55 protein-coding genes (2 of these 55 running past the window's edge) are annotated in these 55,128 nt (G+C 70.3%); 34 read left to right on the top strand and 21 right to left on the bottom strand.

Annotation, left to right across the window (positions count from 1 at the left end):
- The 5 genes from AAHG09_RS02445 to AAHG09_RS02425 form a co-directional block, all read right to left on the bottom strand.
- Positions 1-710, bottom strand: partial view of a molybdate ABC transporter substrate-binding protein gene (locus AAHG09_RS02445; protein ID WP_342105156.1) — the 5' portion only. 73 nt of this gene lie to the left of the window's left edge; only the first 710 of its 783 coding nucleotides appear in the window; the start codon lies at positions 708-710; the stop codon falls past the left edge of the window.
- A 153-nt stretch (positions 711-863) separates the two neighbouring features.
- Positions 864-1,697, bottom strand: coding sequence for an NAD-dependent epimerase/dehydratase family protein (locus AAHG09_RS02440; protein ID WP_342105155.1), 834 nt, complete (start codon positions 1,695-1,697; stop codon positions 864-866).
- 13 nt (positions 1,698-1,710) lie between these two features.
- Positions 1,711-3,006, bottom strand: a complete 1,296-nt coding sequence (locus AAHG09_RS02435) for an MFS transporter (RefSeq protein WP_342105154.1) — start codon at positions 3,004-3,006, stop codon at positions 1,711-1,713.
- Positions 3,007-3,255: 249 nt separating this feature from the next.
- Positions 3,256-4,314, bottom strand: coding sequence for a lactonase family protein (locus AAHG09_RS02430; RefSeq protein WP_342105153.1), 1,059 nt, complete (start codon positions 4,312-4,314; stop codon positions 3,256-3,258).
- A 13-nt stretch (positions 4,315-4,327) separates the two neighbouring features.
- Entirely contained in the window at positions 4,328-5,635 is a 1,308-nt protein-coding gene (locus AAHG09_RS02425) for an alpha-hydroxy acid oxidase (RefSeq protein WP_342105152.1), read from the bottom strand.
- A 119-nt stretch (positions 5,636-5,754) separates the two neighbouring features.
- Between AAHG09_RS02425 and AAHG09_RS02420 the strand changes: the two genes are divergently transcribed.
- The 3 genes from AAHG09_RS02420 to AAHG09_RS02410 all read left to right on the top strand — a co-directional run bounded on the left by AAHG09_RS02420 (position 5,755) and on the right by AAHG09_RS02410 (position 8,348).
- Complete coding sequence (locus tag AAHG09_RS02420; RefSeq protein ID WP_342105151.1) at positions 5,755-6,804, top strand: LacI family DNA-binding transcriptional regulator; 1,050 nt, start codon at positions 5,755-5,757, stop codon at positions 6,802-6,804.
- Between the two features lie 75 nt (positions 6,805-6,879).
- A complete protein-coding gene (locus AAHG09_RS02415; RefSeq protein WP_342105150.1) occupies positions 6,880-7,551 on the top strand; it encodes an aspartate/glutamate racemase family protein in 672 nt (223 codons plus the stop codon).
- Between the two features lie 2 nt (positions 7,552-7,553).
- On the top strand, positions 7,554-8,348 hold the full coding sequence (locus AAHG09_RS02410; RefSeq protein ID WP_342105149.1) for a hydroxypyruvate isomerase family protein: 795 nt from the start codon (positions 7,554-7,556) through the stop codon (positions 8,346-8,348).
- A 179-nt stretch (positions 8,349-8,527) separates the two neighbouring features.
- Here AAHG09_RS02410 and AAHG09_RS02405 read toward each other — a convergent pair whose 3' ends face one another.
- The gene (locus AAHG09_RS02405) at positions 8,528-9,559 is read right to left on the bottom strand and encodes a hydroxyacid dehydrogenase (protein WP_342105148.1); all 1,032 of its coding nucleotides are present in this window, start codon (positions 9,557-9,559) and stop codon (positions 8,528-8,530) included.
- Positions 9,560-9,563: 4 nt separating this feature from the next.
- Positions 9,564-10,769 carry an amino acid aminotransferase gene (locus tag AAHG09_RS02400; RefSeq protein WP_342105147.1) on the bottom strand — a complete coding sequence of 402 codons (1,206 nt, stop codon included), beginning with the start codon at positions 10,767-10,769 and terminating at the stop codon, positions 9,564-9,566.
- 234 nt (positions 10,770-11,003) lie between these two features.
- On the opposite strand from AAHG09_RS02400, the gene AAHG09_RS02395 reads away from it, so the two are divergent.
- From AAHG09_RS02395 to AAHG09_RS02385, 3 genes are all read left to right on the top strand, one after another.
- Positions 11,004-12,152, top strand: coding sequence for a branched-chain amino acid ABC transporter substrate-binding protein (locus AAHG09_RS02395; protein WP_342105146.1), 1,149 nt, complete (start codon positions 11,004-11,006; stop codon positions 12,150-12,152).
- A 211-nt stretch (positions 12,153-12,363) separates the two neighbouring features.
- A complete protein-coding gene (gene infA / locus AAHG09_RS02390) occupies positions 12,364-12,639 on the top strand; it encodes a translation initiation factor IF-1 (protein WP_091781030.1) in 276 nt (91 codons plus the stop codon).
- Complete coding sequence (locus tag AAHG09_RS02385) at positions 12,636-13,604, top strand: DMT family transporter (RefSeq protein ID WP_342105145.1); 969 nt, start codon at positions 12,636-12,638, stop codon at positions 13,602-13,604. The genes infA and AAHG09_RS02385 overlap by 4 nt, the downstream gene beginning before the upstream one ends.
- Here AAHG09_RS02385 and AAHG09_RS02380 read toward each other — a convergent pair.
- The gene (locus AAHG09_RS02380; RefSeq protein ID WP_043382873.1) at positions 13,574-13,876 is read right to left on the bottom strand and encodes a hypothetical protein; all 303 of its coding nucleotides are present in this window, start codon (positions 13,874-13,876) and stop codon (positions 13,574-13,576) included. The genes AAHG09_RS02385 and AAHG09_RS02380 overlap by 31 nt on opposite strands.
- A 167-nt stretch (positions 13,877-14,043) precedes the next feature.
- Here AAHG09_RS02380 and AAHG09_RS02375 point away from each other — a divergent pair, with 167 nt between their 5' ends.
- The 3 genes from AAHG09_RS02375 to AAHG09_RS02365 all read left to right on the top strand — a co-directional run bounded on the left by AAHG09_RS02375 (position 14,044) and on the right by AAHG09_RS02365 (position 16,969).
- The gene (locus tag AAHG09_RS02375) at positions 14,044-14,649 is read left to right on the top strand and encodes a sulfite oxidase-like oxidoreductase (protein ID WP_342105144.1); all 606 of its coding nucleotides are present in this window, start codon (positions 14,044-14,046) and stop codon (positions 14,647-14,649) included.
- Positions 14,624-15,361 carry an FAD-binding oxidoreductase gene (locus AAHG09_RS02370; RefSeq protein WP_342105143.1) on the top strand — a complete coding sequence of 246 codons (738 nt, stop codon included), beginning with the start codon at positions 14,624-14,626 and terminating at the stop codon, positions 15,359-15,361. Before AAHG09_RS02375 ends, AAHG09_RS02370 begins: the two co-directional genes overlap by 26 nt.
- A gap of 708 nt (positions 15,362-16,069) precedes the next feature.
- Positions 16,070-16,969, top strand: coding sequence for a helix-turn-helix domain-containing protein (locus AAHG09_RS02365; RefSeq protein ID WP_342105142.1), 900 nt, complete (start codon positions 16,070-16,072; stop codon positions 16,967-16,969).
- 118 nt (positions 16,970-17,087) lie between these two features.
- Here the strand turns inward: AAHG09_RS02365 and AAHG09_RS02360 are convergent, their stop codons facing one another.
- On the bottom strand, positions 17,088-18,179 hold the full coding sequence (locus AAHG09_RS02360; protein WP_342105141.1) for a calcium:cation antiporter: 1,092 nt from the start codon (positions 18,177-18,179) through the stop codon (positions 17,088-17,090).
- 107 nt (positions 18,180-18,286) lie between these two features.
- Between AAHG09_RS02360 and AAHG09_RS02355 the strand changes: the two genes are divergently transcribed.
- The 3 genes from AAHG09_RS02355 to AAHG09_RS02345 all read left to right on the top strand — a co-directional run bounded on the left by AAHG09_RS02355 (position 18,287) and on the right by AAHG09_RS02345 (position 20,828).
- Complete coding sequence (locus tag AAHG09_RS02355; protein ID WP_342105140.1) at positions 18,287-18,544, top strand: type II toxin-antitoxin system Phd/YefM family antitoxin; 258 nt, start codon at positions 18,287-18,289, stop codon at positions 18,542-18,544.
- Positions 18,541-18,924 carry a type II toxin-antitoxin system VapC family toxin gene (locus tag AAHG09_RS02350; protein ID WP_342105139.1) on the top strand — a complete coding sequence of 128 codons (384 nt, stop codon included), beginning with the start codon at positions 18,541-18,543 and terminating at the stop codon, positions 18,922-18,924. The genes AAHG09_RS02355 and AAHG09_RS02350 overlap by 4 nt, the downstream gene beginning before the upstream one ends.
- A 152-nt stretch (positions 18,925-19,076) precedes the next feature.
- Complete coding sequence (locus AAHG09_RS02345; RefSeq protein ID WP_342105138.1) at positions 19,077-20,828, top strand: DEAD/DEAH box helicase; 1,752 nt, start codon at positions 19,077-19,079, stop codon at positions 20,826-20,828.
- A gap of 422 nt (positions 20,829-21,250) precedes the next feature.
- Here AAHG09_RS02345 and AAHG09_RS02340 read toward each other — a convergent pair whose 3' ends face one another.
- A complete protein-coding gene (locus AAHG09_RS02340) occupies positions 21,251-22,081 on the bottom strand; it encodes a hypothetical protein (RefSeq protein ID WP_342105136.1) in 831 nt (276 codons plus the stop codon).
- Positions 22,082-22,329: 248 nt separating this feature from the next.
- Between AAHG09_RS02340 and AAHG09_RS02335 the strand changes: the two genes are divergently transcribed.
- From AAHG09_RS02335 to AAHG09_RS02300, 8 genes are all read left to right on the top strand, one after another.
- Positions 22,330-23,805 carry an ATP-binding protein gene (locus tag AAHG09_RS02335; RefSeq protein ID WP_342105135.1) on the top strand — a complete coding sequence of 492 codons (1,476 nt, stop codon included), beginning with the start codon at positions 22,330-22,332 and terminating at the stop codon, positions 23,803-23,805.
- A complete protein-coding gene (locus AAHG09_RS02330; protein WP_091714933.1) occupies positions 23,802-24,476 on the top strand; it encodes a response regulator in 675 nt (224 codons plus the stop codon). Before AAHG09_RS02335 ends, AAHG09_RS02330 begins: the two co-directional genes overlap by 4 nt.
- Before the next feature lies 1 nt (position 24,477).
- Positions 24,478-25,152, top strand: a complete 675-nt coding sequence (locus AAHG09_RS02325) for a TenA family protein (RefSeq protein ID WP_342105132.1) — start codon at positions 24,478-24,480, stop codon at positions 25,150-25,152.
- A gap of 145 nt (positions 25,153-25,297) precedes the next feature.
- Complete coding sequence (locus AAHG09_RS02320; protein WP_342105466.1) at positions 25,298-25,948, top strand: DJ-1/PfpI family protein; 651 nt, start codon at positions 25,298-25,300, stop codon at positions 25,946-25,948.
- 130 nt (positions 25,949-26,078) lie between these two features.
- Entirely contained in the window at positions 26,079-26,540 is a 462-nt protein-coding gene (locus tag AAHG09_RS02315; protein ID WP_342105130.1) for a tellurite resistance TerB family protein, read from the top strand.
- 14 nt (positions 26,541-26,554) lie between these two features.
- Positions 26,555-26,959 carry a CidA/LrgA family protein gene (locus AAHG09_RS02310; RefSeq protein ID WP_342105129.1) on the top strand — a complete coding sequence of 135 codons (405 nt, stop codon included), beginning with the start codon at positions 26,555-26,557 and terminating at the stop codon, positions 26,957-26,959.
- 3 nt (positions 26,960-26,962) lie between these two features.
- The gene (locus AAHG09_RS02305; protein ID WP_342105127.1) at positions 26,963-27,679 is read left to right on the top strand and encodes an LrgB family protein; all 717 of its coding nucleotides are present in this window, start codon (positions 26,963-26,965) and stop codon (positions 27,677-27,679) included.
- A 314-nt stretch (positions 27,680-27,993) separates the two neighbouring features.
- Entirely contained in the window at positions 27,994-28,401 is a 408-nt protein-coding gene (locus tag AAHG09_RS02300; protein ID WP_342105125.1) for a Ros/MucR family transcriptional regulator, read from the top strand.
- Here the strand turns inward: AAHG09_RS02300 and AAHG09_RS02295 are convergent.
- Positions 28,364-31,048, bottom strand: coding sequence for an MGH1-like glycoside hydrolase domain-containing protein (locus AAHG09_RS02295; protein ID WP_342105123.1), 2,685 nt, complete (start codon positions 31,046-31,048; stop codon positions 28,364-28,366). The two genes, AAHG09_RS02300 and AAHG09_RS02295, sit on opposite strands and share 38 nt — an antisense overlap.
- 87 nt (positions 31,049-31,135) lie before the next feature.
- Complete coding sequence (locus AAHG09_RS02290) at positions 31,136-31,798, bottom strand: HAD-IA family hydrolase (RefSeq protein ID WP_342105122.1); 663 nt, start codon at positions 31,796-31,798, stop codon at positions 31,136-31,138.
- A 149-nt stretch (positions 31,799-31,947) separates the two neighbouring features.
- Here AAHG09_RS02290 and trpA point away from each other — a divergent pair, with 149 nt between their 5' ends.
- The 4 genes from trpA (at position 31,948) to AAHG09_RS02270 (ending at position 36,267) form a co-directional block, all read left to right on the top strand.
- Positions 31,948-32,787, top strand: a complete 840-nt coding sequence (gene trpA, locus AAHG09_RS02285; protein WP_342105121.1) for a tryptophan synthase subunit alpha — start codon at positions 31,948-31,950, stop codon at positions 32,785-32,787.
- Between the two features lie 81 nt (positions 32,788-32,868).
- Positions 32,869-33,765 (top strand): acetyl-CoA carboxylase, carboxyltransferase subunit beta, encoded by an 897-nt coding sequence (accD, locus tag AAHG09_RS02280; protein ID WP_342105120.1) that lies wholly within the window; start codon positions 32,869-32,871, stop codon positions 33,763-33,765.
- 10 nt (positions 33,766-33,775) lie between these two features.
- Positions 33,776-35,101: a bifunctional folylpolyglutamate synthase/dihydrofolate synthase gene (locus tag AAHG09_RS02275; RefSeq protein ID WP_342105118.1), complete on the top strand. Its 1,326-nt coding sequence runs from the start codon at positions 33,776-33,778 to the stop codon at positions 35,099-35,101.
- A gap of 266 nt (positions 35,102-35,367) precedes the next feature.
- Positions 35,368-36,267, top strand: a complete 900-nt coding sequence (locus AAHG09_RS02270) for an outer membrane protein (RefSeq protein WP_342105116.1) — start codon at positions 35,368-35,370, stop codon at positions 36,265-36,267.
- A gap of 117 nt (positions 36,268-36,384) precedes the next feature.
- On the opposite strand, the gene trxA is transcribed toward AAHG09_RS02270, so the two are convergent.
- Positions 36,385-36,708, bottom strand: coding sequence for a thioredoxin (trxA, locus tag AAHG09_RS02265; RefSeq protein WP_243925026.1), 324 nt, complete (start codon positions 36,706-36,708; stop codon positions 36,385-36,387).
- A gap of 188 nt (positions 36,709-36,896) precedes the next feature.
- Positions 36,897-40,382 carry a double-strand break repair helicase AddA gene (addA, locus tag AAHG09_RS02260; RefSeq protein ID WP_342105114.1) on the bottom strand — a complete coding sequence of 1,162 codons (3,486 nt, stop codon included), beginning with the start codon at positions 40,380-40,382 and terminating at the stop codon, positions 36,897-36,899.
- 115 nt (positions 40,383-40,497) lie between these two features.
- On the opposite strand from addA, the gene minC (AAHG09_RS02255) reads away from it, so the two are divergent.
- From minC (AAHG09_RS02255) to AAHG09_RS02225, 7 genes are all read left to right on the top strand, one after another.
- The gene (minC, locus tag AAHG09_RS02255) at positions 40,498-41,253 is read left to right on the top strand and encodes a septum site-determining protein MinC (RefSeq protein WP_412759973.1); all 756 of its coding nucleotides are present in this window, start codon (positions 40,498-40,500) and stop codon (positions 41,251-41,253) included.
- A 126-nt stretch (positions 41,254-41,379) separates the two neighbouring features.
- Positions 41,380-41,658, top strand: a complete 279-nt coding sequence (locus tag AAHG09_RS02250) for a CopG family ribbon-helix-helix protein (protein ID WP_342105113.1) — start codon at positions 41,380-41,382, stop codon at positions 41,656-41,658.
- Positions 41,646-41,936 carry a type II toxin-antitoxin system RelE/ParE family toxin gene (locus AAHG09_RS02245; protein WP_342105112.1) on the top strand — a complete coding sequence of 97 codons (291 nt, stop codon included), beginning with the start codon at positions 41,646-41,648 and terminating at the stop codon, positions 41,934-41,936. The genes AAHG09_RS02250 and AAHG09_RS02245 overlap by 13 nt, the downstream gene beginning before the upstream one ends.
- Positions 41,937-42,181: 245 nt before the next feature.
- Positions 42,182-42,910 (top strand): septum site-determining protein MinC, encoded by a 729-nt coding sequence (gene minC, locus AAHG09_RS02240; RefSeq protein ID WP_342105111.1) that lies wholly within the window; start codon positions 42,182-42,184, stop codon positions 42,908-42,910.
- A 29-nt stretch (positions 42,911-42,939) separates the two neighbouring features.
- Positions 42,940-43,755, top strand: coding sequence for a septum site-determining protein MinD (minD, locus tag AAHG09_RS02235; RefSeq protein ID WP_244041462.1), 816 nt, complete (start codon positions 42,940-42,942; stop codon positions 43,753-43,755).
- Complete coding sequence (gene minE, locus AAHG09_RS02230) at positions 43,752-44,090, top strand: cell division topological specificity factor MinE (RefSeq protein WP_342105110.1); 339 nt, start codon at positions 43,752-43,754, stop codon at positions 44,088-44,090. Before minD ends, minE begins: the two co-directional genes overlap by 4 nt.
- 156 nt (positions 44,091-44,246) lie before the next feature.
- Positions 44,247-45,131 (top strand): alpha/beta fold hydrolase, encoded by an 885-nt coding sequence (locus AAHG09_RS02225; protein ID WP_342105109.1) that lies wholly within the window; start codon positions 44,247-44,249, stop codon positions 45,129-45,131.
- Here AAHG09_RS02225 and AAHG09_RS02220 read toward each other — a convergent pair.
- Positions 45,112-46,557 (bottom strand): cytochrome P450, encoded by a 1,446-nt coding sequence (locus tag AAHG09_RS02220; protein WP_342105108.1) that lies wholly within the window; start codon positions 46,555-46,557, stop codon positions 45,112-45,114. The two genes, AAHG09_RS02225 and AAHG09_RS02220, sit on opposite strands and share 20 nt — an antisense overlap.
- Positions 46,558-46,625: 68 nt before the next feature.
- On the bottom strand, positions 46,626-49,271 hold the full coding sequence (locus tag AAHG09_RS02215) for an ABC transporter transmembrane domain-containing protein (protein WP_342105107.1): 2,646 nt from the start codon (positions 49,269-49,271) through the stop codon (positions 46,626-46,628).
- 426 nt (positions 49,272-49,697) lie between these two features.
- On the opposite strand from AAHG09_RS02215, the gene typA reads away from it, so the two are divergent.
- Complete coding sequence (typA, locus tag AAHG09_RS02210) at positions 49,698-51,521, top strand: translational GTPase TypA (RefSeq protein WP_342105106.1); 1,824 nt, start codon at positions 49,698-49,700, stop codon at positions 51,519-51,521.
- 188 nt (positions 51,522-51,709) lie between these two features.
- Complete coding sequence (locus AAHG09_RS02205; protein WP_342105105.1) at positions 51,710-51,943, top strand: RAG2 PHD domain containing protein; 234 nt, start codon at positions 51,710-51,712, stop codon at positions 51,941-51,943.
- A gap of 9 nt (positions 51,944-51,952) precedes the next feature.
- Here AAHG09_RS02205 and AAHG09_RS02200 read toward each other — a convergent pair whose 3' ends face one another.
- The 5 genes from AAHG09_RS02200 to cysK all read right to left on the bottom strand — a co-directional run bounded on the left by AAHG09_RS02200 (position 51,953) and on the right by cysK (position 54,705).
- Complete coding sequence (locus AAHG09_RS02200; RefSeq protein ID WP_342105104.1) at positions 51,953-52,111, bottom strand: hypothetical protein; 159 nt, start codon at positions 52,109-52,111, stop codon at positions 51,953-51,955.
- The gene (locus tag AAHG09_RS02195; protein WP_342105103.1) at positions 52,108-52,422 is read right to left on the bottom strand and encodes a hypothetical protein; all 315 of its coding nucleotides are present in this window, start codon (positions 52,420-52,422) and stop codon (positions 52,108-52,110) included. Before AAHG09_RS02195 ends, AAHG09_RS02200 begins: the two co-directional genes overlap by 4 nt.
- Positions 52,422-52,748, bottom strand: coding sequence for a hypothetical protein (locus tag AAHG09_RS02190; RefSeq protein WP_342105102.1), 327 nt, complete (start codon positions 52,746-52,748; stop codon positions 52,422-52,424). The genes AAHG09_RS02195 and AAHG09_RS02190 overlap by 1 nt, the downstream gene beginning before the upstream one ends.
- A 93-nt stretch (positions 52,749-52,841) precedes the next feature.
- Complete coding sequence (locus AAHG09_RS02185) at positions 52,842-53,339, bottom strand: hypothetical protein (RefSeq protein ID WP_342105101.1); 498 nt, start codon at positions 53,337-53,339, stop codon at positions 52,842-52,844.
- A 391-nt stretch (positions 53,340-53,730) separates the two neighbouring features.
- Positions 53,731-54,705 (bottom strand): cysteine synthase A, encoded by a 975-nt coding sequence (gene cysK / locus AAHG09_RS02180; protein WP_342105100.1) that lies wholly within the window; start codon positions 54,703-54,705, stop codon positions 53,731-53,733.
- A gap of 312 nt (positions 54,706-55,017) precedes the next feature.
- On the opposite strand from cysK, the gene AAHG09_RS02175 reads away from it, so the two are divergent.
- A protein-coding gene (locus tag AAHG09_RS02175; protein ID WP_342105099.1) for a TAXI family TRAP transporter solute-binding subunit crosses the window boundary here: on the top strand, positions 55,018-55,128 show its beginning. 804 nt of this gene lie beyond the right edge of the window; only the first 111 of its 915 coding nucleotides appear in the window; the start codon lies at positions 55,018-55,020; its stop codon lies beyond the right edge, outside the window.

The following is a 55,128-nucleotide window of genomic DNA, read 5'->3' as shown; positions in this document are numbered from 1 at the left end:
CGCGCGGCCCCCGTCCGGTCGGTCGCGCCCCGCAGGATCGCGGCCGCGAAGGTCGTCACCTCCTGGACCGGCTCGGGGAAGGGGCCGACCACCTCGATCCCCGGCACCACCATGAGTTCGCTGATCTGCTGGACCGCGATGTCGGCCTCACCGGAGACCAGCTTCTCCGCCGTGAAACCCTGCGGGATGATGGTGGCCTTGGCGTTGACCGCCTCGGCGAGGCCGAGCCGCGGCAGCAGGCCGGCAAAGTAGATCCCGCTCGCGCCGGTGCGCGAATAGGCGACCGAGCGCGCCGCGGTGAGCGTGCGCTTCAGCGCCTCGACGGTCGAGATGTCCGGGTGCGGCGCCCCGGCCTTCACGGCGAGGCCGTAGCGCGAGCGCACCGCGTCCACCCGGGTTTCCGGCTCGACCCGGTTCTCGGCGATCAGGCGCTCCATGGCGTCCGACAGGACCAGCACCGCGTCGGCCGTCTCGCCGGCCTCCAGCGCCTTCATGATGACGGTGGTCGGCGCCCAGTGGATCGCCGTCCGTCCGCCCGCCGCCTCGAAGGCCGGGATGACATGCGCGTCGAAGGCGCCGCGCACCACGAGGGCGCATTTCAGCTGGGTCGCGGGGGGAGCGTCGGTCATGTCGTGGTCCATCGTCGTGTTGGTGAGCTGGTCGGTCCGGCGGGTCGGTCGGTTCGTGGACGGATGTCTGGTGTCTCCCACGCGCGCCCTCATCCTGAGTGCCGGAAGCGGAGCACAGGCCTCGAAGGAGCTCCCCAGGGGCCGTCGCGATCCTTGGAGCCCTCCTTCGAGGCCCGCTGCCGCGGGCACCTCAGGATGAGGGGATGGGTGGGAGATCGCGTTTGCGGTCGACCGTCACCGTCCCGCGTCGTCCCGGCGGGAATAATCGAGCCCCGTGAACCCGCCGCCCTGGTAGCGCTCCACCACCGGGTTGCCGCTGGTCTTGCCCTCCAGCGCCGACGCGTAGGAGTCGGCGCTGTCCTGCGGCGCCCAGCCGATCGTGTCGCGCCCGTCCCGGCCCCACCACGTCATGCGGCTGTTCTTCGAGGCGCCCCAGATCACCACCGTCCGGTCTGGGCCGAGGCTCGGCGCCAGGGTGGCGCGCATCACGAGGCGGGTGAGGTCGGCGTAGGACAGCCACGTGGCCAGCATCCGCGCATCGGTGGGCTCCGGGAAGCACGAGCCGATCCGCAGGAAGACGCTCTCGACCCCGTGCTTGTCGCGGTACAGGCCGCCCATCAGCTCGCCGTAGGCCTTCGACAGGCCGTAAAAGCCGTCGGGCTTCAGCGCGCAGTCGTCGTTCAGAACCGTCGACCGCTCGTGAAAGCCGATCGTGTGGTTGGAGGACGCGAACACCATCCGCGCGCCCTCCCGGCGGGCCGCCTCGTAGGCGTGATAGAGGCCGCGGATGTTCGGGCCGATCACCGTCTCGAACGGGTGCTCCACCGAGATTCCGCCGAAATGCAGAATCGTGCCGCAGCCCTCCGCCAGCCGCAGGATCGCGGGGCCGTCCTCCAGATCGGCGCGTTGGAAGCGGGCCCCCTCCGGCAACGGATCGGGGAAGGGGACCCGGTCGGTGAGCCAAAGCGTCCAGCCGGCCTCCCCGAGCGCGCGGGTCAGCACGCGCCCGAGGGCGCCGGAAGCGCCGGTCAGCAGGACGGGTCGTTGCGGAACGGTCTCGGCGCTCATGGATGCTCCGGGGTCAGACGGCCTTGGCCGCGGTGAGGGGGACGGCCGACTCGGGCAGGCGCGGCCGCCGGACAAAGATCGCCATGGCGATCACGCCCGCCGCCGCGATCAGGGCGGCGATCACGAAGGCGCTGGCGTAGCCGCCGAGATACTGCACGGCGAAGCCCGTGGCGGTCGGCCCGATGATGCCCGAGATGTTGCTCAGGAGGTGGATGAAGCCGCTCACCCCTCCGACGCGGGCCTCGGGGACCAGCTCGTGGATCGTCGCCCAGCAGGACTGCACGGAACTCGTCAGCATCAGCACGGACAGGGCGATCAATCCGACCGCGACGGCAGCGTTCGGCGCGGCGTTGACGGCGATCAGCGCGACCCCCGCGATGGCGAGCGGGACGATCGTGGTGAGCTTCCGGGCGGCGAGCTTGTCGCCCATCCGCTTGTAGAGGTGATCGGCGACGATCCCGCCGCCGACATAGCCGACGAAGCCGCAGGCCCAGGGGATCGAGGCCACGAGCGCCATCTCCTTGACCGGCATGTGCAGGGCGTCGGTGAGATAGCTCGGGAGCCACGAGAGGAAGATGTAGACGGTGTAGTTGACCGCGAACATGCCGAGGCCGAGCGACAGGGTGCTCGGCAGGAACAGGTATTCCTTGAGCGAGCGGGCATGGTCGGAGGGCGCGAGATGCGTGACCGACCGGCTGCGCTCGATCAGGGCGATCTCCTCCGGGCCGACGCGCGGATTGTCCTGGGGGCGGTCGGTCATCAGCAGGCGCCACGCCACGACCCAGAGCAGGCCGACCGCGCCGATCGCCACGAAGGCGACCCGCCAGCCGTACTGGATCGCCAGCAGGCCGACGACCGGCGCCGCGATGGCGCTGCCGACCGTCTGGCCCGAGAAGGTGAAGCCGATGGTCCGGGCGGTCTCCTCGCGGGGGAACCACGTGGTGAGGGTGCGGTTCGTGGTGGAGTTCATCGGCCCCTCGGCGAAGCCGAACAGCGAGCGGACCACGAACATCTGGGCGAAGCCGGTCACCGCGCCGGTGAGCATGCACAGGATCGACCAGGACGCGGCGGCCCAGCTGTAGACGCTGCGCGGGCCGTAGCGGTCGGCGAGCTGGCCACCCACGAAGGCGAACAGAGCGTAGCCGAAGAAGAAGGTCGAGAAGATCACCCCGAGTTCCGAAGGCGACAGGTTCAGGTCCTGCTTGACGAAGGGTGCCGCTACGCCGAGCGCGGCGCGGTCCATGTAATTGATGATCCCGGCTATGAACAGCAGGAATGCGATCAGAAATCTATAGCGCTTGGCGAACATAGAATTTCCTCCGGGGTATTCACTTTGTTTATTGTCGTTCGGCGAGATCGGCTATTTCCAACCTCCACCTCATCCTGAGGTGCCGCGGAGCGGCCTCGAAGGAGGGCTCCAGAGATCGCGCGGCCGGCTGGAGGGCTCCTTCGAGGCCTTCGCTGCGTTGCGGCACCTCAGGATGAGGTCAAGGGCGGGATCGGCGTGGGTCCTGGTTTTCAATAGGTGCATCCGTGATCGCGAACGGGCTTGAGTCTCCTACAAAAACGCGATCGTGCAGGGGCTGAGGCTCGGGCGGTCGCCCGACTTGGTCAGGGCCCCGCTGTCGGCATCGATGGCGAATTCCACGAGGCTGTCGCCCTGCTCGTTGGCCACGAGCAGGTGCGTCCCGTCCGGCGCCATCACCATGAAGCGCGGGTCGCGGCCGCCCGAGGGCGTCCAGCCCGCCGGATCGAGCCGCCCGGCCTCCGCATCCACGCGGAAGCGCGCGATCCCGTCCTGGCCCCGGTTCGAGGCGTAGACGAACCGCCCGTCCGGCGTGACCACGATGGCGGCGGCTGTGCTGGCACCGAAGAAGTCCGGCGGCAGGGTCGCGGCGAGATGCAGCGGCGTCAGCGTGCCGGCCTCCGCATCCCAGCGGCAGGTCGCGATGCTCGAGTCCAACTCGTTGACCAGGAAGGCCAGGGGCGCCCGCGGGTGGAACGCGACGTGGCGCGGCCCGGCACCGGGGCGCATCGCGGTCTCCGACACGATCGCGAGCCGCTCGCCGTCAACCGCCAAGACGAAGATCCGGTCGAGACCCTTGTCGGGCACGAGCACGTGCCGCCCGTCCGGCGACAGGACGACGTGATGGGGATGGGCGCAGGCCTGCTCGGTCCGGTGCGGACCCGGATCGCCCGGCAGCGGCAGGACGTGGCAGGCCGGATCCAGGCCGCCATCGGGACGCACCGGCATCAACGCGACCGAGCCGCTGGCATAGTTGGCCACGATCAGGAAGCGGCCGGTCGGGTCGAGGGCCTGATGCACGCTGTTGGTGCCGCCGGTGGCGGCGCCCCCCAGGGCGCGCAGGGTGCCATCGGGCGCGGTCGCAAAGGCGCTCGCCGCCTCGCCATCGCCCTGCACCGAGTAGAGGACGGCGCGTCGCGGGTCCGCAACCAGGAAGGAGGGGTTGGTGAGCCCGTCGACCCGGCCGAGATGGACCCAGCCGTCCAGGCCGCCGCCGGTCCGGTAGACATCGATGCCCCGGCCGCGCGCCCGGCGCCGCTCGGTGGTGAAGCAGCCGACGAAGGCGAGGCCGAGGGGGGCGGGATCGGTCATGCGGCGCTCCGGTTCAGGTCCGACGGGGGACGCGCCGCAGGAAATCCGGGTTCAGCTCGGACAGGCGGTTGATCCCGAGCAAGGCCATGTCGCGGTTGAGCTCCTCCTTGAGGATCCGCATCGCGTGCTGGACGCCCTCCGCCCCGCCGAGCGCGGCGCCGAACATGAAGGGCCGGCCGAGCAGCACGAAGTCGGCGCCGAGCGCCAGGGCCTTCATCACGTCGGTGCCCCGGCGGATGCCGCTGTCGACGATGATCTTCAGCCCGCCCTTCTTGGCGGCGATTTCCGGCAGCACGTCGAGCGGCGCGACGGCGTAGTCGAGCTGGCGGCCCCCATGGGTCGAGAGGATCACGCCATCGGCGCCGCATTCGCGGGCGATCTCGACATCCTCCGGGGCGAGCAGCCCCTTCACCAGGAGGTTGCCGGTCCAGCGCTTGCGGATCGCCTCCAGGTTCTTCCACGAGAGCTGGTCGCGGGCGATGGTGTTGCGCACGGCGCCTTGCGACATCATCGGCGGGCCGCGCTCGGCCTCGGTGTTCTCGAAATGCGGCGCGCCGTGCTTCAGGAAGGTGCGGGCGACGGTGCCGATCAACCAGCGCGGGTGCGTCGCGCTCTGCCACGCCACCTTCGGCGTGACCTTGATCGGCATGGAGAAGCCGCTGCGGATGTTGTGCTCGCGGTTGCCCAGCGTCGGCGTGTCGGCGGTGACCACGAAGGTCCGGTAGCCGGTGGCGGCGACGCGATCGAGCAGGCGGTCGATCCGGTTCTGGTCGCCGGGCAAGTAGCCCTGGAACCATGCCTGCGGGTTCTGGGCGTAGACATCCTCCAGCTTGATCAGCGAGGAGGCGCTGAGACACATCGGCAGGTTCATCCGCCGGGCCGCCTCGGCGAGCATGAGGTCGCCCCGGTAGGCGATGAAGGCGGCCCCGCCGAGCGGGCCGATCCCGAACGGCGCCGCGTAGGTGTGGCCGAACAGCGTGGTCGCGGTGTCCCGCGCCGAGGTGTCCCGCATCAGCCGCGGCACGAGGGCATAATCGGCATAGGCGCCCCGGCTCTGCGCCAGGGCTGACCCCGTCTCGACGCCGCCGGAGACGTACTGGAAGATCATCGGCGGCAGGAGCCGCTTGGCGTGCCGCTCGAAATCGTCGAGCGCCAGCAGGTCGCGGAACCGATAGGGCGTGACCGCATCGCTGCGCTTGAGGCTGGTGACGATCGCCTGCGGCGCGGCGATCCCCGCCGCGGTGGCGTCGGCCCCGCCGACCGTCGGCGAGTCGCGCTCGGGCGTTGCCGATGCGGAGGCCGGGTGATCGAGCGTCGCCATCAAGTCCTCCCTGCGCTCCGTCACGGGGGACGGTTTCTGAAAGCGCTTTCAGATAGCCAACCGGCCGAAGGGGTGTCAATATACTGCCGGGCCACTCTAAGCCGCGGGGCAAGACATCGGTGCTGGATCTGCCGGACGACATCCTCGAACCGCTGGGGCGCAGCCCGGTGGCGCGGGACGTGGCCCGCCGCGCCGGCGTTTCCACCGCCACGGTCTCCCGGGTTCTCAACGGCTCCGCCGGAGTCCGGGCCGACAAGCGTGAGGCCGTGATGCGCGCCGCGCAGGATCTCGGCTTCGTCGCCAACGGTGCGGCCCGGGCGCTCTCGACCCGGCGGTTCATGGCGGTGGGCGCGGTCGTGCCCAACATCGAGAACGAGGCCTTCGTCCGCGTCCTGTCGAGCGTTCAGGATCGGCTGCGGCAGGCGGGCTACACCCTCATCGCCGCCAATGCCGGCTACGATCTGGAGGACGAGCTGCGCGAGGCGACCTTCCTGCTGGAGCGGGGCGTCGATGGCTTGATGCTGGTCGGCGACATCCACCACCCGGATCTCTATGCGCGGATCGCCCGCTCGGGCATCCCGATGGTGCAGACCTTCAGCCTGTCCCGGCAGCATTCCTGCGTAGGGTTCGACAATGCGGCCTCGGCGGCGCGGGCGGCCAACTATCTGATGGATCTCGGCCATCGCCGGATCGGCGTGATCTCCGGCCTGCGCAAGGACAACGACCGCGGCGGCGCCCGGGTGATCGGTATCGCGCAGGCGCTCGCCGCCCGCGGGCTGCGGCTCGCCCCCGAGCACGACATCGAGATCTCCTACGGGATCGGCGGCGGCCGGGACGGGTTCCGCCAGATGCTGGCCGGGGGCCCGCCGCCCACCGCGATCATCTGCGGCACCGATCAGATCGCCTTCGGGGCGATGATCGAGGCCCGCGCCCGGGGTCTCTCGGTGCCGGGCGACCTGTCGGTGATCGGCCACAACGATTCCGATTTTTCGCCGTTTCTGGATCCGCCCCTGACCACGATCCGCATTCACTCCGCCGAGATCGGTCACGCGGCCGGCGATCATTTGATCGCTCGGATCCAGGGGCGCCCGGTGGTGCGGCTCACCGAGATCGACGCCGAGTTGATCCTGCGCGCCAGCACGGCACCGCCGCGGCGCGACGCCGGATGATCGGCGCTATTGTGCCGCCCTTTTGAAATCGCTTACAACGCGTGATCCACCGACGCGCTCAACCCGGACAGTCCAATGGCGCCCCGCATCGTCCTCCTGCACGCGACGCCGGTCGCCATGGCACCAATCCAGGCGGCCTTCGCGGAAAAGTGGCCCGGGGCCGAGACGGTCAACCTCCTCGACGACGGTCTGTCGGCGGACCGGGCCAAGGAGGCAGGTGACATCTCGGAGGGCATGATCGAGCGTTTCGTGCGGTTCGGCCGCTACGGCCACGACATGGGCGCGGACGGCATCCTGATCACCTGCTCGGCCTTCGGGCCGGCGATCGACCGGCTGATCGAGACGGTACCGGTGCCGGTGCTCAAGCCCAACGAGGCGATGTTCCGCGCTGCCATCGCGCAGGGTGAGCGCATCGGCATGCTGGCGACCTTCGGACCGTCCATCGGCACGATGACCGACGAGTTCGAGGAGTTCGTCGGCCAAGCCGGGCGCCCGGCGACCCTGCGGACCATCCTGGTCGACGACGCCATGGCGCGTCTGCGGGCCGGCGACGCCGAGACCCACAACCGGCTGATCGCCGAGCGCGCACCGGAACTCTCTGACTGCGACGCGATCATGCTGGCGCATTTCTCCACCTCCCGGGCCGCCGAGGCGGTGCGGAAGGCGGTGTCCGTCCCTGTGCTGACCGCCCCCCACGCGGCGGTGGACCGGATGCGCGCCATGATCGAAACCGGCCGGAGCGCCTGACCATGCAACTCGGTGCCTACAAGGATCGCCTCAGCGGCCATTGCGGCTTCCTGTTCACGGAGTTGCCGCTCGCCGAGCGCTTCGCGGCCGCCGCCAAGGCCGGCTTCCGCGCGGTCGAGCACCCGAACCTGTTCGCGACGCCGGCCCGGGAGGTGGCGGGTTGGCTGGAGCGGGCGGGGGTGCCGCTGGTGCAGACCGGGTTTCCGGCGGGCGACGCCTCCAAGGGCGAGAAGGGTTTTGCGGCTCTGCCCGACAAGGTGGAGTATTACCGCTCCACGATCGCGCCGACGCTCGACTATGTCGAACAGCTCGGCTGCCGCATGGTCCACCCGATGGCGGGCGTCCGGCCGGCCGGGGTCGAGCCGGCGCGGCTCTGGGATACGTACCTTGAGAACCTCGCCTTCGCGGCCGATGCCGCCAAGGCGCGGGGCATGACGGTGATCGTCGAGCCGATCGGCCCGGGCTCGATCGCCAATTACGTGATCGATGATCCGCAGGTGGCGGTGGATGCGATCGAGGCCATCGGCCGCGACAACGTCAAGCTGCTGTTTGACGCCTATCACTGCGTCTGCCTGGGCCACGATCCGGCGGCCCTGATCCGCGACCACGCAGCCCTCATCGCCCATGTCCAGATCGCCGATGATCCGGGCCGGCATGAGCCGGGGACGGGGACGATCGCGTTCGAGCCGATCTTCGCGGCGCTGGCGGAGGTGGGTTACGCCGGCTTCGTCGGCTGCGAGTACCATCCGGCGGCCGGCACCGAGGCGGGGCTCGGCTGGATGCGGGCGGCGACGTAACAGGCCGTCGACTCCAACCCACCCCCTCATCCTGAGGCGCCGGAGCGCAGCGGAGGCCTCGAAGGAGCCCTCCAGGAATCGCGCGGCTGGCTGGAGCCCTCCTTCGAGGCCCGCTTCGCGGTCACCTCAGGATTAGGTGGAGGGGGGATCAGTGCCTCATGGCGGTGGCCGCCTGACGCTCAGCCCAGCAACCGCGCCCGCCGCTCCAGCACCGCCGGCCAGACCTCCGGATTGACCAGCCGCGGCGGGGTCTCGCCCTTGAGAAGCCCGATGATCTGCTCGGCGCCCCAGGCGGCCACGTTGCGGCGCGCCTCGTGGGTGACGCCGGCCGTGTGGTAGGTCGCCACCACGGTCTCGAGCTGGAGCAGGCCGGATTCCAGGGGCGGCGGTTCCGGCGCCCAGACATCGAGACCCGCGCCGGCGAGATGGCCCGAGGTCAGCGCCGTGGCGAGGGCCGCCTCATCATGGACCCCGCCCCGGGCGGTGGTGATGAACAGCGCCCCCGGCTTCATCGCCGCGAAGGTCTCGGCGTCGAAGCTGCCGCGGGTGGTGTCGTCGAGGGGGCAGTGCAGGGAGACGATGTCGGATTCCGCGAGCAGTCGCGCCCGGTCGACCGGCTCCGCCCCGCGCGCCCGGATTTCGTCCGCCGACAGCAGCGGGTCATAGGCCAGGACGCGCATGTCGAAGCCGCGGGCGAGCTTGGCCACCGCGCGGCCGGTATGCCCGATCCCGACGAGCCCGAGGGTCGAGCCGCCGATCTCGTGACCCATCAGCGATTCCCGCGAGAAGCCGCGCGCCGTCCGGAGCAGCCGGTCCGACACGCAGATTTTTCGCGATACGGCGAGCATCAGGCCGATCGCCAGCTCCGCGACCGACTGGGCGTTGCCGCCCACCTGATTGACCACCGCCACGCCGGCCCGGGTGCAGGCGGCGGCGTCGACCGTGTCGAAGCCCGCCCCACCGGAGGAGACGGCGAGCAGGTTCGGGCACTCCGCCAGCAGCGCGTCGGTGACGTGCCAGCGGCGCGGCAGCTCGTCCCGCGCGGGCGAGACGTGGAAGACATGCGCCTGCCGGAGCAGGTCCCGCAGCGCGTCCTCCGGACCCTGCAGGTCACCGACCTGCAGGTCGATATCGGGCTCGGCCCTCAGGCGTTCGTCGAAGACCGGGTTGATCCAGACGTTGAACCGGCAGACGCGCTTGAGGGCCGCCACCGGGTCAGCCCTTCACCACCGCGTCGATCGCGTCGATGACGTGATCGATGTTGTGGCTGTTGACCGCGGCGACGCAGATCCGGCCGGTCTCCAGGGCATAGACCTCGTGCTCCTCGCGCAGGCGGGTGGCCTCGGCGGGGCTGAGGCCCGTGTAGGAGAACATGCCCTTCTGCGTCTTGATGGCGTCGAAGCCGCGCTCGGGGTGGCGCTGCTGCAGGCTGTCGGCCATCCGCTCGCGCATGGCGCGGATCCGGTCGCGCATCTCGGCGAGTTCCCGCTCCCAATCGGCCCGCAGCTCCGGATCGGTGAGCACGATCTCGACGATCGCGGCGCCGTGGGTGTGCGGGTTCGAGTAGCTCGCCCGGACAAGGCGCTTGGCGAAGGCCTCGACCTTGGCCTTCGCGGCCGGGTTCTCGGCCACGATGGTGAGCGCCCCGACGCGCTCGCCGTAGAGCGAGAACGACTTCGAGAACGAGGAGGCGACCAGGAATTCCTGGCCCGACTCGGCGAACAGGCGCACCGGCTCGGCATCGGCGTCGAGGCCGTTGCCGAAGCCTTGGTAGGCGATGTCGAGGAACGGGATCAGGCCGCGCTCCGCCATCAGGGGCACGAGATCGCGCCACTCATCGAGGCTGAGATCGGCGCCGGTCGGGTTGTGGCAGCAGGCGTGCAGCACCACGATCGAGCCCTTCGGCAGATCCTGGAGATAGGCCCTCATGGCCGGATAGTCGGCGCCGCCGGTCTCGGCCGAGAAGTAGGGATAGTCGACCACGGTGAAGCCGGCCTGGGTGAACAGGGCCTTGTGGTTCTCCCAGCTCGGGTTGCTCACCGCCACCTTGGCGTCGGGATAGAGCTTTGCCAGCACGTCCGCGCCGGTCTTCAGGGCGCCGGTCCCGCCGATGCTCTGGAGCGTCGCGGTGCGGTTCTGCGACAGGATCGGCGCGCCCTTGCCGAACAGCAGTTCCTGCACGGCGTCGCGGAACGGCTTGGTGCCTTCGATCGGCCGGTAGGTCTTCGGCAGGCCCTTCTCGATCCAGCGCTTTTCGGCCGTCTGCACGGCGCGCAGGCGCGGCACCTTGCCCTCGGCATCCGTGTACACGCCGACCACGAGGTTGAGCTTCTTCGGGCTCGGATCGGCGTTGAAGGCCTCGAACAGGCGCATGATCGGATCGAGCGGCGCGTCCTGGATGCCGGCGAACAGCGAGGTCATGATCGTCTATCGTCCCAGAGGGTCTTGGTCGGCGACGCGTCGGCGCACCGGCAGGTCCGGCGACGGGCCGGGGCGATGCCCTTATTCCGCACATCGCGCCCGCCCGCCAGCGCTTCCGCGCGTATCAGGATCCCGATACGCTCACAGGGTGCATGGCCCGTTGCCTCGCCGACCGCATCGCTCGGGGGGAGGCGGCTCTTCCGGAAACCGCAGGCCGGGCCGTAGAATGCCGGCATGATCCGACGCCTCTCCCTGACCCTCGCGGGCCTCCTTGCTTTGGCTGCGATGCCGGCCGCCGCGCAGGCGCCGGTGCGGATCGGCCTCTCGGCGCCGCTCTCGGGCCCGGACGCCCCGTTCGGCCAGGGCCTGCGGCAGGGGGCCGAGCAGGCGGTGGCCGATCTGAACCGCGCCGCCGGGGGGCGCCCCAGGCTGGTCCTGGTGCCGGCCGACGATGCCGGGGACGCCAAGCAGGCCGTCGCGGTCGCCCGGAAGCTGACGGCGGACGGCGTGCGCCTCGTGATCGGGCCGTTCGAATCCGGTGCCGTCGCCGCGGCCGCACCGGTCTACGAAGAGGCCGGCGCCGTGCTGGTGACGCCGGGGGCGAGCTACACGCCGCTCACCGGCCGCGGCCTCTGGGACCTGTTCCGGCTGACCCCCAGCGACGCCCAGCAGGGCCGGGCGGCGGGCGCCTATCTCGCCAAAATATTCGCGGGACGCCGCGTCGGCATCCTCAACGACCGCTCGACCTTCGGGCGCGGCCTCGCCGACGCGGTGGCGGCCCAGCTGAAGGAGGCCGGCGCGCCGGAAGTGCTGTTCGACAGTTTTCCGCGCGCCACGCGCGACCTCTCGGATCTCGTCGCCCGGTTGAAGGCGGCACGGGTCGACGCGGTCTACTTCGGCGGGCTCGCGCCCGAGGCCGCGACCCTGCTCCACGCGATGCGGCAGGCCGGGCTCGGCGCCACGCTGGTCGCCAGCGACGGGATCCTCGATCCGGGCTTCGCCACGGCGGCCGGCCCGGCGGCGGAGGGCACCGTCATGACGCTCGCCCCCGATCCGCCGCGCCTGCCCGATCCCCGCGGCGGCAAGCCGGTCGCGCGCAGCCCGGAGGCCGAGAGCGTGGCGGCGGGCGCCTACGCGGCGGTGGAACTCCTCTATCAGGCGGTCGAGCGCGCCCGCGCGGCCGATCCGAAGACGGGCCGGATCGCCGACGGCCGGAAGGTGGCCGAGGCGTTGCGCAACACTCCGCCCCTCCGCACGATTCTCGGGCCGGTCGGCTTCGACGCGCGGGGCGATCGCACCGGCGGTCCCGTCGCATTGCGGGTCTGGCGGCGGACGCCGGACGGACGCCTCGACTATGCCGGCCATGAGCCTGCCGAGCCGTGAAAGCCGGTCAATCGTGTCGATGACCGAACTGTAAGGCACCGCCGTGGCTTGCGGCGGGTTCCTGCGGCGACTAAATGCAGGCGTGCTGCTGAGCTGGCGCGGTCGGTCTTCCGGATCGGATCCGCGCCCTGCGGCGTTTCCCGAGCTCGATCATAACCCGAGACGTATTGCCGGAACGCCTGCTGCCGGACGGTCCGACTGGAGAAGGTGCATGGCAAAAGAAGAATTGATGCAGTTCGATGGTCTCGTCATCGAGATCCTGCCGGATGCGCGCTACCGCGTGCAGCTCGACCAGGGCCACGAGATCGTGGCCTACACGGCCGGCAAGATGAAGAAGAACCGCATCAAGACGCTGGCGGGTGACCGGGTGACGGTCGAGATGTCGCCCTACGACCTCGAGAAGGGCCGCCTCGTGTTCCGCCACAAGGACGAGCGCTCCTCCGGCCCGCGTCCGCAGGTGCGCGGCGGCCAGTTCCGCCGCCGTTGACCACCGAGGGGGCGGCGCGCCCTTCGTCGGCCGCACCTGCTTACGGTCTGCTCACGCTCACGGCGCTGCTCTGGGCCGGGAACGCGGTCACGAGCCGCTGGGCGCCGGGGCATATCTCGCCTCAGGTCATCACGACGTTGCGCTGGGCGGTGGCCTGCACGGCGCTCATGCCCTTCGCCGGGCACAAGCTCGTGGCGGAATGGCCGTTGCTGCGCCCGCACTGGCTGCGCATCCTGCTGATGGGCGGCCTAGGCTATACGGCCTTCAACTGCCTGTTCTACGCGGCCGGCGCCTATACCGGGGCGATCAATCTCGCCCTGTTCCAGGGGGCGATCCCGGTGCTGGTGATCGTCATGAACCGCGTGGCCTACCGGATTCCGGTGACCGCCGGGCAGATGGCGGGCGTGGTCCTGACGCTGATCGGCGCGGGGCTCGCCGCCACCCACGGCGATCTGGCGGTGCTCACGCATCTCGCCTTCAACCGCGGCGATGTCCTGGTGTTCGGGGCCTGCCTGCTCTACGCGGGCTACACGATCTTCCTGCCGACCCGGCCCAAGGTCTCGGGGCTGGCGTTCTTCGCCGCCATGGCGGTCGCCGCCTTCGTGACCTCGCTGCCGCCGCTCGCCGTCGAATGGGCCGCCGGCCACGCCGTCTGGCCGGGCCCGGAGGGCTGGGCCATGGTGCTGTTCGTGGGCCTCGGGCCCTCGCTGCTGTCGCAGCTCTTCTTCATGCGCGGGGTGGAACTGATCGGCCCGAACCGGGCCGGCCTGTTCGTCAATCTCGTGCCGATCTTCGGCGCGATCCTCGCCGTCCTGCTGGTCGGCGAGCCGTTCGGGGCGACGGAAGGGATCGCCCTGGCGCTTGTGCTCGGCGGCATCGCCTGCGCCGAGCGGCTGAAGCCGGGGCGGGCCGTCGAGCCCGCGCCGGAGGCCGCTTATTCGCAGACGCGGACGCGGCGGATGTAGACGTCGCCGTAGGGATCGATGGTCCGGCGGCGCTCGAAGTGGCAGACCGGGCCGTAATCTTCCTCGACGTAGACCGGCGGCGGGGCGCGGTAGACCGGGCGGCCCGGGTAATAGCCGTTGTTGGCCGACGCGATGGCGCCGCCGACCGCGAGGCCGCCGAGCACGCCGAGGGCCGCCGCGCCGCCGGCGCCGATGCCGTCACGGGCCTGGGCGGCCGGCGCCAGCGTGGCGAGGCTCCCGACGACAAGGCTCGTCGCGAGTAGGTACTTCATGACATCCCCCTGAAAGAAGGCGATTCGTGCCGCTCATCGGCACAATCCCGGTAGCACACCTCAGCTTTGGGGCGTTTGTTCGGCCGCACATCACGGAACACGGCGGCTTGACGTGGGGTGTTCCGCCGCACCACACCCGTCGGGATGGGCGTGCAGCGGAGGCCGGCATGGTGACACGGGGTTTCGTCGGGCGCAGGCAGCCGCCCGAGACCGGCGCGCGCCTGCCGCCGGGCCAGTATCTCACCGACGATTTCCCGATCCTGCAGATCGGCCCCAACCCGACGGTCGATCTCGCCACGTGGCAGTTCACGCTGCGCGAGGGCTCCCGCCCGATCAAGACGTGGAGCTGGGAGGCGTTCGAGGCGCTGCCCCGGACCACGTGGCACGGGGACATCCACTGCGTCACCAAGTGGTCGAAGTTCGACACCGCCTGGGAGGGCGTCAGCTTCGACGACCTGCTGGCCGATGCCGGCATCACGGCGCCGACGCCGTTCCTGCTGGCGGAATCCTTCGACGACTACACCACCAACGTGCCGGTGTCCGATCTCGTCGGCGGGCAGGCCCTGGTGGCGACGCGCTATGCCGGCCAGCCGATCCACCCGGACCATGGCGGCCCGGCGCGGCTCTTCGTGCCGCACCTCTATTTCTGGAAGAGCGCCAAATGGGTGAAGGGCCTGCGCTTCACCAAGACCGACACGGCCGGCTTCTGGGAGCTGCGCGGCTATCACATGTACGGAGATCCCTGGCGTGAGCAGCGCTACACCGGTGACTGAGCCGATCGTCTTCCGCTGGCATCGGGCCGCGATCACCGCCATCGCGCCGGTCACACACCACGTGACGAGCGTCCGGCTGCGCTGCCCGCTGGCAGAAAGCTACCGGGCGGGCCAGCATGTCGATGTCCGGCTCACCGCCGAGGACGGCTATCAGGCCCAGCGCAGCTACTCGGTCGCCTCCGCCCAGGACGGCAGCGGCACCCTGGAATTGCTGATCGAGGGCCTGCCGGATGGCGAGGTCTCGTCCTGGTTCACGGGCGTCGCCGCGGTGGGCGATCAGGTGGAGCTGCGCGGGCCGATCGGCGGCTCCTTCTCGTGGGATGGCCCGGATGGCGGGCCGCTGCTCCTGGGCGGCGGCGGCTCCGGGGTGGTGCCCCTGCTGGCGATGCTCCGGCGGCGGGCGCAGGGCTGGCGGGAGATCCCGGCGGCCTTGATCTACTCCGTCCGCACCCGGGCGGAGGCGATCGCGCTCCCCGAGCTGGAGCGGCTGGCCGCGGAGGACGCGCGCTTCTCGCTCCACCTCGCGACGACGCGGGACCCGGGCGGCAAGCGCATCGACGCCGACCTCGTCGCCGCGGCGCTGCGCCGGACCGGGCCGCCCGGCAAGGTGTTTCTCTGCGGCTCGAACCGCTTCGTCGCGGCGGCCTCCGACCTCATCCTGGCGGCCGGCGTGGCGCCGGGGGTGATCCGCACCGAGCGCTTCGGCGCTTGACAGCCGCACTCCGGCATTGCCCGGCCAACCCTTCAGCCCTCGACGCCGCGATCGCGCCGAGGCCGTCAGTTCCGCATTGGGCACCGAAACCGCGATCAAGGATGAAGAGTGCCCCGCTTCCCCGCGCGTCGCGGCTCGAGCGGTATCCGGATCGCTGAGCGGAGCTCGGCAGGCGTTCCAGGGACGACGGGCTGTATCGAGCCTTTGCCTTCGGCCGTTCAACCCATATCGGGACAGGTGCCGAAGGGGCGAGCGCATCATCCGGAACGCAATGCGTCAGTGCCAACGCGACGACGATCTCGGAATTGGCCGACCGTAGCGCAGGTCGGGGTCGTTCCACATCGGATCGCTGCAGCATGATCGATTGTGCGCCATGGTCAGCTCGGCGAACTCGATTCTTACGCTCCTCGACTGCGGCTTGCCGACAGAATGCTCTGCGTCAGTTTCAGGGCCCGTCGCGCGTGGGACATCGCGATCTCTGATCGCCCTGCATGAGGCGTCGAATAGACCGATATATAAATAGTGCAAATCTGGATGACGGCAGAAAAAGCGAAATTAGAAACATTCAGCGACTTCAGTAAGACGAGAATTTGCTATTCTGAAAATTTTCCAGAAATCAAACCTTTATCGAAAGATATTAATGAAATATGAATTGCACCGTCCGTCAATCGTGTGATACCACGCGCATCTGCGGTGACAGAACAAGAGATGAGGACTGTCTTTTCCACCGAGACGTTCCACGTCCGTGACAAGTTCCAGCGCTGGTGCGACGCCATGCACGAGATGCGCGTCCCGACCCAGCAGACGCGCGACGCGAGCGATCCCTTCGAGGCGAAACTGGAAGCCGCGCGGATCGGCCAGTTCGATGCGATCCGGACCACGCATGGCTCGTTCCGCACCGAGGCCACACCCGGTCTGATCCGGCTTCACGGCCAGGATGAGAATGTCGCCGTCTTCCTCCGTCTCGCGGGCGTTGCGAACAGCATCAAACACGGGCGAACCTCGGTGCAGCGGCCGGGCGACTTTCTGATTCTCGACAGCAGTCCCGCGGCGCAGGAATACAGCCCGGGCAGTCAGATGCTCACCCTGCATATGCCGCGTAGTCGGGTGGAAGCCGCCCTCGGCCCGACGCGGGTCTATAGCGGGCTTACGATCGGCCCGGGCATCGGCAGCAGGTCGTTGGCGACGGGCTTCCTGACCGAACTGGTCCAACTCAGCGGCAGCCTCACGCCGGAGAATGCGGATCGCCTGTCGATGATCGGCATCGACCTGATCGTCGCCAGCGTCGCCGAGAGCCTCGCGCAGGACGTGTCCCGGCCCGTGGGCGGAACGGTGACCGTCCAGCGCGCCAAAGCCTATGTGGAGGCCAACCTGAGCGATCCCGATCTCGGGCCTCGGGAACTCGCCGCCGCCGTCGGCGTCTCGCTGCGCCGGCTGCAGGAGCTGTTTCACGAGCGGGGCCGGCACATCTCCGATTACATCTGGGAGCGCCGGCTTCTTGCAGCCGAGCAGCGGCTCAATGACGTCGGGCGCAGCCATCTGCAGATCGGCACCGTGGCGTATGGCTGCGGATTCTCCAGCCAAGCCCACTTCTCCCGTCGCTTCTAGGCCAAGCACGGGATGACGCCGGGCGAGTTCAGGATGGCTGCCCTTCTGTCCACCCGGTAGGTGCCCGTCCGGTCGTCACACTCCGCGTTCGTCGGCGGCAGGAAGCCGGGCGTGCGGATCACGGGCTGAAGATCAGCACGAGGTAGACGAAGAACAGCACGAGGTGCACCGCCCCCTCCAGCACCGTGGTGCGCGTGCCGGAAAACGTCTGGGCGCTGAGGATCAGCGTCACGGCGAGCAGGGTCATCTCGGTGGGCTTGAGGCCGAGCACCACGGTCTGGCCGGTGAGCAGCCCGATGGCCAGCACGGCCGGCACGGTCAGGCCGACCGTCGAGGTCGCCGCGCCCAGGCACAGGTTGATCGCCCGCTGCAATTCGTTGCGCGCCACCGCCTTCAGGGCCGAGATCCCCTCCGGGGTGAACACGATGGCGGCGATCAACACGCCGCCGAGCGCCGAGGGGGCGCCCAGCGCCGCGATGCCGTGATCGAGGATCACCGCGAGGCTCTTGGCCAGGATCACGATCGGCACGACGTTGGCGAGCAGCAGGCCGATATGTTTCGCGATGCCGCCCGAAGCCGTGGCGGCATCGCCCTCAAGTCCGGTCTCCTGAGCCTCGGCGTCGATGAAGAACTCACTGTGGCGGCCGGTCTGGATCAGCAGGAACACACCGTAGAGCGCCAGGGTGAAGACCGAGAAGGTCACGGCCTGGAGGGTCGTGAGTGTGCCGTCGCTGGTCGAGCTGGTGAAGTTCGGGATGATCAGCGCGATCGTGGTGAGCGGGATGATCACCGACATGAAGGCGGACGCCCCCTGCAGGTTGTAGCGCTGCTGATGATGGCGCAGGCCGCCGACCAGCAGCCCGAGCCCGACCACGCCATTCAGCACGATCATCAGCACGGCGAACATCGTGTCGCGGCCGAGCGTCGGCGCGTCCTTGGCCGAGAGCATCACGGCCGAGATCAGCGCCACCTCGATGATCACGATGGACAGCGTCAGCACCAGGGTGCCGAGGGGCTCGCCGAGCCGGTGGGCGATCGCCTCCGCCTCGTGCACGACGCCGAAGGCCGCCCACACGATCACCGCCAGCAGCCACGCGAACAGGCCTCCGGCGACGAGCGGCTGCGACAGGTCGGCGAGCCAGCCCTTGCCGAACCACGCGAAGGCCAGGACCGTCGCCCAGGCTACCGCCACCCGAAGGAGTGCAATCATGTCGGTGCCGGTCTCCGGTCGGGCCGCGTTGACGCTGCGCTGTGCAATGTTAGACCATGTCATAGTCCATTTGCAGGGCGCGACCAGGGGCGGTCCGGGGGGATGCGATGCGGGTATCCGTGACCGACGCCAAGGCACAGCTCACCGAACTGGTCCGGCGTGCCGAGGCCGGCGACGAGGTGGTCCTGACCCGGCACGGCCAGCCCGTGGTCCGCCTCACCGCCGTCATGCCGAAACCGGATCGGAAGGAGCGCGGCGCGATCATCGCCGCCGCGCGGGCTTCGGCGGCCGCCAAGATCACGCCGGGGCCGAGCGCGGCCCGGAGCCAGGATTTTCTTTACGGTGACGACGGCCTGCCCGGATGATCGTCATCGATACGTCGGCGCTGATGGCGATCCTGCAGGGGGAGCCGGACGCGGAGCGATGCGGCGCGGCGATCGAGCGCGAGGAGCGGCTTCTGATGTCGTCCGCCACCGTGGCCGAGGCCCTGATCGTGTCCGCCCGCCGGAACATCGAGGTCGAGATGACGACGCTGATCGAGGCTCTGGCGGTCGAGATCGTGCCGGTGACCGCGGTCGCGGCACGCCGCATTGCCGGGATATATCGGCGCTGGGGGAAGGGCTTCCATCCCGCCGGCCTCAATCTCGGAGACTGCTTCGCGTACGACCTCGCCAAGGAACAGGATTGTCCGCTGCTTTTCGTCGGCCAGGATTTCAGCCAGACGGACCTGTTCGAACCGGATTGATCCGGTGCAACCGCCCCATGCTGCGACGGGAGTGGTCAGCACGCGCGATTGGCGTTACCTTCCCGCAATCTGAATAAAGTCCGGCGCCTGAACCCTCCGCCGCGCGATGGCGCGCTGCCGAGCGCGGCGCGGCCGTTGAGAGTTTCCGAAGCTTGCCTTTCCCGACCCTGCCCGCCCCCCTCGCGCGGGCCCTTTCCGACCGCGGCTACGCCGATCCCACCCCGGTTCAGGCCGCGGTGCTCGAGGCGGCCGCCGGCGACCGCGACCTCCTCGTCTCCGCCCAGACCGGCTCCGGCAAGACCGTGGCGTACGGCCTCGCCATGGCCGGCATGCTCATCGGCGACGCCGAGGCCCTGCCGCCCGCCGGAGCGCCGCTCGCCCTGGTGATCGCGCCGACCCGGGAGCTCGCGCTGCAGGTCCAGCGCGAGCTGTTCTGGCTCTACGGCCCGGCCGGCGGCCGGATCACCGCCTGTGTCGGCGGCATGGATCCCCGCCGGGAGAGCCGGATGCTGGCCGAGGGCACCCACATCGTCGTGGGCACGCCGGGTCGGCTGCGCGACCATCTGGAGCGGCGCAACCTCGATCCGACCGCTTTGCGCGCCGTGGTCCTCGACGAGGCCGACGAGATGCTCGATCTCGGCTTCCGGGAGGATATCGAGTTCATCCTCTCGGCGACGCCGCCGGAGCGGGCGACCTACCTGTTCTCCGCGACCCTGCCGAAGGCGATCGAGTCCCTGGCCGAGCGCTACCAGCGCGACGCCCTGCGCCTCGCCATCAAGAGCGAGACGCGGGGCCACGCCGACATCGCCTACCGGGCGGTGCGGATCATGCCGCGGGAGACCGAGCACGTGGTGCTCAACCTCCTGCGCGAGGCCGATGCCGCGACCGCGATCGTGTTCTGCAACACCCGCAACGCCGTCCGCCACCTCCAGGCGAACCTGACCGAGCGCGGCTTTTCCGTCGTCGCGCTCTCGGGCGAGCTGGGCCAGGGCGAGCGCAACGCCGCCCTCCAGGCCCTGCGCGATGGCCGGGCCCGCGTCTGCGTAGCCACGGATGTCGCAGCGCGCGGGATCGACCTGCCGAGCTTGAGCCTCGTGATCCACGCGGATCTGCCGCACGACGCCGAGGTGCTTCAGCACCGCAGCGGCCGCACCGGCCGGGCCGGGCGCAAGGGCACCTCGGTGCTGCTGATCCCGAATTCCCGGCGCCGCCGGGCCGAGCAGATGTTCGCCATCGCCAAGGTGAGCCCCGAATGGTCGGGGCCGCCCTCGGCCGACGAGATCCGCCGGCTCGACGGCGAGCGCATGCTCTCCGACCCGCTCTTCGCCGAGCCGCCGGCCGAGGAGGATGTGGCGCTGGCCGGGACCTTGCTCGCCAGCAAGAGCCCGGAGGAACTGGCCGCGCTGCTCGCCCGGGTCTACCGCACCCGCCTGCCGGCGCCCGAGGAGGTCAGCGATCCGGGGGAGGGGCGTGCGCCGCGGGGCGAGCGTCCGCCCTACGACCCGATGGATCCGGAGCGGATCGCCGCCATGGGGCCCGCGGTCTGGTTCCGGCTCAACCTCGGCCGCCGCGACAACGCCGATCCGCGCCGCCTCCTGCCGATGCTCACCCGCCGGGGCGGGATCGGCCGACAGGAGATCGGGGCGATCCGGATCTTCGACCGCGAGACCAAGTTCGAGGTGCGCGGCAACGCGGCGGCGCGCTTCGCCGAGGCCTTCGCCCGCAACGGCTCGCCGGAGATCCAGGTCGAGGCGCTGGCGGGGGAGGGGGCTCCGGCCGAGCGGCCGGGCCGCGGCGGGCCGAAGGGGTTCGCGAGCCCGCGGGCCGGGAAGCATCAGCGCAAGGTGGAGCGGACCGGGCCGCGTCCCGACAACAAGCCGGACCGGCATTCGGGCCGGGGCTGAGACGGCATCGGGCGCCTTTGAGGAGCCCGGTTTCGGTTGCGCTTCCAACCCGCGGTCTCATCCTGACGTACGGGCCGAAGTGGCCGCTAGGGAGGCCTACAGGATTCGCAGCGCCGTCTGGGTGCCTCCTTCGACGCCCGCCGAGGCGGGCGACGGTACACGACACAACACAGCAAACCTCCGATCGGCCGTCCAAACCACCCCCTCATCCTGAGGTGACCGCGAAGCGGGCCTCGAAGGAGCCCTCCGGCCAGCCGCGCGATCCCTGGAGGGCACCTTCGAGGCCTCCGCTACGCTCCGGCACCTCAGGATGAGGGGGATTGGGTGGGATCGTACGATGATGCTGCCACGGGATGCTGTCGTGGACTGTGAGCTGTCGTTTCAAGGCGGCGCTTGCGCGCGTCCGATCCGGATACGGCCGCTCAGAACACGCTCTTCACGGCATCGCCGAGGGCGTCGACGCTCTCCTTCAGCTTCCGGCCGGCGGGGGCCAGCGACGGCAGCTTGATCCCGAGCACTTCCGTCTCCTCGGGTTCCGCGGCCTCGGCCTGGGCGACGGCGGTCGGAGCGGTGCGCTTGGCCTTCTCGGCCGTCTTCACCGGCGCCGTCTTGGTCGGCGGCGTCTTGGCGGCGACGGCCTTGGGGGCCGGCTTCGCGGTCTTCTCCGGCGCCGCGGCGGCGACCGGTTTCGCGGCCGGCTCGGCCGGCGCGTGGGCCACATGGGCCCGCACGGTCTCGGACGGGCGGGGCGCCTGAAGCGCGGCGGTGCGGCTCGGCGGGAGCGGCACGACCTGGCGGGCCGCCGCGAGCGGCGCTACCGGAGTCGGCGTCGGGATGCGCCGGGCCGGCGGGACGGTGGCATCCGCAGCCTTGGCGGGTTTCGATGCGGCTGGGCTCCGGGTCGCCGCCGCGGGGGTGAACGTCTCGGGCAGGGACGCCATGCGCGGGGCCGGCGCCGCCGGTTCGGCCGGCTTCGTCTCCGAGGCTGCGGCCACGACGGTTCCGGCCACGGCCGGGAGCCCGTCCTTCAGGTCGGGCCAATCCTCGGCCCGGCCCGGGGCCGTCGCGATCTTCATCGGGGGTGGCGCGGCGAGCCCGGCCATCAGCGTCGAGGCGGCGACGCCGAAGCCGCCGAGCACACCGAACCCGGCCAGCCCGAACAGGACGACGCGCAGGTTGAGCGCACGGCGCGGTGACGCTGCCGAGATCCGGTTCTCGCGGGTTTCAGAGGGGTCCAGCGCGAGGTCGATCATGGTCCGGGGCCTCTGACACGATAGACGTCGCGTGCGACCGGGCTCCCCTCAACCGATCGCCGCCCTCCGTCGAGCCGGAGGGTGTTCAACACGGCTGCCAGTAGAGGAACCGCAATACGGCGCAAAGATGTCGAGGCGAATTCTGGGCGTGCCCAGTCGAACGACCGCTATCCACAGGATATGCATCGACGGCTTAACAATTCGTCATCGATCGAAACCCGTCGGGCGGTGACGGGGGCAGGCGCGGCATGGACTTCGCCGGCCCGCCGGCTATGGGTCTCGGCGTGGATGCGCGACCGACCCAACGCCCGATGCCCGACTCGCCCGCGACCGTCGCCCAACGGGCCGGGCGCTGGCCCTGGTCGGCGTGGTCGACTCGGGCGCGCCTCGTGGCCGTGGTGCTGCTCATCGATGCCCTGGCGGCGCTGGTCTCGTGCGGCGTGATCGTGCTCAATGCCCGCACGGCGGTGCGGGTCGAGACCCGGGCCTCGCTCGCGACGGTCGAATCGCTGGTCGCCGACACGATCCGCCTGTCGGACGCGACACCGGCCGAGAGCCTGCTGCAGACCCTCGACCTGCGCTTCATGGTGTTGCGGCACGTCCGCGTCGCGGTGTTGGACAATGCCGGCGCGCGCGTCGGCAGCGCTGTCCCGAGCCATCGCACCGTCCGTGAGGCGCCGCGCTGGTTCGCCGATCTGATCATGCCGCCGATCGAGCGCCACACCCTCCCGATCACCGTGAACGGCCGGCAGCTCGGCACCGCGCAGATCACCACCCAGCCCCTTGACGAGATCGACGAGATCTGGGGCTATGCCCGGGCGCTCTCGCTGACCACCGCGGCGATCAACCTCGCCATGCTGATCGCGCTCTACGTCGCCCTCGGCCGGATTCTGGCGCCCCTGCGGCGGCTCGGCGACGGCCTGACGCAGCTGGAGCACCACGACTACACCGCCCGTCTGGAGCCCCCTGGCGCGCAGGAACTGGCCGTCATCGCCGAGCGCTTCAACAAGGTCGCGGCGGCGCTCGGCGAGGTCCGCGCCGCCAACGGGCGCCTCAACCGGCAATTGCTCACCGCCCAGGACGACGAGCGCCGCCGCACCGCCCTCGAACTCCACGACGAGTTCGGCCCCTGCCTGTTCGCGCTGGAGGCGAATGCCGCCTCGATCGCCCGGATCGCCTCGGGGCCGACCGAGCCGAGCCGCGACAAGCTGGCCGCGCGGGCGGCCGAGATCAGCGCCATCGTGGGGCAGGTCCAGACCGTCAACAGGGAGTTGCTGAACCGTCTGCGGCCGCACGGGCTCGGGCAGGCGCCGCTCGCCACTTGCCTGGACCTGCTCCTGCGCGGCTTCGCCCAGCGCCATCCGGGCCTGGCGTTCATCGGCCGGTTCGACGGTCTGGCGCGCGGCTACGGCGACCTCGTGGACCTCACCGTGTTCCGCTGCGTGCAGGAGAGTGCCACCAACGCCGTGCGACACGGCGCCGCCACCCGGGTCGAGGCGGAGGCCGCCGAGAGCGACGGCCATCTGACCGTGACCATCCGCGACAACGGCACCGGTGTCCCGCCCGAGCACGGCACCGGGCTCGGTCTGTCGGGGATGCGCGAGCGCGTCGAGGCCCTGGGCGGCACCTTCGCCCTTGACAATGCCGGCCCCGGCGCAATCGTCCGGATCATGATCCCCGTTCCGCCGGACCGGGGCGACGAGAACGCCGCGCCGAGCGCATGAACGCCATCGCCTCCCAGATCGACATCGCCGCAACCCGCCTGCCGGTCCTCGTGATCGACGATCATCCGATCGTCCTGCAGGGCTGTCGCCGCGTGCTGGAGGATGCCGGGGTCGAGACGATCGCGGAGGCGACCACGGTGGTCGGGGGATACCGGATCTTCCACCGGCTCCGCCCGCCGGTGGTGATCTGCGACCTGACCTTCCAGGGCAGCGGCATGGCGGGCCTCGGCCTGATCCGCCGGATCCGCGCCGTCGCGCCGGAGACGCGGATCCTGGTCTTCAGCATGCACAACGATCCGGTGATCGTGGCCCGCGCGCTCGAGGCCGGGGCGCTCGGCTACGTCCTGAAGGATCACGCCTCGGCCGAGCTGTTCGAGGCCTTCGGCAAGGTGCGGATCGGCGAAGTCTATCTCGACCGGCGGCTGGCCACCGAAGTGGCGATGCTGCGGGCGGACGCCCGGCGCACGCCGGAATCGCAGCTGACCCCGCGCGAGCAGCAGATCCTGGCCCGGCTCGCTCAGGGCCGGTCCTACGGCGCCATCGCGACCGATCTCTCGGTGAGCTACAAGACCGTCACCAACGCCTGCTCGCAGATGCGCCAGAAGCTCGGCGTCCGGACGCTCGCCGAGCTGATCCACGTCGCCGTCACCCACGCGCAGCGGCAGGGCTGACATGGCGGACGCGGGCTCATTCTCCCAGGAGGCCTGGGCGCGCAACGCCCCCGCCTACGAAAAAATCCGGTCGATGCCGTTCAACGCGGAGCTCGCGGCCGGCACGCTGCCGCAGGACCGGTTCCGCCACTACATCGTGCAGGACGCCCATTACCTCGTGGGCTTCGGCCGCGCGCTGAGCCTCGCGGCCGCGAAGGCGCCGGATCCGGACGGGATCGTGCAGTTCGCCACGGCCGCGCAGGAGGCCATCGTGGTGGAGCGTGCCCTGCACGGCGGCTTCTTCCGCGATTACGGAATCGGTCCCGAGACCTTCGCGGCCACCCCGTTGACGCCGGCCTGCGATCACTACGTGAGCTATCTGCTGGCCACGGCCTATGCCGAGCCATTCCCGGTGGTCTGCGCTGCCCTGCTGCCGTGCTTCTGGATCTACAAGGCCGTCGGTGACGACATCTTCGCCCGGGCTGCCGCCGGCAACCCGTACCGGGCCTGGATCGACACCTACGCGGGGACGGATTTCGCCGCGGCCGTCGCCGCGATGATCGCCGCCACCGACCGGGCGGCCCAGGATGTCGGCGCAGGCGAGCGGGCACGCATGCACCACGCCTTCACGCAGGCCACGCGCCTCGAATGGATGTTCTGGGACAGCGCCTACCGCGACGCGGCCTGGCCGCTGTGACGCGCCGGTCGTGACCGGGCCGACGGGGCCGCGCCGCCGGGATCTCGTCGCCGCTGCTGTCGCGGCAGCGAACGTCTGGCCGGCCCTCGCGCGGGCGGACGACGCGCCCGGCCCGATCCCGGACGATCGGCCGGTCCGCATCGCGATGCTGCTGTTCCCGGGCCTGACGGCCCTCGACCTCGTCGGCCCGCAGGATCTGCTCGCGGGGTTGGCGCCCGGCAGCCTCCATCTCGTCGCCGAGACCGCAGGCCCGGTCACGAGCGATACCGGCCTGTCGCTGATCGCGACCCATACCTTCGAGACCTGTCCGCGCGACCTCGATGTCCTGTTCGTGCCCGGGGGCGACGGCACACCGGCGCAGATGCGCAACGCCCGGCTCCTCGCCTTCCTGCGGGATCGTGCCGGACGGGCCGCCTGGGTGACGAGCGTCTGCACCGGATCGCTGATCCTGGGCGCGGCCGGCCTGCTGCGGGGTTATCGCGCGACGTCGCACTGGTGCGTGCGTGACGCGGTGCTGCCACTCCTCGGCGCCGAGCCGGTGGCGGAGCGCGTCGTGGTCGACCGCAACCGCATGACCGGCGCGGGAATCTCGGCGGGGCTCGACCTCGGGCTTGCCCTCGCCGCGCGCCTGCGCGGAACCGCCTACGCCCGCACCGCGCAGCTCGTGGCTGAATATGCCCCGGATCCGCCGTTCCGGGCCGGTACCCCCGCGCAGGCCGGGCCGGAGGTCGTTCGCGCGGCGGATGCAATCCTGGCGGAATTGGTCGCCGGGTCGATCGCGGCGGCGCGAGGCTGAAATCGGGGCGATGCAGCAGGGCCACGCCCGGCTTCCATCCGCGGTCCCGTCCTTGACGGCGCAGGGTGTGGGCCCGAACTGTGCGAGGCACAATCGATTGGTGCCCCGCTCGGAGCCCCCCGGAGCCCCCATGTCCCTCATCGCACGCCTGCGTGCCTACGCGGCCGAAGCCCTCGGCGTGGGCGCCGACGACACCGTGGACGACACGCATCTCGCCGCCACCGCGCTCCTCGTCCATGTGGCGCGGGTCGACGGGATCCTGGCGGCTTCCGAGAGCGAGCGCCTGTCCCGCCTGGTGCAGGGCCACTACGCCGACGGGCCGGACGCCGCGCGGGCGCTGATCGAGCGCGCGGCCGCGATGGATTCCGAGACCCGCGACGTGGCGAGCCTCGTCGAGATGATTCCCCACGATGCCGACAGGGTCGAGCGCGAAGCCCTCCTGACCATGGCGTGGTCGGTCGCGGCGGCGGACGGCCGGGTCGACGAGTTCGAGGAGGCCCTGGTCGAGCGGCTGGGCCGGCTCCTCGGCTTCGACGACCGGGCCATCGCAACGGCGCGCAGCATCGGCCAGCGGCAGGCCGGGATGGCCTGAGGGGCAGCCGGGCGATGATCGCGAGCTTGGCGCTCATCCTGCTGGCCCAGCTTGTGGGCGAGGCCATCGCCCGCGGCGCCCACGTGCCGATCCCCGGGCCGGTGATCGGCATGGGGCTGATGTTCGGCTTCCTGCTCCTGCGCGACAGCGCGCGGTTCGGCCTGCCGCGCTTCCTCCCGAAGCCGCTGACCGACGGCACCCTGGAAAACACCGCGCGGGGCCTTCTGCTGAACCTGTCGCTGCTGTTCGTCCCGGCGGGCGTCGGCGTCGTCGGCCGCCTCGACCTGCTGAGGGCGCAGGGCGTGAAGCTCGCCATCGTGCTGGTGGTCTCGACGGCGCTGTCCCTGCTGGTCACCGTGCTGGTGTTCCGGGCGGTGGCGGCCCGGGTGGAGCGTCCGGGGCGCGACGGGGAGCGCTGACGCGTGAGCGGCGACTTCTCCCTCTGGGTCTACCTCGCCAAGACGCCGCTGCTGTGGCTGACGGTGACGCTGACCGCCTACGTCCTGGCCGACCGGATCGCCGCCGCGACCGGCCGGCATCCGATCGCCAATCCAGTACTGATCACGGTGACGCTGGTCGGCGGCGTGCTGGCGCTGACCGGCACGCCCTATCCGGTCTATTTCGAGGGCGCGCAGTTCGTGCACTTCCTGCTCGGGCCGGCCACCGTGGTGCTGGCCATGCCGCTCTACGAGCGGCGGGCGACGGTCAAGCGGGCGCTGGTTCCGATGCTGACGGCTCTGGCCGCGGGCGCCGTGACGACGCTGGCCGTGGTGATCGTCCTGGCCCGGCTGCTCGACATCCCGCAGCCGGTCCTCGTTTCGCTGGCTCCCAAATCGGTGACCTCCGGTGTCGCCATGGGCATCGCGGAGGCGCTCGGCGGCGATCCGACGCTGACCGCGATCCTGGTGATCCTCACCGGCATCATCGGGGCGATCCTGGTGACGCCGATGATGAACGCGCTGAAGATCGACGACATGCGCGCGCGCGGTTTCGCCGCCGGGCTGGCCGCCCACGGCATCGGCACGGCACGGGCCTTCCAGGTGAGCGAGGTCGCCGGCACCTTCGCGGGCATCGCCATGGGGCTCAACGCTTTTCTGACGGCGATCCTGGCGCCGCTGGCGCTGCATCTGCTGTTCTGAGCAGCTCTGCGACGACACCCTGCGACCCATAAGAGCTCTCGGCAGATCGGGCGCTGGCGGCCCCTGACGCTCCCGGTGCGGCCATCAAGGCACAGCGCAGGAGACGTTCAGCCCATCCGGTTCGCCGGCCGACCATCGACCAAGCGTGCACGCTGAATGGGCGTTGACTGAAATTACATATTTTAGGTAGAATGATTCATCAATCAATTCGCCTCTTGGTTGTGTCGAGAATTCGACACTGAAGTTTTGGCGGCCTCAAAATCGCTGCGCGAAAGAACGCTCCGTCGCATGACGACGGTACGGAGGAAGCGGCCATGCGGACCATTCCGCCGAGTGTCGATATCGCTGCGCGCATCCTGAGCGCGTATGTCACGCGTAACAGCGTCCCTGCCGATATCCTGCCGGATATACTCTCTACGGTCCACAGCGCCGTTCTGTCGCTGAACCAGCCGTCGCAACCTGCGGTCAGGCGTGCGACCGAGGCGCAGATCCGAGCCTCGATCCGGCCCGACGCCCTCGTCAGCTTCGAGGACGGGAAGCCCTACAAGACCCTGCGGCGGCACCTGACCCTCCGCGGGCTGACGCCGGAGGCCTACCGGGTCAAATGGGGTCTGCCGGTCGATTATCCCCTGGTGTCGGCGACCTACAGCGCCCTTCGCTCCGACATCTCACGCCAGATCGGGGTCAATCAGCGGCTCCGGGTGAAGATGGCGGCGGAGTAGGCGCCGTTGCGGTCGCGACGTCCTGGATCAGCAGCGCCACGAGCCCCGACCATCCGGTCTGATGGGAGGCGCCGACGCCCCGACCGGTATCGCCGTCGTAGTATTCAAAGAACAGCACGTGGTCGCGGAAATGCGGGTCGTCTTGCTCCAGCCGGCTGTCGCCGTAGACAGGCCTGCGCCCGTCGGTGCCGCGGGTCGAGAGGGCGATGAGGCGGCGTGACAGGTCCAGGGCGATCTCGCGGAGCGACGACGTCCGTCCCGAGCCGGTCGGCGCCTCGACCCGGAAGTCCGGGCCGTAATAGTCGTGGAACAGGTTCAGGGCGGTGATCAGCAGATAGTTGACCGGCATCCAGACCGGCCCGCGCCAGTTCGAGTTGCCGCCGAACAGGCGCGAGCGCGATTCCGCGGGCTCGTAGGCGAGACCCAGATCCCGCCCGTTCCAGGTGAAGCAGAAGGGTTTCTCCTTGTAGACGCGGGAGACCCCCCGCAGGCCGTGATCGGACAGGAACTCCGCCGGATCGAGGGCGCGCTGCAGCAGTGCCTTCAGCCGGTGCCCGCGCAGCAGCGACAGCAGGGCGGACTGGCCCTGGCCGGGCTCGTTCCAGCGCGACACCAGGGCGGCGAGGTCCGGCCGGTTCCTGAGGAAGAACGACATCCGGCTGCGCAAAGCCGGCAGCTTTTCCAGATCGCCTTCGCCGATCGTCGCCACCGCGAAGATCGGGATCAGGCCCACCAGCGTCCGCACCCGGATCGGCAGGCGCGCGCCCGCGCGGGTCTCGATCACGTCGTAGAAGAAGCCGTCTTCCTCGTCCCACACGCCGTCGCCGGTCGCCGCCGCGATCAGGAGGAAATGCTCGAAGAACTTTTCCGCCATGTCCTCGTAGGTCCGGTCGCGGAGCGCCAGTTCGATGGCGATGCGCATCAAGGCGAGCGCATAGGCGGCCATCCAGGCGGTGGCGTCGGACTGGGTCAGGGTGGCGCCGTCGCCGACCGGCTTCGACCGGTCGAAGATCCCGATATTGTCGAGCCCGAGGAAGCCGCCCTGGAACAGGTTGCGGTCGTCGGCATCCTTGCGGTTGACCCACCACGTGAAGTTCAGCGTCAGCTTGTTGAAGATCCGCTTGAGGAAGACGTGGTCCGGCGTGCCGGTGAGCGCCCGGTCGAGCTCGAACACCCGCCAGGCGGCGAGCGCGTGGATCGGCGGGTTGGCGTCCCCGAAGCCCCATTCGTAGGCCGGCAACGCCGCGTTCGGGTGGGCGTAGGACTCATCGACGAGGAGCAGGAGCTGGTTCTTGGCGAAGTCGGGATCGACCAGCGCGAACACGATCGCCTGCAGGGCGAGGTCCCAGGAGGCGAACCAGGGATATTCCCAGGCATCCGGCATCGAGATGATGTCGTTGGCGCGCAGGTGCGCCCAGTCGCCGTTGCGTCCGTACCGGCGCTCGGGCGAGGGGGCGGGCTGGGCCGGATCGCCCGCGAGCCACTCGCGCACGTCGTAATGGTAAAGCTGCTTCGACCAGAGCATGCCGGCGAGCGCCTGCCGTTGGACACGGCGCATCTCGGGATCGGCGATCGGTGCCTGGAGGGCGGCGTAGAAGGCGTCCGCCTCCGCCTCGCGGGTGGCGAAGGCGGCGTCGAAATCCGCGAAGGGCTCCCCCGGCGCGGTCTCGGCGCGCAGGCGCAGGCGTAGGGTGCGGCTCTCGCCGGGCCCGAGGTGCAGCGTGTAGCGCGCCGCGCATTTGGTGCCGGACAGGTGGTTGACGGCCGATCGATCGCCGCCGACCACGCATCGATCGATCCCGTCCTTGTAGAAGCCCGCGGCGGGGCCTGAGCCGAACAGGCGGTGTGTGTTGGTCTCGTTCTCGGTGAACAGCAGCTCCGCCGCGTCCTCGGCAAAGAAGCGCATCGGCGGCATGTCGGGATGGCGCACCCAGACCGACCCGTCGGATCCCGCCATCAGCTCCGGCTTCGGCGTGCCCTGCTTCCACGACCACGTGTTGCGGGCCCAGAGCTGCGGCAGCAGGGTGAGGTCGGCGGCCTCCGGGCCCCGGTTGGTGGCGGTGACCCGCATCAGGATGTCGTCGGGCGCCGCCTTGGCGTATTCGATCGCGACATCGCAGTAGCGGCCTTCGTCGAAGACGCCGGTGTCGAGCAGCTCGAATTCCGGATCGTCGAGGCCGCGGCGGGCATTCTCCGCGACGAGCCGGTCATAGGGAAATTCGGCCTGCGGACACTTGTAGAGCATCCGCATGAAGGCGTGGGTCGGAGTGCCGTCGAGGTAGTAGTAGAGTTCCTTGACGTCCTCGCCGTGGTTGCCCTCCTGGTTGGTCAGGCCGAACAGTCGTTCCTTCAGGATCGGATCGCGGTGGTTCCAGAGGGCCAGCGACAGGCACCAGTTGAGGTGACGGTCGCCGAAGCCGCCGATCCCGTCCTCACCCCAGCGGTAGGCCCGGGACCGGGCATGGTCGTGGGGCAGGTAGTCCCAGGCGTCGCCGCCGGGACTGTAATCCTCCCGGACCGTGCCCCATTGCCGGTCGCTGAGATACGGCCCCCAGCGGCGCCAAGCGGGATCCGTGCGCGCCGCGACCAGCCGGAGACCTTCCGCGGTCTCGAACAGGCCTGGTCTCGCACCGTCGGGCTTGATCATCGGCGCACTGCTCCGGATACGGCCTGTGCGACGCTGAATAGGGCTGCGCGGCCGGCAGCGGAAGTCGGTGACCCTCCCGAAACTGTCTCAAAGCCTCGTGGTCAGGCGAAGGCCCTCCGGGGTCGCCAGGGCGCGCAGGTGGCGGAAATCGGGGATCGCGGGGTGCCCGGACGAGGCCGGCTCGTGATGGGTCGCGGTCACCACGACCACCGATGCACCCGCCGCCTCGGCGGCGCGGATCCCGGCCGGCGCATCCTCGAACACGCAGCAATCCGCCGCGGCGATGCCCAGCAGACGGGGGGCCTCCAGGAAGCAATCCGGCGCGGGCTTACCCTGCGACACGTCCTCGGCCGCCACCATCAGCTCAGGTACCGGCATGTCGGCTGCCGCGAGGCGGCGGAGCGCCAGGGCCTTCGGGGCCGAGGTCACGATCGCCCAGCGCTCCGGCGGCAGGCTTGCCAGGAACGCCCGCGCGCCGGGGATCTCGGTGACGTCGGCGACATCCTCCATCTCGGCGGCCGTGATCGCCGCCGCCTCGGCCTCGGGATCGACCCCCGGCAGGTTGAGGCGGCGGATCGTCTCCACGGAGCGCACGCCGTGGATCGTCGGCAGGAACGTCGCCACGTCGAGCCCGTGCGCCGTGGCCCAGCGTGACCAGGTCCGCTCGGCGGACGCAATCGAGCTGATGAGGGTACCGTCCATATCGAACAGCAGCGCGGCGAACGGGCGCAAGGGAAGAGTCGTGGTCATGGCGGAGGGCTACCGGCAGCCCGACACGGCAGCAACCGGGGTGCGCGCAGGGGAGCCGAGCGCCGCCCGCTTCACGGGCCGCCGGCTTTGGTGTAGCGCGGGGCAACCCCGGGCCCCGGATGCCCGCAACCGCGAACCCTGCCCGACCCATGTCCAGCCGCATCGACGCCACCTTCGCCCGCGCCCGCGCGGAGAACCGGGCCGTCCTCGTCACCTACGTGATGGCGGGCGATCCCGATCCCGAGACTTCCCTCGAGGTCCTGAAGGCCTTGCCGGGTGCCGGCGCCGACATCCTGGAATTCGGCCTGCCCTTCACCGACCCGATGGCGGACGGCCCGGCCATCCAGGCGGCGGGCCTGCGGGCGCTGAAGGCCGGACAGACGGTTGCCGTCACGCTGGACCTCGTGCGCCGCTTCCGGGCGGAGAACGGCACCACCCCGATCGTGCTGATGGGCTACTACAACCCGATCCACACCTACGGCGTCGATCGCTTCCTCGAGGACGCGGTGGCGGCCGGGATCGACGGGCTGATCGTGGTCGATCTGCCGCCGGAGGAGGATTCCGAGCTGTGCCTGCCGGCGCTCGCCAAGGGCCTGGCTTTCATCCGGCTCGCGACGCCGACCACCGACGCCCGGCGCCTGCCGGCCGTGCTCGCGAACACCGCGGGCTTCGTCTACTACGTGTCGATCACCGGCATTACCGGCACCGCGACGCCGGATTTCGGCAAGGTGTCGGAGGCGGTCGGCCGCATCCGCCAGCACACCGACCTTCCGGTCGTGGTCGGCTTCGGGGTGAAGACCGGCGCCCACGCGGCGGCGATCGCCAAGGGCGCCGACGGCGTGGTGGTCGGCTCGGCGCTGGTGGACGCGCTGGTCCGCTCGCTCGACGCCGAGGGACGGCCGCAGGCCGGCACCGTCCCGGCGGTGACGGGGCTGGTGCGTGAACTGGCCGAGGGCGTGCGCGCCGCCTCGGTGGAACGGGCGGCCTGAGCGGAATTCCCGGCTGACCCTGGCGGTGAGGCGCCCGCCACCTGATATTGGCGCGGGCTCGAAGCGGACGGACGCGAGGCGATGGTCGAACCGATGAACTGGATCTCGGAGGTGGTGCGCCCCCGGATCAAGACCCTGTTCAAGCGCGAGACGCCCGAGAACCTCTGGGTCAAATGCCCGGACACGGGCCAGATGGTGTTCCACAAGGAGGTGGAGGCCAACCACTGGGTCATCCCCGGCTCCGAGCATCATCTCAAGATGAGCGCCCAGGCGCGCCTGAAGATGATGTTCGACGAGGGCACGTGGCTCGACGTGGCGCTGCCCGAGGTCCCCGCCGATCCGCTCAAGTTCCGCGACGAGAAGCGCTACGTCGACCGGCTCAAGGAGGCCCGCGCCAAGACCGGGCTGCAGGACGCGTTCAAGATCGGCTTCGGCCGGGTCGGCGGCCTGCCGATGGTGCTGGCCGCGCAGGAATTCGGCTTCATGGCCGGCTCCCTCGGCATGGCGGCGGGCGCGGCCTTCGTCCGTGGCGCCGAGACCGCGCTGGAGAAGCGCACCCCCTACGTGCTGTTCGCGGCCTCCGGCGGCGCGCGCATGCAGGAGGGCATCCTGTCGCTCATGCAGATGCCGCGCACGACCGTGGCGGTGCGCCGCCTCAACGCCGCGCGGCTCCCCTACATCGTGGTGCTGACCAACCCGACCACCGGCGGCGTCACCGCCTCCTACGCCATGCTGGGCGACGTCCACCTCGCCGAGCCGGGGGCGCTGATCTGCTTCGCAGGCCCGCGGGTGATCGAGCAGACCATCCGCGAGAAGCTGCCGGACGGGTTCCAGCGGGCCGAGTACCTGCGCGAGCACGGCATGGTCGATCAGGTGGTCCACCGCCACCAGCTCAAGGAGACCATCGCCCGCCTCTGCGGCCTCCTGACCAACGTCGCCGAGCCGGTGACTGCGGCCTCGGCCGCCGAGGCGGCGTAAAGCCCGCGCGATGGCCTCGTCCGATGCCCTGATGGCGCGATTCCTCGCGCTGCACCCGCGGACCATCGACCTGTCGCTCGGCCGGATCGAGCGGCTGCTCGCCAAGCTCAACCATCCGGAGCGGCGCCTGCCGCCGGTGATCCACGTCGCCGGCACCAACGGCAAGGGCTCGACCATCGCGTTCATGCGGGCGATCCTCGAGGCCGGGGGGCTGGCCGCGCATGTCTACACCTCGCCCCACCTCGTGCGCTTCCACGAGCGGATCCGGATCGGCGGGATCGGCGGCGGGCAGTTCGTGGACGAGGACCGGCTGGCGGACGCCTTCGCGCGTTGCGAGACCGCCAATGCCGGCGAACCGATCACCATGTTCGAGATCACCACGGCGGCGGCCCTGGTGCTGTTCTCGGAGAGCCCGGCCGATGTGCTGCTGCTGGAGGTCGGGCTCGGCGGCCGGCTCGACGCCACCAACGTGATCGCGCAACCCGCCTGCGCGGTGGTCACGCCGATCGGCCGCGACCACGCCGAGTACCTCGGCGACACGGTCGAATCGGTGGCGACCGAAAAGGCCGGGATCTTCAAGCGCGGCTGCCCGGCGGTGATCGCCGCCCAGGACTATGCCGAGGCCGACGCCGTGCTGTGCCGGCGCGCCGAGGAGATCGGCGCCGGGCCCATCTTCGTGGGCAATCAGGATTTCTCCGTCCACGAGGAGCGCGGCCGGCTCGTCTATCAGGACGAGACCGACCTGTTCGACCTGCCCCGCCCCCGGCTCGCCGGGCGCCATCAGCTGGTCAATGCCGGCACGGCGATCACGGCCCTGCGGGCGGCCGGGTTCGGCGATATCGGCATCACGGCCCTGGAGAAGGGGCTGACCGAGGTCGAGTGGCCGGGCCGGCTCCAGCGCCTGGGCCGCGGTCGGCTGGCCGCCCAGCTCGATTCCGGCACCGAGCTGTGGCTCGACGGGGGCCACAACATCGACGGCGGCCGGATTCTCGCCGCCGCCATGGCGGATCTCGGCGAGAAGAGCGACGTGCCCCTCGTGCTGATCGTCGGGCTGCTCGGCACCAAGGACGCGGACGGCTTCCTGCGCAACTTCGTCGGGCTGGCGCGGGCCCTCGTGGCGGTGCCGATCAGCGGCACGCTGGCGGCACGCCCGGCGGACGAAGTCGCCCGGATCGGCGAGGGCGTCGGCCTCTCGACCTATACGGCGCCGAGCATCGAGGCGGCCCTCGCGATGGTGAAGGACATCGCCTTCGAGCGGCCGCCGCGCATCCTGATCTGCGGCTCGCTTTACTTGGCCGGCTTAGTTTTAGCCGCCAACGACACCCCGCCGGTCTGACGCCGCCCGGGCGGTCTCTTCGGAATCAGGGGCGCCCCAGGGTCCGCAAGTAACCGCCTTGCATCTTGCGGATGTCACTACTGACCGAAGACAACTCTCGATTTTCCGTGCGTTGCCACCCTCGGGTCGTCTATTCGCCGTAATCGACCCGACGAAAGACGTCGTCCGCTCACGCTTTCCCCCGGCTGTGGCGGCCAAGCTACATCCGCGGCGGACCCCATCGCCTAAATTCATGATCGATCGGGCTACTGCTGGGGAGCATAGTAATGAAGCGTCTTATCACGTCTTTGGCCGCGTTTACGGCTTTGACGGCTGCTGCATCCGCCGCCGACCTTCCGCGCCGGGCCGCGCCGCCGCCGGTCTTCACGCCGGTTCCGGTCTTCACCTGGACGGGCGCCTATTTCGGTATCAACGCCGGCTACGCGTTCGATGCCAGCAGCCGTTCCAACAACAGCGGCTTCGTCCAGACCGCCGGCAGCCCGGCCGTCCTGACCGGCGCCGGCCTCGTGCCCTACCAGGCCCTGGCCCCGAACGGCTCCGTGCTGCTCTACAACCGCAACAACCGCGAAGGTTTCTCGGGCGGCGGTCAGATCGGCTACAACTACCAGTTCACCCCGGGCTCGGGCATCGTGGTCGGCTTCGAGGCTGACGCGCAGTACCTCGATTTCGGCGGTCGCCCGCGCTACGCCACGAACGCCCGCGCCGTGAACGCCGGCTTCCTGCCGGTCAACGGCACGCTGAACACGCTGGACTTCTTCGGCACCGTCCGCGGCCGTCTCGGCTACGCCTTCGACCGGACCCTCGTGTACGCCACCGGCGGCTTCGCCTACGCCACCGGCACCGACGACGGCACCCGGAACATCGCGTTCCAGAACTTCGCCGGCCGCCGCGACGACTTCAAGACTGGCTACACAGTCGGCGGCGGCGCCGAGTTCGCCCTGCCCACGGACTCGTTCCTGAACTTCTTCCGCTCCTCGGCGGTGACGTTCAAGGTCGAAGGCCTGTACGTCAGCCTCGACCGCAACCGCACCGGCTTGCCGCTGGTCGGCGCCGCCGCCGTCAACGGCGCGTATCAGCCGGTCTATGCCGTCACCGGCAGCAGCCGCAACTCGAACGACTTCGCCGTCGTCCGCGCCGGCCTGAACTACAAGTTCGGCTCGTACTGAGACCGAAAGCCTGATCCCGGGCTTCGGCCCGGGGTCGGAAACAACAAGATCTGGGCTCGAAACCGAGAAAGCCCGGCCTTGCGGCCGGGCTTTCCTTTTGTCGTCAGCGTGTTTCGGTCAGGCGGTCTGGGCGCCGATCCAGCGCGACAGGTCGCCCTTGGGGGCGGCGCCGACCTTCTGATCGACCCGCTCGCCGTTCTTGAACAGCAGCAGGGTCGGGATCGAGCGGATGCCGTACTGGGCGGCGATCTGCGGATTCTCGTCGACGTTGACCTTGGCGATCTTCACCTTGCCCTGCAGGTCGGTGGCGATCTCCTCAAGGGCCGGGCCGATCTGGCGGCAGGGGCCGCACCACTCCGCCCAGAAATCCACAACGACGGGCTCGGCGGACTGAAGAACGTCCTGCTCGAAGCTCGCGTCGGTTACCTTCATGGTCGCCATAACGTCACCCTTCGGAAGTCGCCGCCTGGAGGGCGGCGTCGGACGGGCAGGGGCCCGCGCGGTTCGACCAGAATTGGCGACGGGTCGGGGCGTGGTCAAGAAGTCCTGATGCGCCGGCATGATCCGTCATGGGGACATGCCTCATGCGTGTGCGCTGGCGCATGTCGGACACGCCCACCGGATCGATCTTACGCCGCGATCCCGGCCCGCTCCAGCGCCGCCGCGATATCGGCCGCGTCGAGGGCGCGGATCACCGGCCCGGATGTCCAGACCAGCATGGGGCGGATCGTGCGGCCGGGGTAGATCTGGCCGAGGAGCCGCGCGTAGAGGGCGATCTGGCCGGCTTCGGCCGGGGGCAGGGGGGCATCCGGATCGGGCGGGCGCCCGGTCTTGAAGTCGGCGACCCGCACCGAGTCCGCGGTGACGCAGAGCCGGTCTACGCGGCCCTGGACCACGCGCTCGCCGGCCGCCGTGCGCACCCGCCCCGACAGGCTCACCTCGGCGCGGGCGTCCGGTGCGAACAGGGGCGCGAGGTCCGGATCGTCGATGATGCGCAGGACGGAGCGGACGATGGCGCTATGGGCAGGCCGGGGCAGCCCGGGCGCCCGGGACCGGACGAAGGCGAGGCCGGCCGCCTCCCGCCGGTCTTGCACGACGCGGGGAAGGTGCTGCAGCAGGGCGTGGATCAGGATGCCGCGCCGCCGGGCCTGCGCGTCGGCGAGGCGCGGCGGCGGCACGCGGGTGCCGTCCGCGGCCGCGAGCGCCCCGGACGGGTTGAGCGACTGAAGCTCCGGCTCCGGCGGCACGGGGCTGCGGAGCCAGCCGGGCTCAGGCTCGGGCGCCGGGATCGCCGCCGGTGCGTCGCGCTTGCGGGCGGCCTCCGTCCCGTCGTGCCACACGATCGCCGGGCCGTAGAGGAGGTCGACGGTCTGGCCCGTGCCCAGGGTCGCCTCCAGGCCGGCCTGGATCATCCGGCACCACGCGGCCTCGGTCTCGCGCTCGTGGCCGCGGAACGGCGCCACGATGAGGCGGTCGGCCGCCCGGGTCATGGCCACGTAGAGCAGGCGGTTGTGCTCCTGCCGCGACCGGGCGAGCAGAGCGGCCCGGGCGGCCTCGGTGGCGGCGCAATCCTGCGTGCGCCCACCGGACCAGACCGGCGGCAGTGCCGTTCCGGCCTCCGCCAGGGGCAGCAGGGGCGGGTCGTTGCGGCCGAGCGGCTCGCAGCCGTCGAGGAGCACCACGACCGGCGCCTCCAGGCCTTTGGCCCCGTGCACCGTCATGACGCGCACCTCGTCGCGCCCGGACTCGAGATCGCGCTTGACCGTATGCCCGGCCTCGGCGCCGACATAGCGTGACAGGAATCCGCCGAGGGAGGGGGCGTCCTCGCCGGTCTCAGCCTGCGCGGCGGCGGCGAGGAAGACGTCGATGGCATCGCCCGCCTCGCCGCCCAGCCGCGCCACCAGCTTGGCTCGGCCGCCCAGAGGCCCGAGGAGCCGCGCGTAGAAGCCGAACGGGCCGTGCAGGCCGGCCAGCGCGATCCACTCCGTCAGCGCCGCGAGCCCGCGGGTCGCTGCGGCATCCCCCGATGTGGCGTGGCGGTGGAGGGCATCCTCCAGCGTCTCCGACAGGTCGCGGCGGGCGGCGATCCGTACCAGATCCTCGTCCGTCAGGCCGACCAGCGGCGTCTTGAGCGCGGTGGCCAGCGTCAGGTCGTCGGCGGGCAGGAGGCCGGCCCGGCCGGCGGCGACGAGATCGGCCACCGCGATATGGGCCGAGACCTCCAGCCGGTCCTGGCCGGCCACCGGAACCCCGAGGCCCTTCAGGGCGCGGATCACCTCCTCGAAGGCCGGTCCGCGCTTGCGCACGAGGATCAGCACGTCGCCGGGGCGCCAGATCCGGCCGGTGGCGTCACCCCGGGTGATCCAGGTCCGCACGGCCTGCGCGACCCGTCGCGCGGTGACGATCGCCGGGGCGCTGGTCTCGGGGGCGTCGACCGGGGCGGTCCAGGCATCGGGCTCGGCCGCCGGCTCGGGCTCGGCGATCGGCCACAGCTCCACGGCCCCGGGCGCGCCGGGCCGCGCGCTGGCATGGACCGTCCGGCGCACCGTATCCTCGAAGGACAGGCCCTCATTGTGCGCGTCGAGGGCGAAGACCGCGTCGACCGCCCGCAGGACGAGGCTGGTGGAGCGGAACGACAGGGTCAGCGGCACGTCCTCGAAGATCAGCCCGGCCGAGCGCGATTCCGCGATCCAGGCCGCCCGCGTCAGGGCGAATTCCCGCGGCTCCGCGCCCTGGAAGCCGTAGATCGACTGCTTGGGATCGCCCACCGCGAAACGGGTGCGGCTGCCGGTCCGGGCGCCCTCGCCGGCGGCGAATTCCTGGGTGATCGCCCGCAGGATCGCCCATTGCTCCGGGTTGGTGTCCTGCGCCTCGTCGACCAGGACGTGGTCGATGCCCCGGTCGAGCTTGTACAGGACCCAGCCGGCCCCGACCCGGCCGAGCAGGTCCAGGGCCTTGTGGATCAGGTCGTCGAAGTCGAGGGCGCCGAGCCGCGCCTTCTGCGCCTCCACCCGGCGGTGGATCTCGGCCGCGAGCTGGAACAGGGCCTGCGTGCGGGCATGGGCCCGGGCGGCGCGCAGGCGGTCGAACAGCGGGTCCAGCCGGTCGCGCTCGGCGATCAGCGCTTCCTTGGCTGTGGCCGGCACCGCCTTGGTGCCGAGGCTGCTGTCGGCCTTGGGCTCGTCCTTCTGGGTGAAGAAGACCGACCGGTAGAGCGCGAGGGCTTCGGCCCGATCGGGCCGTCCTTCCGAGCGCACGCGCTCGGCTTCCGCCTCGGCGAGGGCGTCGGCGAGCTTCTCGTCGTTGGCCTTGCCGGTGCGGAGGGCCGCCACCAAAGCCGCCCTGTCGTCCGGCCGGCATCCGGGGCCGCCCTCGAGGATCGCGGCCTCGATCCGCTCGGCCGTCTCCTCGGCGGCGAGGCCGAGCGCCCCGTGCAGGCGCCCGAACGCGGCTTCCAGACCGGCGGCATCGCCGACGAAGCTCCGGGCCCGCAAAGCGGACCGGATCGCCGCGCGCAGGGCGTCGCCCGTCGCCTCGGGGGCGACCCGGGCCAGGGCGGCGCTGAGCGGCGTGTCGCCGTTCGAGACCGCGTCGGCCAGGACGTTGGCCATCTCGATCTCGAAGATCTCGCGGGCCTTGGTGTCGTCGAGCACCACGAAGCGCGCCGGCACGTTCGCCTCGAAGGGGAACATGTGCAGCAGCCGCTCGCATAGGGCGTGCAGGGTCTCGATCTTGAGGCCGCCCGGCGTCTCGACCGCCCGGGCGAAGAGCCGGCGCGCCATGCGGAGGCGCTCCGGCCCGGCCCGCTCGCCGGTGAGCTCGGCCAGTTCGGCGGCCAGCGTCGCGTCGTCCAGGGTCACCCAGCGTCCGAGCAGCCGGAACACGCGGATCGCCATGTTGGCGGCCGCCGCCTTGGTGAAGGTGAGGCACAGGATCCGCCCGGGGGGCGACCCGTCGAGCAGGAGGCGCACCACCCGGTCGGTGAGCACCTTGGTCTTGCCCGCCCCGGCATTGGCCGAGACCCAGGCGGAAGCGCGCGGATCGGCCGCCCGGCGCTGGTTGGCGCGGGTCAGGTCGTCGACGACAAAGGGTTTTGGGGCTTGGAGGCTGCTCAACGGTCCCGTCCGGATCGGCTGCCGCCTCTCTCTACAACAGAAACGCGTTCACGGGCCCGCCTTGGCGTCACAGAGGATGCAACGGGATTGCCCCACGCGCGCCGGCAAAGCATGGATGCAGGCGACGATTGCAGCGACATCGAAGATACCCGTGACCCAGCCGACATCCGAGCCGGCGCGCCCGCCGATCCGCTTCCGCGGCCGCTCCTTCATGGCGACCGTGCTGGCGCCGATCCCGCCCGTGGCCGACTGGCTCGGCGACCTCGACGCCCTGAACCGGCGCGCGCCGAATTTCTTCGCGGGGCGCCCGGTGATCCTCGACCTCGCGGGCCTGCGTCTGACGCGGGAGGACCTCGACGGGCTGCTGGCGGATCTCGCCGCGCGCCACATCGCGATCCTCGGGATCGAGGGCGCGCCGCCGGCTCTCCTGGCCCCTGGGATGCCGCCGGCCCTGTCGGGCGGGCGCGCCGCCGGGGAGGTCGCCATGCCCGCCCCCGGCGAGGCCGCGCCGCCGGAGCCGCAGCCCAAGGAGGCCGCACGCTCGCTGATCCTCGATACGCCGGTGCGCTCGGGACAGACCGTGCTGCATCTCGAAGGCGACGTGACCGTCCTGGGCGCCGTCGCCTCGGGGGCCGAGGTGATCGCGGGGGGCTCGATCCACGTCTACGGCGCCCTGCGCGGCCGGGCGATCGCGGGCGCCGCGGGCAACCCCGCCGCGCGGATCTGGTGCCGCAAGTTCGAGCCCGAGCTGGTGGCGATCGACGGCCTCTACCGCGCCGCCGACGACCTCGACCCGGCCTTCCGCGGTCAGGCCGTGGAGGTCCGGCTGCTGGAGGACGCGATCAAGCTGAACCTGTTCGAGCGAGGGTAGGCGTCCGTCCGACCCAGGCTCGTTGGTCATCCGATAGGCGCCCGGCTTCACGGGGTTGGCCATGTCGACGGCTTGGCGGGGTCCTCTATAGTGGGGCTTCAGAACCGTTCGCCTTGAGTTCGCAGCATGGCCTCGTCCACATCCATCGAGCTCGATGACGCGCTGAAGGGTCGGATCGAGCAACTTGCCGAAATCCGTCGCCGCACGCCCGACGGCATCATGCGCGAAGCCATCGCCCAATATGTCGACCGTGAGGAGAAGCGGGAGCTTCTGCGGCAGGACACCCTGAAGGCTTGGGACGAAGCTCAAGCGTCCGGCCTTCATGTGACGGCTGAAGAGGTCGAGCAGTGGTTGTCGAGTTGGGGCGATGAGAACGAGCGTCCCGCGCCCGAATGCCACGAGTAGTCTTCACTGCGGCAGCGCTTCGCGATCTTCAGCGCCTGCGCGCGTTTCTTCGTCCGAACAATCCGTCGGCGGCTCAACGAGCCGGCGCGATCATCATTCAGGGCCTTCAGAAGCTTGGTGTCCATCCGCGGATGGGCCGAAGGATCGAGGATTTCCCTGAAGAGTATCGAGAGTGGCTGATCGGTTTCGGGGATAGCAGCTACGTCGCGCGCTATCGGTTCGACGGCGAGGTGGTAACGATCCTGGCCGTGCGACATCAGAAAGAAGCCGGGTTCTGACCGGGCGGTCATACGCTTGAGCGCACGGCGTCGTCGAATAGAGATTTCCGTTCATTCCGAGGCTGGAGCATCGTCGCGACCCGAGGGCATGGTTCGCGCGCCGACGGGCGATAGATGCTCTGCAAGCGTCCTCCGCTGCACCGATACCAGGATCCCGGCAGAATTTGCCGACCGGATCAGAAACTTAACCCTTCGGTAACCATACCCGCCGTCAATGGTCCGGTAAGGACTCTTAACGGGCGGACATGAGCGAGACTCTCCCCGAGCCGATCGAACCGGAGACCGCCCAGGCGGCATCTCCCTCCGCGCCCCGGCCGCTCAGCCTGCGCGGGCGGGCCTTCAAGGCCCTGGCCCTCTCCCCCGAGCCGCCACTCCCCGAGTGGCTCGCGGGCCTCGACGCGGCGCTCAAGCGCTCGCCGACCCTGCTGAAAGGCCGGGCCGTCATCCTCGACTGCGCCCAGCTCAAGCCTGAGCCGGACGCCCTCGAAACGTTAATGAACGAACTTAGGGCCCGTGGCATCTCGGTCCTCGGGATCGAGGGCGCCGACGCGGTCGGTGCGGGGCTGCCGCCGCTCCTGCTCAAGGGGCAGCCGACCGAGAAGGTCGAAATCCCGAGCGTACCGGCGGAGCCGCCGCAACCGGTGGTCACCTCGATCACCGTCGAGGGCTCGGTCCGGTCCGGTCAGAGCGTCATCAACCCGACCGGGGACGTGACCGTGATGGGCTCGGTCTCCTCGGGGGCCGAGATCCTGGCCGGGGGCTCGATCCACGTCTACGGCGCCCTGCGCGGTCGCGCGATCGCCGGAGCCGCGCGCAATCCGCGCGCACGAATCTACTGCCGCAAATTCGAACCCGAGTTGCTGGGGATCGACCGCCTCGTGCGGACGGCGGAGGACATGGGCACGACCCTGCGCGGCAAGGCCGCCCAGGTCTGGCTCGATGGCGGCAACATCCGAATGGCAAGCTTGGACTGAGCAAGCTCTGGATTAAGGGAGATCGACGCGTGGCAAAGGTTCTCGTCGTCACATCGGGCAAGGGCGGCGTCGGCAAGACGACGACGACCGCGGCCCTCGGAGCGGCCCTGGCGCAGGGCGGGCAGAGCGTGTGCGTCGTCGATTTCGACGTCGGCCTGCGCAACCTCGACCTGATCATGGGCGCCGAGCGCCGCGTGGTCTACGACCTGATCAACGTGGTCAACGGCGACGCCAAGCTGCCGCAGGCGCTGATCAAGGACAAGCGGGTCGACACCCTGCACCTGCTGCCGGCCTCGCAGACCCGCGACAAGGACGCGCTCACCGATGCGGGCGTCGCCCGGGTCATGGAGGAGCTGCGCGAGAAGTTCGATTGGGTGATCTGCGACTCCCCCGCCGGCATCGAGCGCGGCGCCCAGCTCGCCATGCACCACGCCGACATCGCGGTGGTCGTGACCAACCCCGAGGTCTCCTCGGTGCGCGACTCCGACCGGATCATCGGCCTCCTCGATTCCAAGACGGCCAAGGCCGAGAAGGGCGAGGAGATGGAGAAGCACCTGATCCTCACCCGCTACGACCCGTCCCGGGCCGACCGCGGCGACATGCTCAAGACCGAGGACGTGCTCGACATCCTGTCGATCCCGCTGCTCGCGATCATCCCGGAGAGCCAGGAGGTGCTGCGCGCCTCGAACCTCGGCTGCCCGGTGACCCTCAACAACCCCCTCTGCGCCCCGGCGCGGGCCTATGCCGACGCGGCACGCCGGCTGAAGGGCGAGGAGGTGCCGATGAGCCTGCCGGTCGAGCGCAAGTCGTTCCTCGACAAGCTGTTCATGCGGAGGGCGGCATGAGCATCCTCGGGATCTTCCAGAAGCGCAATTCCGGGTCGGTCGCCCGCGACCGCCTGCAGCTGATCCTGGCCCACGAGCGTGCGGAGTCGGGTCGTCCCGACCTCGTGCTCCAGCTCCGCGAGGAGATCCTGGCGGTGATCGCCAACCATGTCGCGGTCGAGCCCGACAAGGTGAAGGTCACCCTGGAGCGCGGCGAGGCGGTCTCGACGCTCGGCCTCGACATCGAGCTCCCGCTCGGTGCCGCCGCCAAGCTCGACGCGAAGCTCGCGGCCAAGCTCGCCGAGGTCGCCGCCAACAAGGGCGGCCGGCCGGGATCCTCCAAGAAGGCCGCTTGAGCCGCAGCGGGGTCTCTCCCGCCGGCACGACACTGCGATAGCCGCGCCCGGTCCGCCGGGTGCGGCGTCGCCTTTTGGGTTCACGGCCCGGCCCTCGACCGCTCGATGCGTCGCCCTAACTCCGCTCGCGCGGGGGAGAGCGTTCACGGAGCGAACATGCCGAGCGCCACCACCGACGACGGAATCCGCCTCCATTACGAGGAGAGCGGATCGGGAACGCCGCTGGTCTTCGTGCACGAATTCGCCGGGGATCACCGCAGCTACGAGGCGCAGCTGCGCCATTTCGGCCGCCGCTACCGCGCGATCGCCTTCAACGCCCGGGGCTATCCGCCCTCGGACGTGCCCGAGTCCGTCGCGGCCTATTCCCAGGCGCGCGCCGCCGACGACATCCTGGCGATCCTCGATCAGATCGGCGCGCCGCGCGCCCACGTCGTGGGGATCTCGATGGGCGCCTTCGCGACCCTGCATTTCGGCCTGCGCCACCACGACCGCGCTTTGTCGCTGTGCCTCGGTGGATGCGGCTACGGCGCCGAACCGGACCGGCAGGCGACGTTCCGGGCCGAAGCCACGGCGACCGCGGAACTCCTGCGCCGCGACGGCATGGCGGCCTTCGCGGAGCGCTACGCCTACGGGCCAACCCGGGTGCAGTTCGCCAACAAGGATCCGCGGGGGCATGCCGAGTTCAAGCGGTTGCTGGCCGAGCATTCCGCTGTCGGCTCGGCCAACACGCAGCTCGGCGTCCAGAGGGAACGCCCTTCGCTCTACGACCTCACGGACGCGCTGGGCCGGATCACCGTGCCGACCCTGATCGTCACCGGCGATGAGGATTGGCCCTGCCTCGCCCCGAGCCTGATGCTGAAGCGGGTGATCCCCTCGGCGGGCCTCGCGATCCTGCCCAATACCGGCCACGCCCTCTCGGTCGAGGAGCCCGACGCCTACAACGCGTTGCTCGACGCGTTCCTCGCGCAGGTCGAGACCGGGCGCTGGCCGATGCGCGACCCGCGCTCGGCCTCCGCGACGATCACGGGGATCGCGGGCTGACCGGATCCCGCGGGATCAGCCGGAACCGGGCGAACCGCTCCGGCAGGGTCGTGACCACCGCCTGGGGCAGGACCGGCTCGTCCCCATCGAGTTCGATCCGGAATCGGATCAGCACCTGCGCCAATGCGAGCACCGCCTCGCTCAGCGCGAACTGGGCGCCGATGCAGACCCGCGGACCGGCGCCGAAGGGCAGGTAGGCGAAACGCGACGGCGGCGGCGCCCCGGGCAGGAACCGGCCGGGATCGAAGGCCTCCGGGTCCGACCAGAGCGACCGATGCCGGTGGAGAACCCAGGGACTGACCATCACGATGTCACTGGTCTTCACCGCATGCCCCGCCACCGTGTCGGGCCCGAGGGCCCGCCGGACCACCACGAAGGCCGCGGGGTAGAGGCGCAGGGTCTCGTCGATCACCGCGCGGGTGAGGGGGAGGCGTCCGTCGCTCTGGCAGCCGGTCGGGTCGGTGAGGTCCGCGCTCCGGGCCTCCGCGGCGACGCGCTCCTGCACCTCCGGGGCAAGGGCCAGCAGGTAGGAGGCCCAGAACAGCGTGCCGCCCGTGGTCTCGTGGCCGGCGAGGATCATGGTGGCGACCTGATCGCGCAGCTCCGCCGGCGTGAAGGCGGCGCCGGTATCGGGATTGCGCGCCGTCGCGAGCAGGTCCAGCAGGTCGCCCGACCCTGCATGGCTCCGGCCCGAGGCCTGGCGGGCCGCGATGATCCGATCGAGGAACGGGATCCAGCGGCGGCGGAAGCGCGCCCGCGACCAGTCGAGCGGCACCGGCCAACCCGGCGGCGTCACGATGTCGAGGAGGTGCGGCCGGCCCATCCGCTTCCCGTATTGGATGATGAGCCGGCGCAGCTCCGCCCCGTGCTCGTCCATGCCCACCGAGAACATGGCGCGCCCGGCCACCTCCAGGGCGAGCCGGTGATAGGCCGTGAACAGGTCGACCGGGCCCGCCGCGGCCTCGTCGGCGATGTGGTCCAGCCCATCCGTGATGGCGGCCGCGATGTGCGGCACGAGGCCGTCGATCGCCCGCGGCGTGAAGGCCGGGGCCATCGTCCGCCGCTGGTGGCGCCAGGCCGAACCTTCACTGATCAGGAGCCCGTCGCCGAGGATCGGGCGCAGGATCCGGATCGTCCCGGTGGTGCGGGCGTAATTCGCCTGATTCTCGACGAGGACCCGGCGGATCGCCTCCGGGTCATTCAGCACGAAGCTCGACCGGCCGAGCAGGCCCCGGCGGGTCACCGGCTCCTCGAAGGCGCGCCGGGGGAAGCCCCGGAGGCTGTTGTCGCGGATCGAGCGGAGATAGGCCCAGATCGGCAGCTCCCGCTCCGGCGGCACGCGGTGCGGGGGCACCACGCGCGGCAGCCCGGCGAGGCTCGGGGTGGTTCCGGCCTGTGTCACGGTCGCGTCCAGAAGAACGGGCATGGGTGCCATCCTGTGCCGGAGACGGGCCGGGCTGTAAACCGGGAGCCTGCGGGCCGGTCACCCCGCCCTCATTCGGCGGCGCGCAGGCGCGCCTCCGGCTTGCGCAGCGTCAGGCGCCCCGGGAACCGGGCGGCATCCGCCTCCGCCGACAGGCTCGCCACGAGGCTCGCCCGGGGCAGGGTCGCCTCGGCGACATCCAGCAGCGTGTCGACGCCGCGCTCCAGGAACTCGTCGACCCGGTCCACCACCAGAACCTCCGGCTGGCGCAGGATGGCCCGGGCGAGGGCGATCCGCACCCGGACCCGCTCGGCGAGCAATTGGCCGCGGTTGCCCACCTGCTTCTCCAGCCCGCGGAGCTGGATTCCCCGCTCCAGGTCGAACTCCCGGAACACCGCCCGCGCCTCCCGCTGGATGATCGCCTCGCCGTGCATCCGCGCCGTGTCGATGCGGCCGAACAGCAGGTTGTCGAGCACGGTGCTGCGCGGGTTGATCCGGTTGGGATCGTAGGATTCGACGTCGCAGTCGTGGTCGCCGTGCATGTGGCGCTGGACGATGGTGCGCGCCCCGACGAGACGCTGGGTCATCGCCTCGTCGAGCAGGCCGAAGCGCATCCGCGGCTCGACATAGGCCAGGGTGAGGGCCAGGAAGGCGACGCTGTCCGCCTCGCTGAGCCGCCCGTCGGCGGGCAGGCGGGCGAGCCGGCGCAGGTAGTCCGGCAGGGCGTCCGGCGTGATCAGCGAGAACCGCCGGAACAGCGGATGGCCGGGCGGCACGTCGGCGAAAATGTCCTTTAGGTTGCTGGCGATGGCCACGCCCATGCGGTCGAGGTCGTCGAGGAGATGCGCCTCCTCCAGCGCCCCGCGGAACAGGGGGGCCGCGGCGAGACGCTGCGGATCCGTCAGCGACGGGTCGCGCGGGACGCCGAACAGCAGGTTCTCCCCCACGGTCGCCTGATCGTTGTAGCGGCCGCGGGCGAAGGGGATCACGAGGTCGGCGAGACCCGTCTGCACGAAATGCTGGCGGAGGTGCTCCCGCGCCGCGATCATGCGCTGGCCCGCCGGCGTCTCGTGGGTGACCGAGCTGAGGGCGCCTAGGCCGAACCGGTAGAGGTCGTCGCCGAGGTCGAGGCGGCTCAGGAGGTTGAGGAGGTAGTCGTCGAGACCCTTGGCGTCGCGGATCCCGAGGCGCCGGTAGTCGATCCACGGGTCATCGACGCTGTCGCACGGGTTGCCGGTCTTCACCGCCTCGTTGATCCGCATCTTGCTGAGATCGAGGCTGCCTGTCCGCAGCGGCCGGATGCGCAGGCCGTAGAGGATGTTGTCGCGCAGCGTGCCCGGGAACAGCACCGGCTCCACCCCCGCGAAGGCGATCCGGTAGGCGTGAACCGGCCGCGGCAGGGTCGACAGGTCGTGCTCGCCGATCCGGATCGTCCCGCCCTGCGCCGTCTGGAGGCCGGCGAGGACGCGGGCGAATTCCTGGGCGACCGGGCCGGGCGGGAGGAGGGCGAGGCGCGCCGGCAGCTGGACTTCGGCGTCGGCGACCTCGATCGGCCCGCCGCCCTGCGGGTCGCGCACGGTCAGGCCCTCGATCCGGAGCGGGCTGCCGAGCGGCGGCGGCGTCTCGCCCAGCTCGGGCTCGGCCGGACGCAGGCGCTGCGGTCCGAAATGCGCCGCCACGGTCTCGTACTTCACCTCCACGTCGAGGCGCTGCTGGTCCCAGTCGATCAACTCTTTGAGGGGCGGGGGCAGGTCGCGATAGGCGGCGAGCACGGCCACGAGCTGACCGATATCGAGCTCGCCCTTCAGGGCGAAGTAGCCGCCGATCGCGTAGAACAGGAACGGCGTGACCTGAGCGAGCAGGTTGTTCAGGTATTTGACCGCGAACTTGCGCCGGTAGATCCGCAATCGCAGGTCGTAAAGCGCGTAGAGCCGTCCGCCGATCTCGGCGCGCTCCCAGCGGCCGGTGTCGTTGATCAGCACCGCCGGCAGCCCGTCGAGCACCTCGGCGACGCGGCCCGCGAGGGCCCGCGAGGCGATCTGGCGGCGGCGGCTCAGGCGGATGATCTCGCGCCGGAGCCGCGGGATCACGGTCATCTGAACGCCCACCATGCCGCCGGCCGCGAGGCCGAGCCACAGGTTCTGCATCAGGATGAAGGCGAGGGCCGTGGCCGCCTGCGTGCCGAGGAAGACCGGCACCACGATCGCGTCGCCGATGAAGGAGCCGATCGGCTCGACCTCGTCGCGGATGATCGTGGCGGTCTCGGAGGATTTCACCTCCCGCTGCGTCTCGGATGAGAAGCGCAGCATCAGGGCGAAGAGCTGGAACCGCAGCCGCCGGAGCATCCGCTCGCCGAGGATGCCCTTCTGCAGGTTGATCCAGAACTTGAACGCGCCGTTGATCAGCACGAGGCTCAGGAACAGCGTCGACAGGCCGAGCAGGAGCTCGAACCGATCGAGCTGGAAGCCCTCGAACAATCGGGTGGTGCCGCCGCCGAGAAGCTGCGGCCATGACACCGTGATGTTGAGAAACGGCGCGGTCGCTTCGCCGTGCGCGAAGGCCTTGCCGGTGATCGCGTCGTTGACGATGCGCTTCGGCAGGTCGAGCGAGGCGAAGTAGAACGGCAGGGAAGCCAGGACGACGGCGCAGATCCGGAACTGATCCGCCTTCGAATACCGCCAGATGTACGGGAACAGCCGCGGCTCAAGCGCACGCATCGGTTCGTTCCGAGGGGGAGCTGTCGCCGCGGTCGTCATGCCGATTCGCCGTGCCCATCGCTGGACTCAGACTCGGCACGGTAATCCAAGGGTCTGGCTTCATCCACTGCACCCGAGCGACCGCCCTGCGCGGACCCATGGATCGCCTCACGGCGTCATCGGCTTGTCATATAGGGTGCAGGCGAGCACCTGTGACCCGTCGCAGGGCTGATCTGCGCCCCTTGCCACGCTTGGAACCTGGCAGCGCCAAGCGGCTTCAGAGCCCGATTATCCGGTCTTCCGGCGCCAGCCCGACCGACGGTGGCCTTGCCCAAGAGCGCGCGTCCTTATATTGCGACGCAACCACAACGACTCCGTACCTGAACCGGCGCGGACGGCCGCGCCGCGCGGTCGCCAGGGAGCCGGCACAACCCGTTTCGGGCCGCCATGAATCTGCGCAACATCGCCATCATCGCCCACGTCGACCACGGCAAGACGACGCTCGTCGACAAGCTGCTGGCCCAGTCCGGCACCTTCCGCGAGAACCAGCGGGTCGAGGAGCGGGCGATGGACTCGAACGACCTCGAGAAGGAACGTGGCATCACGATCCTGGCCAAGGCGACCTCGGTCCTCTGGAAGGATACCCGCGTCAACATCGTCGACACCCCCGGCCACGCCGATTTCGGCGGCGAGGTCGAGCGCATCCTGTCGATGGTCGACGGCGTGATCGTGCTGGTCGACGCGGCCGAGGGGCCGATGCCGCAGACCAAGTTCGTGGTCGGCAAGGCGCTCAAGATCGGCCTGCGGCCGATCGTGGCGATCAACAAGGTCGATCGGCCGGATGCCCGCATCAACGAGGTCGTGAACGAGGTGTTCGACCTGTTCGCCGCCCTCGACGCCACCGACGAGCAGCTCGACTTCCCGATCCTCTACGGGTCGGGCCGCAACGGCTGGATGGCCGACAGCCCCGAAGCCGATCCGTCGGTGGGCCTGGAGCCGCTGTTCGAACTCGTGCTCAAGCACGTTCCCCCGGCCCGGACCGAGGAAGGCCCGTTCCGGATGCTCGGCACTCTGCTGGAGGCCAACCCGTTCCTGGGCCGCATCATCACCGGCCGCATCGCGTCGGGCTCGGTGAAGCCCAACCAGTCGATCAAGGTGCTCGACCGCACCGGCAAGGTCGTCGAGACCGGCCGCGTGTCGAAGATCCTCGCCTTCCGGGGCCTGGAGCGCGCGCCGATCGACGTGGGCGAGGCGGGCGACATCGTCTCGATCGCAGGCCTGATCAAGGGCACCGTCGCCGACACGTTCTGCGACCCGCAGGTCGAGACTCCGATCCAGGCCCAGCCGATCGATCCGCCGACCGTGACCATGTCGTTCATCGTGAACGACAGCCCGCTCGCCGGCACCGAGGGCGACAAGGTCACGAGTCGCATGATCCGCGACCGCCTGTTCAAGGAGGCCGAGGGCAACGTCACGCTCAAGATCGAGGAGGCCGCCGACAAGGACAGTTTCTACGTCTCCGGCCGCGGCGAATTGCAGCTGTCGATCCTGATCGAGACCATGCGCCGCGAGGGCTTCGAGATCGCCGTGTCGCGGCCGCGCGTCGTCTACGAGCGCGACGAGAACGGCGGTCTGCTGGAGCCGGTCGAGGAGGTCGTGATCGACGTCGACGAGGAGCATTCCGGCGTCGTCGTGCAGAAGATGTCCGAGCGGCGAGCCGAGATGCTGGAGATGCGGCCGTCGGGCGGCAATCGCCTGCGTCTCGTGTTCCACGCCCCGACCCGCGGCCTGATCGGCTACCAGGGCGAGCTTCTCACCGATACCCGCGGCACCGCGATCATGAACCGGCTGTTCAAGGCCTACGAGCCCCACAAGGGCGAGATGCCGGGCCGGCGCAACGGCGTGCTGATCTCCAACGACCAGGGCGAGGCCGTGGCCTACGCCATGTGGAACCTGGAGGATCGCGGCCCGATGATGATCGAGCCGGGCTGGAAGGTGTACCAGGGCATGATCGTCGGCGAGCACAATCGCGAGAACGATCTCGAGGTGAACGTGCTCAAGGGCAAGAAGCTCACCAACATCCGCACCACCTCGAAGGACGAGGCCGTGCGCCTCACCCCGCCGATCCGGATGACCCTGGAGCGCTCGCTCGCCTGGATTCAGGACGACGAGCTGGTCGAGGTGACGCCGAAGTCGATCCGTCTCCGCAAGGCGGTTCTCGACCCGAACGACCGCAAGCGCGCCGAGCGTTCCAAGGAGAACGCGGCCTGAGCTGAACGTCCGGCACCGGACTTGAATGTCCGGCACCGGACGTGAATGTCCGGCAACCGGGCGCTCAGGTCCGGTTGCTGATGCAGCCCTTATTCCGGATCGCTCTCGGGGCCATCGAACCCTTATGCCGGGCCTCCTAGCTTGGCATGGCGGCACCCGAGAGGTCCGCGTGAACCCCTAAGACGACCATGCCCGTCGCGTTGAATGCATCCCCGTCGCCCCTGTCGGCCGCTGGGACCCCGCTCTCCTACCTCGTCGGCCAGGACGGCGAAGGCCATTGGGTGGCCGTCGAGACCGGCGGACGGGCCGGGGGCATCTTCCGCTCGCGCCAGGATGCGATCCGCTACGCCTGCGTCGAGACCGGGTGCCGGCCCGACGACGTGAAGCTCGCCGCCGGCCCGATCCCGTTCCGGCTCGGCTGACGGGCTACGTCAACTGCTGCCGGGGTCGGTCTCGTCGTTCTGCTTGCCGCCGCTGGCCGGCCCGGCCCCCGGATGACCCTCGGTCTTCTCGTTCGGGTCCTTCACGGCGTCGGGCGCGACGTTCTTCGGCGTCTCGGGCTTCGCGCCCGGCTCGTCGTGTTCGCTCATTCCCGATTCTCCTGTTCGGCTCGGGCGTGCCCGTCCGCGACAGTCTTGCCGGCGGCGGGGCCGCGGGAGGCCTTCTGATCGGAATGGCCGCCGGATGAGCCGCCGATGGCCGGCGGCGACCGCCCCGGCTCGCCGGTGCCGCCCCACCCCTCCCGGGGCTCCGGCTGGGGCTTGCCGCCCCCGCCCATGTCGGTGATGGCGGCCTGATCGGCCGTCTGGTGGCCGCCCCCGGCGGGCGGCTCGCCGCGGGACCCGACGGTGTCGTCGGGCTTGCGGGTGACGGTGCCGGACTCGCTGGTCGGTCGGCCCATCAGCGCTTCCCGTCGTCCTGGCCGACGGCCGCCGTAGCGCGGTCGATCGCCTCGTTCAGCGCCGAGCCGCCGCCGGACTTGCCCTTCAGCTTGTCGAGGTTCTCCCGCGGCGTCTCGGCTTCGGTGGCGTCCGTGGCGTCGGAGCCGGGGGTACCCGAGGCGATCCGCGCGGTCTCGGCGTCGCCCGCCGGGTCGCGCTTCAGATCCGCCTGCGTGCGGGCAGGCGAGCCGACATCCAGCGGCGAGTCCTGGCCGAGATCTTGGCCGTTGCGATCCGCGTTGGCGTCGAAATCCTTCAGCGACGGTCGTTCTGTCTGCCCGATCATGGCTCACCTCTCCGTGTCTTCGCGGGACAACGGAGGCGGCGAAGGAGGGTTGCGCCGGCGGGGCGATCGAGCGCGGGTGGGTCGTCCGCGGCGTCAGCGGCCGACGATCCGCGGCAGGAGCTTCCGGGCGAGGCCCAGGACTGCGTCCTCCGCCGCCCCGCGGTCGATCGACCGGGCGTCGATCGTCAGGAGATCGCCGTCCCGCAGGACGACGGCGGTCGCACCGGCCCCCGACCCGAAGGCGTAGGACGTGATCCACGCCACCGCTCGACCGGCCGGCAGGGTGGTCAGCCGGCAATCCGGGTTCTTCTGCAGGCACATCGTTTCCAGCGCCCCCATGGTGGTCTTGCCGGACCGGATACGGCCCTCGGTTCCATCCGTGAGACGTCCGAGCTGCAGCGCGACCGTGGGAGCACCATCGCAGGGCGGGCAGGTCAGCATGAGCTGGAGGGGCTGCGCCTGCACGGTGGCGTCCTTGCCGAGCGCGTTGCGGGCTTCATCTGCGAGCGGCGTCAGGTCGTGGACAGCAAAGCCCTGCGCCAGCGCCGCCTGAGACCAGAGGCTCGACAGGATCACGAGGAGACAGCGCATCAGGAATCACCGATCGATCACAGGATCGGCGGTAACGGAAAGAGTGAGCTAGATCCAGACCGGCCCTGGAAATTCACCGACCAACTATATCGCACGAAAACAATGGCAAGTTTGTTATTGTGGGGTAAGATAGATCAAGTTTCTAATCTGAAAACTATGGGAATGCGTATTGTTTGTTGCATCTAGGAATTTAATTTTGTAAGTCGGCGGCAGCACAGGGCGCTGTACTTGCGGCGATTCATCGGGACGCTCCGCGGTGTCAATGCGTCCAGTCGCGGGTCGCATTCCGATGGCGCCGGGTCCCACCAAGGCACCCTCAATCACGTAGCCCCGCGCCATCCGAAGGGGCGCGGGGCACGAGCAGGTCCTTGCGCGGAGCAAGGTCTCCCGGTCAGCCGATCCCGTCGAACAGCGCCGACGAGATGTAGCGCTCGGCGAACGAGCAGGCGATCGTGACGATGCGCTTGCCCTGGAATTCCGGCCGCTTGGCCAGTTCGAGCGCGGCCGCGACGTTGCCGCCCGTCGAGATGCCGCCCGGGATGCCCTCCAGCTTGGCCAGCGCCCGGGCGGTCTCGAAGGCGGTCTGGTTGGACACCTTCAGCACGCCGTCGAGGATGTCGGTGTGCAGGTTGTCGGGGATGAAGCCCGCGCCGATGCCCTGGATCTTGTGCGGGCCGGGCTGGCCGCCCGAGATGACCGGGGAATCCTCCGGCTCGACGGCGAAGACCTTGAGGTTCGGCAGGCGCGGCTTCAGCACCTCGCCGACGCCCGTCACGGTGCCGCCGGTGCCGACGCCGGCCACGAACGCATCGAGCTGGCCGCCGGTGTCGCTCCAGATCTCCTCGGCCGTGGTCTTGCGGTGGATCTCGGGGTTGGCCGGGTTCGAGAATTGCTGCGGCATCACCGACCCGGGGATCTCCTTCAGCAGCTCCTCGGCCTTGGCGATCGCGCCCTTCATGCCCTGGGCGCCCGGGGTGAGCGCCAGCTCGGCGCCCAGGAAGGCCAGCATCTTGCGCCGCTCCAGCGACATCGTCTCCGGCATGACCAGGATCAGGCGGTAGCCCCGGGCCGCGGCCGTGAAGGCCAGCGCGATGCCGGTGTTGCCGGAGGTCGGCTCCACCAGCGTGCCGCCCGGCTGAAGCTTGCCGGAGGCCTCCAGCGCGTCGATCATGTTGACGCCGATGCGGTCCTTGACGCTGGCGATCGGGTTGAAGAACTCCAGCTTCAGCAGGATCTCGGCGTCGACGCCGTGCTCCTTCGGCAGGCGGTTCAGGCGGACCAGGGGGGTGTTGCCGATCGTCTCGGTGATCGAGCCGTAGACACGGCCATGGCCGACCTTCGCCGGCGCGTTAAGGGTATCGGCCATCGCGGAGCTCCTGCTCGTGTTGGGGTCGATGAGATGTGGGTCCGGAAGGACGAGACCAACACCCCCGGGACGGGAGGCTTGGTTCAGCCCGGACGGGAGGCTGCGATATCGCGTTGCCGTCCGGGGAGCAATCAGGCTAAGTGCCCATATCGAAAGTTCTTTCCGCTCTCGCACTGTTCCCGGCCGAGCCGTGGAACAGCATTGCTGACTATCGCGGAGTCGAGAGAAACTTTTTCTCCTGATCGGCGCCGGTCCGGCGCCCGTGCGAGGCGTGCGCCGATGTCGACCCGCGGACAGCTCTTGGGACCAGGGATGGCGAGCCGCCGGACGGCACTCCTGGGCGTGCTGGGACTCCTCGCGTCCGGATCTGCCCGCTCCGACGAGCCCGCCCGCGTGGTTCTGGCAACGGCGACGCCCGGCGGC

This window comes from Methylobacterium guangdongense (assembly GCF_038442355.1).
Taxonomy (GTDB): Bacteria; Pseudomonadota; Alphaproteobacteria; order Rhizobiales; family Beijerinckiaceae; genus Methylobacterium; species Methylobacterium guangdongense.
Note: the sequence above shows the minus strand (reverse complement) of the source record. Positions and strands in the feature narration are given on the sequence as shown.

Excerpts from the sequence above, each read along its gene's own strand:
- AAHG09_RS02440 (WP_342105155.1), bottom strand. The coding sequence starts at position 1,697 with ATGAGCGCCGAGACCGTTCCGCAACGACCCGTCCTGCTGACCGGCGCT.
- AAHG09_RS02435 (WP_342105154.1), bottom strand. The coding sequence starts at position 3,006 with ATGTTCGCCAAGCGCTATAGATTTCTGATCGCATTCCTGCTGTTCATA.
- AAHG09_RS02430 (WP_342105153.1), bottom strand. The coding sequence starts at position 4,314 with ATGACCGATCCCGCCCCCCTCGGCCTCGCCTTCGTCGGCTGCTTCACC.
- AAHG09_RS02425 (WP_342105152.1), bottom strand. The coding sequence starts at position 5,635 with ATGGCGACGCTCGATCACCCGGCCTCCGCATCGGCAACGCCCGAGCGC.
- AAHG09_RS02415 (WP_342105150.1), top strand. The coding sequence starts at position 6,880 with ATGGCGCCCCGCATCGTCCTCCTGCACGCGACGCCGGTCGCCATGGCA.
- AAHG09_RS02410 (WP_342105149.1), top strand. The coding sequence starts at position 7,554 with ATGCAACTCGGTGCCTACAAGGATCGCCTCAGCGGCCATTGCGGCTTC.
- AAHG09_RS02400 (WP_342105147.1), bottom strand. The coding sequence starts at position 10,769 with ATGACCTCGCTGTTCGCCGGCATCCAGGACGCGCCGCTCGATCCGATC.
- AAHG09_RS02395 (WP_342105146.1), top strand. The coding sequence starts at position 11,004 with ATGATCCGACGCCTCTCCCTGACCCTCGCGGGCCTCCTTGCTTTGGCT.
- infA (WP_091781030.1), top strand. The coding sequence starts at position 12,364 with ATGGCAAAAGAAGAATTGATGCAGTTCGATGGTCTCGTCATCGAGATC.
- AAHG09_RS02380 (WP_043382873.1), bottom strand. The coding sequence starts at position 13,876 with ATGAAGTACCTACTCGCGACGAGCCTTGTCGTCGGGAGCCTCGCCACG.
- AAHG09_RS02375 (WP_342105144.1), top strand. The coding sequence starts at position 14,044 with ATGGTGACACGGGGTTTCGTCGGGCGCAGGCAGCCGCCCGAGACCGGC.
- AAHG09_RS02365 (WP_342105142.1), top strand. The coding sequence starts at position 16,070 with ATGAGGACTGTCTTTTCCACCGAGACGTTCCACGTCCGTGACAAGTTC.
- AAHG09_RS02360 (WP_342105141.1), bottom strand. The coding sequence starts at position 18,179 with ATGATTGCACTCCTTCGGGTGGCGGTAGCCTGGGCGACGGTCCTGGCC.
- AAHG09_RS02355 (WP_342105140.1), top strand. The coding sequence starts at position 18,287 with ATGCGGGTATCCGTGACCGACGCCAAGGCACAGCTCACCGAACTGGTC.
- AAHG09_RS02350 (WP_342105139.1), top strand. The coding sequence starts at position 18,541 with ATGATCGTCATCGATACGTCGGCGCTGATGGCGATCCTGCAGGGGGAG.
- AAHG09_RS02340 (WP_342105136.1), bottom strand. The coding sequence starts at position 22,081 with ATGATCGACCTCGCGCTGGACCCCTCTGAAACCCGCGAGAACCGGATC.
- AAHG09_RS02335 (WP_342105135.1), top strand. The coding sequence starts at position 22,330 with ATGGACTTCGCCGGCCCGCCGGCTATGGGTCTCGGCGTGGATGCGCGA.
- AAHG09_RS02330 (WP_091714933.1), top strand. The coding sequence starts at position 23,802 with ATGAACGCCATCGCCTCCCAGATCGACATCGCCGCAACCCGCCTGCCG.
- AAHG09_RS02325 (WP_342105132.1), top strand. The coding sequence starts at position 24,478 with ATGGCGGACGCGGGCTCATTCTCCCAGGAGGCCTGGGCGCGCAACGCC.
- AAHG09_RS02320 (WP_342105466.1), top strand. The coding sequence starts at position 25,298 with ATGCTGCTGTTCCCGGGCCTGACGGCCCTCGACCTCGTCGGCCCGCAG.
- AAHG09_RS02315 (WP_342105130.1), top strand. The coding sequence starts at position 26,079 with ATGTCCCTCATCGCACGCCTGCGTGCCTACGCGGCCGAAGCCCTCGGC.
- AAHG09_RS02310 (WP_342105129.1), top strand. The coding sequence starts at position 26,555 with ATGATCGCGAGCTTGGCGCTCATCCTGCTGGCCCAGCTTGTGGGCGAG.
- AAHG09_RS02300 (WP_342105125.1), top strand. The coding sequence starts at position 27,994 with ATGCGGACCATTCCGCCGAGTGTCGATATCGCTGCGCGCATCCTGAGC.
- AAHG09_RS02295 (WP_342105123.1), bottom strand. The coding sequence starts at position 31,048 with ATGATCAAGCCCGACGGTGCGAGACCAGGCCTGTTCGAGACCGCGGAA.
- AAHG09_RS02290 (WP_342105122.1), bottom strand. The coding sequence starts at position 31,798 with ATGACCACGACTCTTCCCTTGCGCCCGTTCGCCGCGCTGCTGTTCGAT.
- trpA (WP_342105121.1), top strand. The coding sequence starts at position 31,948 with ATGTCCAGCCGCATCGACGCCACCTTCGCCCGCGCCCGCGCGGAGAAC.
- accD (WP_342105120.1), top strand. The coding sequence starts at position 32,869 with ATGGTCGAACCGATGAACTGGATCTCGGAGGTGGTGCGCCCCCGGATC.
- AAHG09_RS02275 (WP_342105118.1), top strand. The coding sequence starts at position 33,776 with ATGGCCTCGTCCGATGCCCTGATGGCGCGATTCCTCGCGCTGCACCCG.
- AAHG09_RS02270 (WP_342105116.1), top strand. The coding sequence starts at position 35,368 with ATGAAGCGTCTTATCACGTCTTTGGCCGCGTTTACGGCTTTGACGGCT.
- trxA (WP_243925026.1), bottom strand. The coding sequence starts at position 36,708 with ATGGCGACCATGAAGGTAACCGACGCGAGCTTCGAGCAGGACGTTCTT.
- minC (WP_412759973.1), top strand. The coding sequence starts at position 40,498 with ATGCAGGCGACGATTGCAGCGACATCGAAGATACCCGTGACCCAGCCG.
- AAHG09_RS02250 (WP_342105113.1), top strand. The coding sequence starts at position 41,380 with ATGGCCTCGTCCACATCCATCGAGCTCGATGACGCGCTGAAGGGTCGG.
- AAHG09_RS02245 (WP_342105112.1), top strand. The coding sequence starts at position 41,646 with ATGCCACGAGTAGTCTTCACTGCGGCAGCGCTTCGCGATCTTCAGCGC.
- minC (WP_342105111.1), top strand. The coding sequence starts at position 42,182 with ATGAGCGAGACTCTCCCCGAGCCGATCGAACCGGAGACCGCCCAGGCG.
- minE (WP_342105110.1), top strand. The coding sequence starts at position 43,752 with ATGAGCATCCTCGGGATCTTCCAGAAGCGCAATTCCGGGTCGGTCGCC.
- AAHG09_RS02225 (WP_342105109.1), top strand. The coding sequence starts at position 44,247 with ATGCCGAGCGCCACCACCGACGACGGAATCCGCCTCCATTACGAGGAG.
- AAHG09_RS02220 (WP_342105108.1), bottom strand. The coding sequence starts at position 46,557 with ATGCCCGTTCTTCTGGACGCGACCGTGACACAGGCCGGAACCACCCCG.
- AAHG09_RS02215 (WP_342105107.1), bottom strand. The coding sequence starts at position 49,271 with ATGCGTGCGCTTGAGCCGCGGCTGTTCCCGTACATCTGGCGGTATTCG.
- typA (WP_342105106.1), top strand. The coding sequence starts at position 49,698 with ATGAATCTGCGCAACATCGCCATCATCGCCCACGTCGACCACGGCAAG.
- AAHG09_RS02205 (WP_342105105.1), top strand. The coding sequence starts at position 51,710 with ATGCCCGTCGCGTTGAATGCATCCCCGTCGCCCCTGTCGGCCGCTGGG.
- AAHG09_RS02200 (WP_342105104.1), bottom strand. The coding sequence starts at position 52,111 with ATGAGCGAACACGACGAGCCGGGCGCGAAGCCCGAGACGCCGAAGAAC.
- AAHG09_RS02195 (WP_342105103.1), bottom strand. The coding sequence starts at position 52,422 with ATGGGCCGACCGACCAGCGAGTCCGGCACCGTCACCCGCAAGCCCGAC.
- AAHG09_RS02190 (WP_342105102.1), bottom strand. The coding sequence starts at position 52,748 with ATGATCGGGCAGACAGAACGACCGTCGCTGAAGGATTTCGACGCCAAC.
- AAHG09_RS02185 (WP_342105101.1), bottom strand. The coding sequence starts at position 53,339 with ATGCGCTGTCTCCTCGTGATCCTGTCGAGCCTCTGGTCTCAGGCGGCG.
- cysK (WP_342105100.1), bottom strand. The coding sequence starts at position 54,705 with ATGGCCGATACCCTTAACGCGCCGGCGAAGGTCGGCCATGGCCGTGTC.